This is a genomic window from Rhodovulum euryhalinum, assembly GCF_004342445.1.
GTDB classification, from domain to species: Bacteria; Pseudomonadota; Alphaproteobacteria; order Rhodobacterales; family Rhodobacteraceae; genus Rhodovulum; species Rhodovulum euryhalinum.
Map to the genome: position 1 here is coordinate 1 of NZ_SLWW01000002.1, position 54585 is coordinate 54585.

The following is a 54585-nucleotide window of genomic DNA, read 5'->3' on the forward strand; positions in this document are numbered from 1 at the left end:
CGGGCAGCGGCCGAGATAGACCCGGTCCGGCCGATCGCGGCCAGCAACGCCACCCGGTCCGCGCCCATCCGCGCCCCGGGCCGTTCCAGCGTCAATGCGCTGCGCAGGTCTGTCGGCATGGCGTCGGCTCCTCCCTCTCCGTTGATCGCAGCCATACCGCGTAACCGACCCGCGCGGCAACGCCGCGTTGTCGGGACGGCGGGGCCCGTCGCGGGTCGGACACGCCCTGCGGATGGGCAGAAGGCGCCGCATCTGCACTTGCATAAGGCAACGGTTCGGCGTCGCACCCCTCGCGATACCCCCGGGCTGTCACAATCGTTAACGCTATATAGTCTGACAATATAGCGAATCGACCGACGGCGCCGAGAGACGCCGTCCGCAACACTGGGGGACAGATATGTCATTGCTTCTACGGCTGGTGCAGACCGGCTGTCTGGTCTCGTTCGGCTTTGGCCTGCCGGCCCTTGCCCAGCAGTCGTCGGGCGATCCCGGCGAGGTCTTCGCCCTTGGCGAAATCATCGTCCGGTCGGCCGGCGAAGCATCGCAGGGCGGCACCGGCAGCACGGTCAGTGCCGAAGGGATCAGGCGCACGAACCGCGCCACGCTCGACGACGCGGTGCGCACGCTGCCCGGCGTCAGCGTGGGCAATACCGGCGGGTCGCGGAACGAGCGGCTGATCTTCGTGCGTGGCTTCGACCGCTTGCAGGTGCCGCTTTACGTCGACGGCATCCGCGTCTACCTGCCCGCCGACAACCGACTGGACTTCGGGCGTTTCCTGACGCCGGACCTGTCGGAAATCCAGATCCAGAAGGGCTATGTCTCGGTGCTGAACGGGCCGGGCGGCATGGGCGGCGCGATCAATCTGGTGACCCGGCAGCCCACCGAACCCTTCGAGGGCGAGGCGCGGGTCGGCATCGAGGCGGGCAACCGCGGTGATGTGACAGCGCGCATGGGCTATCTGTCGCTGGGCACCCGAATGGACCGGTTCTTTGTCCAGGGCAGTTATCTGACCCGCGACAATGACGGGTTCTACCTGTCGCGCGACTATGAGCCGACGCCGGTGCAGGGCTCGGGCCTGCGTGACTATTCCGATACCGAGGACAGCCGGCTCAACCTGAAGTTCGGCTTCACCCCCAACGCCACCGATGAATACGTGCTGAGCTATACCCGCCAGACGGGTGCGAAGAACGCGCCCTACAACGTCGATCAGCCCGTGCGTGGCATCACGCCCGCGCCACTGCCGCCCGGAGCGAGCTACCAGCGCGACTGGGAATGGCCGGAGTGGGATCTCGAGGCGCTGACCTTCTATTCGACCAACGATCTGGGCGGCACCGCATGGCTGAAGACCAGGTTCTTCTACCACCAGTTCGACAACGTGCTGTCCGCCTACGACGACTACACGCATACCAGCCAGACCGTCGGGCGCGCCTTCGACAGCACCTATGACGACACGGCCTGGGGCGGCAGCCTGGAGTTCGGCACCGACATCGGCGAGCGCAACACGCTGACAGCGGCGTTGCACTACCGCTATGACCGGCACCGCGACATCCAGTTGCCGCGTCCGGACGTCAACACCATCCCCGAACCGACCGAGACCAGCCGCGAGCGGACCTGGTCGGTCGCCCTGGAAGACACATTCCGCCTGCGCGAGGACCTCAGCTTCGTCGCGGGTCTCAGCTATGATCGGGCCGAGGTTCTGGCGGCCAGCCGCACCAGCACCGCTTTCGGCGATCCGGTGGGGTCATCGGACGCCGTGAACTGGCAACTCGCGGCGATCTGGACGCCCGAGTCGGGGGGCGAGTACCACGCCAGCCTGTCGTCGCGCACCCGCTTCCCGACACTGTTCGAGCGGTACAGCACGCGGTTCGGAACCGCCGTGCCCAATCCCGATCTGGGCTCCGAGCGCGCCCTGAGCGCCGAGATCGGCTATCGTGGCGACATCGGTCCGGTGGCGGTCGAGACCGCGCTGTTCTACAGCAAGGTGGACGACATGATCCAGTCGCTGTCCGTCGGGGTTGGCCTCACGCAGAACCAGAACGTCGGCGATGGCACCTATGCCGGCTTCGAGATCGGCGCCACGACCGACCTCGGCGACAACCTCGCGCTGTCAGCCAACTATACCTTCCTCGACCGCGACATCACTGACCCGGTGCGGCCGGGGCTGAAGCACACCGACACGCCGCGGCACAGTGCCTATCTCCGGCTCGACTGGCAGGCGACCGAGAGTTTCTCGATCTCGCCCTCGCTGGAACTCTCCAGCTCGCGGCTGTCGAACAGCGCGATCCAGCCGGCCGATCCGACCCAGGTGGCCTACACGCGAAATGCGGGATTCGGGCTGGTCAATCTGGACATGGAATGGAAGGCCAGCGACCGGGCCAGCATCGTTTTCGGGGTCCGGAACGCCCTCGACAAGAATTACGAACTGGTCGAGGGCTTCCCCGAGGCGGGCCGGACGTTCTACCTGACCACGGCCTACACGTTCTGACAGGCGGCGGCCCCGGTGACGGGGCCGCCTTCCCCTCAGTCGGACGGCCCGGAAAAATGCAATCGGCCCTCGGGCAGGGCCTCGCGCCGAACCGGGATGTCATAGAGTCGGGTCAGACGGGCGGCGGTCATCACCTCCGCCACTGGCCCCGCGGCAAGAACGCCGCCGCGTTCGATCAGCAGCGCCTCGTCGCCCAGTTCGGCCGCCTGGTCGGGATCGTGGGTGCACATCAACACCCCCAATCCGCGCGCGGCGAGCCCCCTGATTGCCTTGCCCACCCGGATGCGGTTGGCGAAATCGAGGCTCGCGGTGGGCTCGTCCATAGCGATGGCCTCGGCCCCCTGGGCGATGGCGCGGGCGAGCAGCACCATCTGCCGCTGACCGCCCGAAAGCCGCGTGATCTCGGCGGTCGCCAGATCGCCGATGCCAAGCAGCGCCAGCGCCGCCTCGGCCCGCGCGGTCTCGGCCGGGCCCGGCCGGGCGAAGGGACCCAGCCGCGTCGCCGCCCCCATCAGAACGAGGTCCAGCGCACGCCAGGCGAAGGGTGTAGCCAGGGATTGGGGCACATAGGCCAGACGCTGGGCGACCTGCGACCGGCCGAGACCGGCAAGGGGGGACCCGCCCAGAAGCACTTCGCCGCCCAGCGGCGGCAGCAAGCCCAGAAGGGTGCGGAACAGCGTGGTCTTGCCGACGCCGTTCGGGCCGAGCAGGCAGAGGATACGACCGTGATGCAGGCTCAGTCCGACCCCGGACAGGATCGTTCTTCCGCCATGACCCACGGCCAGCCCACGGGCCTCGACCAGCGGCGTCACTCCGCCCATGACCGCACGCCCCGCGCAAGCAGCCACAGGAAAAGCGGGCCGCCGAGCACCGCGGTGAGGATGCCCAGCGGGACCTCCTGCACCGCGATGCTGCGCGCGGCGGCATCGACCAGCACCGTCAACCCCGCCCCCATCGCCAGCGCCACCGGCAGCAGCCGGTCGAAGCGGGGCCCCGTGACCAGCCGCGCCATGTGCGGGACCATCAGACCGATCCAGCCGATCACCCCCGCGACCGACACCGCCGCCGCGGTCAGCAACGTGGCCGCAAGGATCACCAGCAGGCGCAACCGCCCGGCCTCCACCCCCAGCGTGCGCGCCTCGTCATCGCCCAGCGACAGCAGGCCGATCCGCCACCGCAGCGCGATCAGCGGCACCAGGCCGGCGAGGATGGCAGGCAGCGCCGCGGCGACATCGGCCTGCTTGATCCCCGCAAGGCTGCCCATCAGCCAGAAGGTGATGGCGGGCAACTGGTCGTCGGGATCGGCCAGCAGCTTGACCAGCGAGATGCCGGCCCCCGCCAGCGCCGCGACCGCCATGCCGCACAGCACCACGACCAGTACCTGCCCCATGCCGCGCAATGCCAGCGCGATGCCCATGACCAACCCGATCGTGGCGACCCCGAAGACGAAGCCCATCATCTGGATCGCCAGCACCGGCAGACCCAGCAGGATGCCCAGCACCGCGCCGAAGCCGGCACCCTGCGACACGCCCAGGATGTCGGGGGCCACCAGCGGGTTGCGGAAAATCGTCTGGTAGGCCACCCCCGCCGCCGCCAGCGCCGCCCCGATCAGCGCCGCCGCCACGACCCGCGGCAGACGGATGTTCCACAGCACGATGGCCGCCTGCGGATCGGGCGGGCGGCCGGCGAGCGTGCCCGCGACCTCGATGGGCGACAGCGGGTATGGCCCCAGCATCACGCCCGCCGCCATTGCCCCCGTCAGACCCAGCAACAGCAGCGGCGGCGCCGCACGCTCACTCACCCAGAAGCCCGGCCAGCGCCGCGTCATCCGGCGTCACGCCGTAGAAGAGCGTGTAGAACCCGGCGACCTCGGCCCTCAGATCACCCTTGGCCTGCGCGGGATAAAGCTTTTGCGCCAGCCATTTCAGCCCGATCAGCCGGTTGACCGAGGGCGGGCTGTCGATGAAGCCGAAGGGCGCGGAGGGGGCAAGATGGACCCGGCCCTCGCGCACCGCCGGAATGCCCTGCCATTCGGGCATCGCGCCGACATTGGCCGCGAAATCGGCGTCGATGGTCACGATCACCTCGGGGGCCCAGGCCTGAACCTGTTCAGGCGACACGATGGCCAGCCCGTCCGGCCCGGCCTCGACCACGTTCCGGCCGCCCGCGCGCTCGATGATTTCGGCATTGATTGAGCCCCGCGCCGCCGTCTCGATCCCCTCGGGGCCGCGGGCGAGATAGACGGTCGGGCGCTGGTCCTCGGGCACTGCGGCCAGGATTGCATCGATTTCGGCGAAGGTTGCCTCGGCATAGGCGGCCAGCACTTCGCCCCGCTCGGGCTCGGCCAGCAGGCCGCCCAGGTCGCGCAGGGTGGCGGGGATCGTCGGGAACGAGCCGTCGATCAGGGCATAGGGCGTGCCGGTCTGCGCCTGAACCCGTTCGGCAAGATCGCGATAGGTGGCGTTCACCGTGCCGTAATCGACGATCAGATCGGGCCGCGCCGTCAGCAGCACCTCGAGGTTCAGGGTATCGCCCTTGCCGGTCAGTCGGCCCAGCGCGGGCAGATCGCGGGAATCGGGCCGGAGGAAGGGCCGGTCCTCGTCTTCCGGCGCGCGCACCCAGCCGACCATGGCCTGCGGCTTCAGCGTGTAGAGCAGCGTCGCGGCCGGCGGGCCCGCGGCAAAGACCCGTTCGGGATCGGCGGGCACCTCGACCTGCCGTCCGGTGGCATCGGTGATCGTGCGCGTTTCGGCGGCCGCGGGCAGCGCCATCAGGACCGCGGAAAGACCCCCGGCGACCCATGCGGTCAGGCGGACATGCGTCATGGCAGGACTCCGAATTCGGGCTTGAGGTCGACCAGCGGCGTGCCGTCGATGCAATCAAGGCCCCACACGGTCAGGAACTTGCCCTCGACCCGCAGCAGCCGAACGAAGGACGAGGCGATCGGGTTGGGCCGAAGTGGCGAGCGCAGGGCGAAGGTGCCCACCGACTGCGCGTCGAAGCAGGGGTTCTGCCGAACGAGGTCGCGCCGCGACAGATGCATCCAGTACAGAACCTGCATCCGGTCCTTGCCCTCGACCCCGGCCAGCGCCGAAAGCCAGGGGGCATCCACCTCGATGTGGCACTCCGGCCCGTTTTCCGGATCGCCGCGCTTGGGGCAATCCTCGCGGCGTGCCCAGGGCGTCCGGATGCGGCCGATGAACCACACGCCGGCGTCGAATCCGCCGGGCAGATGCACGCATTCTTCATGCGGACGCATTGGGTCGGGCGCGGTGAGGGTCATGGATGTCTGTCCGCTTTTGCCACATCGTCCTTCTGGCGGAACCGGCGGCCCAAATTCCGGAACACCGCCTCTGTTCCCTCGTCGCTTCGTTTCCGCGTCATGTCCCTTGGTCTCCCGTCATCCATGCCGGTCCGGGCGGTCGCTGCCCCGTAAAAACGCGGCAAGTCTCTCGCTATATTGCATGAGTATATAGCGATGCTTCGGCCGCAAGGGTCAAGGGCGGTTCTTCCCGGTCCCGTCGCCTGCGGCCAGGCGTCGGCGGTTCTGCCCGATTGTCAAGCACGCCGCGGCCGGGTTGCCCGGACGCGATGCTCCGTTCGAACCGTACGGCCGCATCCGCGGGATGCGGTCATTTCAGGGTCATGCACCAGTTCTGTCGGGTTCCCGGCAGATGCTCGGACCTCATGGACTGCCACCAGTCCTCGAGGGCCGGTGCGCTGCCGGACAGGCGGACGGAAAGGCCACCCGTGTAGTCCAGCCAGTCCCGGAAGATCACCTGGGGGACGGGAACGAGAACCGGAAGGCCCAGATCCATCGCGCGTGCAATGACCCGCCGCCAGCCGCCGCCGCAGCGTTCGAGCCAGCCGAACCGGTTCAGCACGACGAGGTCGGGCCGCAAGTCGAGGACGCCCATGATCCGGGTCTCGATCCCGGCAAACCGCGGGTCGTGCGCGTCGGTCAGGATCAGGCGCTCTTCCCAGGGGAACAGCGTCACTTCGCGCCCGATGTGCCCGTCCCGACAGGCACCCCGCTGCACCATTCCGGCGACCCGATACCCTGGGTCTGTCAGACGCGAAACGAAGGCCGCGATCAGCGCGTCCGGTGGCTCTCCTGGCCCGTAGGTCACCGCGGCGATATCGCACTCGGCATCGAAGGGGAAAGGATCCGTGCCGGCCATGATCTCCTCCGAATGACGTTCGCCCGGCGCATCGTTATGTCAACGGCATACATAACGATATTCGTTCCATGAAAGGCAAGCGTCCTTACCGCGCAGTCACGGCCCGGGACGCACGCCCTTTCGGCATTACGGCCATCCGCCGCCAGAATTCCAGGCGCCTGCGGAACCGCGACTTCGGGGCAAGTCGTGGCCGCGGGCCGGGGTGCGGCCGCCCTGAGCCCGGCCCGAGTCGCAACACCGGGATACCGGTGCGACCGACGCAGGGCGCCACCCCCTCCCTCTCCGGCGTTTCGGAAGTGCCCACAACCTGTGCAGGGTCCGGCGATCTGCCCAGGTTTTCACGGGGAACGGCGCCACAGATGACGACGGCGCCGCCTTTTCCGGCCCTCCCGGGGGGAATATCCGCTGTAAAGGTGACAGTATTAACGAAAGGTCTTGCACCCGGCTTTGGTGACTCGTTATGCAGAATTGATATATAGCGCTTTCGTCGCGAACCCGGAGCCCTGCTCATGTCGGACAGCACGTTGAAGGCAGCCCTGATCCTGCAGCGCGAGGGCGCGCCGCGGGTGGGGGGCGACAGGATCCGGCTGTTGCGGGCCATCGACGCGCACGGCTCCATCGCGGGCGCGGCGCGCGAGGTGGGGCTGTCCTACAAGGCGGCGTGGGATGCGGTCGGCACGCTCAACAACCTCTTCGCCCAGCCGCTGGTCGAGGCCGCGCCGGGCGGGCGATCGGGCGGCGGGGCGACGGTGACGCGGGCAGGCCTCGCGCTGATCGATTGTTTTTCCATGCTCGAGACCTCTCTCGGCAAGGCGCTTTCCGCCATCAACACGGGCCTCGCGACCTCTCCGGTTGGCGCGGTCAACACCCTCTGGAGCCTCCTGATGCAGACAAGCACCCGCAACACCTACCGCTGCACCGTTACCAAGGTCACGCAGGGCGCGGTCAGCGCCGAGATCGACCTGGCGCTGAGCGACGGACACGCGCTGACCTCGGTCATCACCGAACGCAGCGCGCTCGACATGGGCCTGGCCGAGGGCTCCGAGGCGTTTGCGCTGATCAAGGCGACCTTCGTGATGCTGGCCGCGGGCGACGATCCGGGCAAGGTGTCGGCCTGCAACCGGCTGACCGGCACCGTCGCGGCGCGCGAGGACGGACCGGTGAACAGCGAGATCACCCTCGAGCTGGGCGCGGGCAAGACGATCACGGCAATCGTCACCCGCAAGAGCGCCGAGGCGCTGGACCTGAAACCCGGCGACACGGCGACCGCGCTGTTCAAGGCAAGCCACGTCATCATCGCCATGCCCTGACCGTTCCGCCCTGGCCCGGCCGGTCCGGTCCGGGGCGTGCCCCACAGAAGGAATCCGCCCCATGACATCTCTCAAGACCGCCCTCGTCGCCGGCACCGCGGCGCTTCTCGTCCCGCTGATGCTTGCCGCGCCCGTCCGGGCGGGCGAGGTGATCGCCGCGGTGGCGGCGAACTTTACCGAACCCGCCAACGAGATCGCGGCCCGCTTCACCGAGGCCACCGGCCACACCGTCACCATGAGCTTCGGTCCCTCCGGCCAGTTCTACACGCAGATCACGCAGGGTGCTCCCTTCGAGGTGTTCCTGTCCGCCGATGCCGCGCGCCCCGAGAAGGCCGAGGCCGAGGGGCTGGCGGTGCCCGGCACGCGGTTCACCTATGCCATCGGCAAACTGGTGCTCTGGAGCGCGGACACGGACTTGATCGACGGCACCGACGCGGTGCTGAAATCGCCCGATCTCGCCCATGTCGCCATCGCCGACCCGGCCGCCGCGCCCTATGGCGCGGCCGCCGTCGAGACGATGAAGGCGCTGGGGGTCTACGACAGCCTGGAACCGAAACTGGTGACGGGCAAGAGCATTTCCCAGGCCCACCAGTTCGCCGCCACCGGCAACGCGCCTGTCGGCTTTGTCGCGCTATCGCAGGTGATCGCCGACGGCACGGGCTCGCGCTGGATGGTGCCGCAGGAGCTGTATGCGCCGATCCGGCAGGACGCGGTGCTCTTGAAGACCGGCGAGGGGAACGAGGCCGCGACCGCCTGGCTCGACTTCCTGAAAGGCCCCGAGGCGGCTGCGATCATCGAAAAATACGGCTACAACGTGGGTGAATGACCCATGGCGGAGGGCCCCCTGCTCGACGCGGCGATGATCGAGACCATCCTGCTGACGCTGAAGCTGGCTGGCGTCACGACCGTCGTGCTGCTGCTGGTCGGGACCCCTCTGGCCTGGTGGCTGTCGCGGGCGGGCGGCCTCTGGAAGGAGGTCGTCGCCACCATCGTCGCCCTGCCCATCGTGCTGCCGCCCACGGTGCTGGGCTTCTACCTGCTGATCGCGATGGGGCCGAACAGCCCCCTGACCGCGATCCTGGGGCGCAAGCTGTCGTTCACCTTCGAGGGGCTTGTGGTGGGCTCGGTGATCTATTCGCTGCCCTTCGTGGTGAACCCGATCCGCAACGCCTTCGAGGCGATGGGGCCGCGGCCGATGGAGGTGGCGGCGACCTTGCGCGCCTCGCCGCTGGACGCGTTCTTCACCGTCGCGCTGCCGCTGGCTTTGCCCGGCCTGTTCACCGGGGCGATCCTGGGTTTTGCCCACACCGTGGGCGAATTCGGCGTGATCCTGATGATCGGCGGCGGCATCCCGGGCGAGACAAAGGTGCTGTCGGTGACCATCTTCGACTATGTCGAGACGCTGCAATGGGACAAGGCGCATGTGCTGGCGGGGGGCATGCTGGCGATGTCCTTCGCGGTCATCCTGGCGATGCTGCTGGTCGAGCGCCGCCTGAACCGGGCGCGGCAATGATCGGGGCGGCGTTCCGGGGGCGGCTGGGCTCGTTCGACCTCGACGCGGCGTTCGAGGTGCCGGGGCAGGGGATCACCGCGCTCTTCGGCCCGTCGGGCTGCGGCAAGACCACGGTGCTGCGCGCCATCGCAGGCCTGATGCGCCTGCCCGAGGGCACGTTGCGGGTGAACGGCGAGACCTGGCAGGAGGGCCGCCGCTTCGTGCCCCCCCACCGCCGCGCCGTGGGCTACGTGTTCCAGGAGGCGAGCCTGTTTCCGCACCTGTCGGTCATGGGCAACCTCACCTTCGGGATGCGCCGCCACCGGGGGTCTTCGCCCATCGGGCTGGACGAGGTGGTGGACCTGCTGGGTATCGGGCGGCTCTTCGACCGGCACCCGACGCAGCTTTCGGGCGGCGAGCGCCAGCGCGTCGCCATCGGCCGGGCGCTGCTGTCCCAGCCGCAGCTTCTGCTGATGGACGAGCCGCTCTCCGCGCTCGACCGGTTCTCCAAGGACGACATCCTGCCCTACCTCGAACGGCTGCACGCGGCGCTGTCGATCCCGGTCCTCTACGTCAGCCACGACATCGCCGAGGTGGAACGGCTGGCCGACACGCTGGTGCTGATGGAGGCGGGACGGGTGCGCGCGGCGGGGCCGATCGCGGACCTTCTGGCTGACCCCGCGCTGCCGCTGATCCACATGCCCCAGCCCGCCGCCGTGATCGACGGCGAGGTGGTCTCGACCGACCCGCGCTATGGCCTGTCCGAGATCGCGGTGCCGGGCGGCCGGCTGGTGGTGTCGGGCGATCTGGGGCCACCGGGGATGCGCCGCCGCCTGCGCATCCCGGCCAACGATGTCAGCCTCGGCCGCCACGCGCCGCTGGACACCACCATCCTGAACGCGCTGCCCGCCCGGATCGAGGGCGCGGAACCGACGCCCGACCACCAGGTGACGGTGCGCCTGGCGCTGGGGGCCGACGGCAAGGGCGCCGCGCTGCTTGCCCGCATCTCGCGCAAGTCGTGGGACCGGCTGGACCTGAAACCCGGCGAACTGGTCGTCGCCCGCCTCAAGGCCGTCGCCCTGGCAGAACCGGCGCCGCCCCTGTCAACCCGTGTCACGCCAGCGGCCAGGACCGCAACCTCTTGAAGGAGATATCGACATGCGATCCCGTCTGAGGCTCGGCCTCGTGCTCTCGGCCGCCTTGTACGCCGCCGGCGCCCATGCCGAAACGCTTTTCGTCTATTCCGGCGCCGGGCTGCGCCCCGCGGTCGAGCCCCTCGCAGAGCGGTTCGAGGCGGTGACAGGTCACAAAATCGTCCTCGAATACGGCGGCACGGGCCAGATCCTTGCCCGGTTCGAGACCACCGGGCGGGGCGACGTCTTCCTCGCAGGCACGAGGTTCTTCTCCGACACGCTGGAGGCTGAGGGCAAGATCGCGGACGTGACGGCCCTCGGCATCCACGGCGCCGCGATCGGGGTGGCCAGGGCGCAGGCCGGAACGATCGCCGGCGTGGGCGATCTTGCCCGCCCCGGACTCAGGCTGGCGCTGGGTGATCCGGAGGCGATGGCGCTGGGGCGCACCGCCGACGAGATCATGGAGACGTGCGGTGACGCGCAGGCTATCCGGGCCAACACGGTCGTGCGCGCCACAACCCTGCAACAGCTTGCGCTCTACGTGGCCGAGGGCAATGTCGACGCCGCGATCCTGTCGGTCTCGGCCGCGCTGCCCCATGGCGAGAAGATCGCGCTGATCGGGATTCCGCTGGACTGCTACGCGGCCGAGGAGATCACCGGCGGCGTGCTCTCGACCTCGAAGCATCCCGGGATCGCGGCCGATTTCGTGGCCTTCCTCGCCTCGGATGAGGGCCGCGCGGCCTTCGACGCGGCGGGCTTCGGCGCGGCCCGGGAGTAGGCGGCATGCGGGTGCTCGCGGTCCTCGTCTGGGCGCCCCTCGTCCTGATCGTGGCCACCATCCTCGGGGCGGTCGGGGCGCTCGCCAGCCAGTTGCCGATTGCGTCGCTCGCCGAGGCGCTGGCCTCGGACGAGACGCGCTTTGCGGTGGCGATGTCGCTGCGATCCTCGCTGACGGCGCTGGCGCTGGCGCTGGCCCTCGGCGTGCCGAGCGCCTGGCTGCTGGCCCGGCGCCGGTTTCCGGGCAAGCCGGTCGTCGAGACCATCCTCGACCTGCCGATGGTCACCCCGCCGCTGGTCGCGGGCATCGGCCTGCTGTTCCTGCTGGGACGCGAGGCGCCGGTGGGCGGCGCGCTGAGTGCGATGGGCCTCGAACTGCTGTTCTCGCCCGCGGGCGTGATCCTCGCGCAGACCTATATCGCAACCTCGGTCATCGTGCGCTCGGCGCGGGCGGCCTTCGGCGCGGTCGATCCGGGCTTTGCCGCCAATGCCGCGACGCTGGGCATCCCGCCGTTCTGGGCGTTCCTGCTGGTCGAGGTGCCGATGGCGGGCCGGGCGCTGCTGGCCGCGGCCGTGCTGGGCTGGGCCCGCGCGCTGGGGGAATTCGGCGCGACGCTGATGGTGGCGGGCGCCACCCGGATGCAGACCGAGACGCTGCCGATGGCGGTTTTCCTCAACATCGCCAGCGGCCGGACCGACATCGCCATCGCCTGTGCGCTGATCCTGCTGGCGCTGGCCTTCGCGTTGCTGCTTGCGATCCGCCTGCTGACCGCCGAGCGCGACGACAGCCTGCGGGAGGATGCGGATGTCCGGTTTGCGGCTTGAGGGCGTGGCGAACGCGGTGCTGGCCCCGCTCGATCTGACCGTCAGGCCGGGCGAGGCGGTGGCGGTGCTCGGCCCCTCCGGCGCGGGGAAAAGCACACTGCTGAAGATCGTCGCGGGGCTCTTGCCGCACCGGGGCCGGGTTCTGCTTGGCGGGGGCGAGCTGACCGGGCTGCCGCCCCATCGCCGCGGCATCGGCTACATGAGCCAGGATCTGCACCTGTTTCCCCATCTCAGCGTGGCGAACAACCTGCACCTGCCGCTGGTGTTCCGCGGCCTCGACCGCGCCGCGCGCGCCGCCCGCGTGGCCGAGACGCTGGCGCTTTGCGCCATCGACCACCGCGCCAGCCGCCGCCCCGCCAGCCTGTCGGGCGGGGAACGTCAGCGCGCGGCGTTGGCGCGCGCCCTCGTCTGCAGGCCGCGGCTCCTGCTGCTCGACGAACCCTTCGCCAATCTCGACCACGCCACCCGGGGCGCGCTCTGGCGCGAGGTCGATGCGCTGCGCCGCCGGCTGGGCATCACCGCGCTGATCGTCACCCATGACCCGGCCGAGGCTGCGGCGCTCGCCGACCGCTCGGTCCGCATCGCCGATGGCACCCTGACCGAAAGGACCGCCCCCTCATGTTCCCCCTCGATGACGACGCCCTGCTGCGCCTGCTGAAGGAAGATCTGCCCCATGGCGACCTGACCACCCGCAGCCTCGGGATCGGGGCGCTTCCGGGCGTGCTGACCATGCGCGCCCGCGGGCCGATGACCGTCTGTGGCAGCGAGGAGGCGGCGCGGATCTTCGCCCTGCTGGGGGCCGAGGCGGAGCTGCGCGCGCCGACCGGGCAGCGGACCGCGGCGGGCGAGACGTTGCTCGTCGCGCGCGGCCGGGCCGAGGCGCTGCATGCCGGCTGGAAGGTCGCACAGACCCTGACCGAATGGGTCTCGGGCATCGCCACCTCTGCCGCCGGCATCGTGGATGCGGCCCGTGCGACCGCTCCCGGCATCGTCGTTGCCTGCACCCGCAAGCCCGCCCCCTTCACCCGCGCGCTGTCGCTGAGGGCCATCGTCGCGGGCGGCGCCGAGATCCACCGGACGGGCCTTTCCGAGACGGTTTTGCTGTTCCCCGAGCACCGGATTTTCGGCGGCGCCGATGCGCTCGCCCCCCAGATCGCGCGGCTGCGTGCCGCCTGTCCCGAGCGGCGCATCGTCGTCGAGGTCGCGACGCGGGAGGATGCCCTGCATGCCGCCGAGGCCGGCGCGGACGTGCTGCAACTGGAGAAATTCGCGCCCGAGAATGTGGCGGCCACGGCCGAGACGCTCGGGGGCTGGCCCGGCTGTCTTGCCGCTGCGGGAGGCATAAACGCGGCCAACGCCGCCGCCTATGCCGCGACCGGTGCGCAGGTGCTGGTCACCTCCGCCCCCTATTATGCCAAGCCGGCCGATGTCGCCGTCACCATCGAACTGGCCTGAGCTGCGGCGGCGGCGTCCTTGCCGCTCACGGCGGGGGCACTCTAAACTTGACAATTAGCATCACCTTTAACGATCCGCCACGACCCCACCGCCAGGAGCGACGAACATGCCCGATCTCGACATCACGCCCCAGACAGGGCGCGGCCGCGATGCCGGGGGCCGAGGGGGGATGGCCCGGATTGCCAGCGGGCGGCTTTACCGCGACATGTGGCTGTCGCCCAACCGGCCATTCTTCGCGCTCTCGGCGCTCTGGGCCGTGATCGCGATCCTCGTCTGGCATGTCGGCCTGCGACTGGGCCTTCCGGTGCCGAGCCTCGGAACCACGACGCTCTGGCATGCCCACGAGATGACGGTGGGGGTGGGTGGCGCCGCGATGGCCGCCTATTTCCTCACGGTCATGCCCAGTTGGACCGGGGCGCGGCGGGTGACGGGGTGGCCGCTGATCGGTCTGGTCGCGCTCTGGGCGCTGGCGCGTCTGGCCGCCCTGCTGGCCGAGACGCTGCCGCTGCCCCTGGTCCTGGCGCCGGGGCTGGCCTTCTACGCCCTGTTCACGGGGCTCTACCTTCGGGCAATCGTCAGCCAGCGGCGGTGGGACCGCTGGGCGGTCCCGGCCGTGATCGCATTCCTTGGCCTCGCGGATGCGGCCTTCGTGGCCACGGCGCTGGGGGCGCTTCCCTGGCCGGGCGAGGCGGAGATGACGCGGGTGCTGGTGCTGTTCTTCGCCACCAAGGTTTCGGTGATCGCGGGCAACATGGCGCCCGCCTTCACCGCGGGCTGGCTGGCCCCGCGCGGCAGGCCGCTGCCCCGGATCGACCCGCTGGCCAGCCGGATCGGGCTGGCTCTGATGCTGCTGGCCTTTCCGCTGACCCTGGCAGGCCCGACGGAGGCAGCCGCCGCCGTCCTGATCGCCGCGGGCGCGGCGCAACTCTGGCGCATTCGGCGCTGGAAAAGCCTTGCTGCGGCGCGCTACGCGCCCGCGCTGATGCTGCACCTCGCCTTCGCCTGGCTGCCCCTCGGCCTGGTTCTGACGGGGCTTGCGGCGCTGCTCTCCACGCCCTGGCGCGAGGCCGACGCGATCCACGCACTGATGATGGGCGCGATGGCGGGGCTGGCGATGTCCATCGCCTCTCGCGCCGCGGCCCGGCGCGAGGGCGGGGCGCTGCGGATCGGCCCGGTGCTGGGCGGGGCCTTCGCGCTGATCTGGGCCGCGGCCGGGCTGCGTCTTGCCGCGCCGCTCATGCCCGCGGCCTACGAGCCGCTGCTCGATGCCGCGGCGGCGGTCTGGTGCGCGGGCTGGGGGATGTTCCTTGTCGCCTACATGCCGGGTCTGCGCGGACCGGTGGCGAACCCGGTGTTCAACGTAGGCGGTCATGGGCATGGCAAGGGTCCGGCCATTGTCCCGCTTGCGGCCATCGCCCCGGCCCACGCCCCCACCCGCGGCGACGCCTGCACGCAAGGCGCCTGCGGCGGCGGCGGGCATGGCCACGGCCGGGGTGGCGGTTGCGGTGGCGGCTGCGGTTGCGGCGGCCACGGGCATGGCAGCGACTCGGGCAGGGGCGCGGCACGGGACCCGGGCCTCGTCCTGCCAAAGGTCTAGCCGCCGCGCCGGCGCCGGTCCGTTCGACGGTGACGATGCGGGCGGGCAGGACGTGGGGCGCCACGAGATCCGCACCGCCCCCATCCCGGGCGCGGTCGCGGCTCAGCCCGCCTCGAACGCCACTTCGATTTCCTCGGGCGCGGAATGGTAGGGCGCTGAGGTCGACAGCACATGCGCCCCCGAAGTCGCATAGGCCGCCGCCATGTCCTCAGCGATGGATCCCGTCACGACAAGTTCGCCGTTCCAGCCGGCCGCCAGAGCCCGTGCCGTCGCGGCGACCTCGGCCGGCGTCATCCGCGCCAGCTGGACGGTGTCGGCCCCGTATCCCGCGGCACAGAGCGCATCCTCGCAGGAGCCGACCTCGACCACGATGCCCTGGCCCGGATCGGCCGCGCGCAGCTGACGGATGCGCGCGACAAGGCCCTCGTGCCCTCCCAAGGCCCGGTGCTCGGCAAGAACCAGCACAGCATCCCGCGCCCTGCCACGCTGCATCGCCGCCCCGCCCGCCGTCACCGCCTTCAGCGCCAGCGGCCGCGCACCGGGGATCGCCTTCTGCGGGCAGGCGACGACGATCCCGGGATTGGCCGCCCGCGCCGCCCGCACGATCCCGGCTGTCGATCCGGCCACGCCCGAGGCCCATTCGATCAGCCCCTGCACCGCCTGCCATCCCGACACCAGCGCCGCCGCCGGCCCCCGCGCGGCCAGCAGCAGGTCGCCCGGACCAACCGTCGCGCCGCTTTCCACCGCGACGTCCGCCGCACAGCCCAGCAACGCGAACATCCGCGCGCCTTCCTCGGTGCCGCAGGCGGTCCCGGGGGCGCGGGCCCGCATCGCGACCGTGGCCAGCCGGTGCCCAAGGGCGGGGCCGAACCCGGCGTGCGCGGCGGTTGCCGGATCCCGTTTCAGAAGGCAGGTCAGCGCGGTGTCATCGAGAAGAAGCATGTCATCGGATCCCTTGCATCACATCGCCGCCGCAGACATGGGCAAACCCCGGTCGAAACGGGCAGAAAACGGATATCCGCCAGATGCCTTTCCCGAGGCGGCAGCCTGCCGGTTGCTCATCCGCTTGTCCGTGCCTAGCGTTTCAGGCGATATGTGAGTCATCTTTATAACGAAGATGAAGCAGGAACCGTGCCAAGCCGTTTCGCCGGGAAACCGGCGCATCCGGGCGAGCGTTCGTCGCGAATCCGACGCGGATGTCGCCTTGGCCACACGCGAACGGCCCTGCAAGGCCCAGATCGAGGAAAGGACATAAAATGGAAGGCACCAAGGCGACCATCCGGGCCGGAGAAATCTTCGTCCCCATTCCCCGCCAGGCCGATGCGCTGGTCTGGTTCATCGGCCGCTTGCGCACGCCCTGGCAAACCGCGCGTGACTGCCCCCGCCAAGGCGACCCGGTCGCGGGCCCCGTCTGCCGGATCGAGATCGCCCCGCACTGGACCGAGGCGCTGGCAGGCATCGAAACCAGGGACCGGCTGCAACTGCTCTACTGGATGGACGGCGCCCGGCGCGACCTTGTCCGGCAGAGCCCCCGCAACGATGGCACCACCATCGGCACCTTCGCGATGCGCTCGCCGAACAGGCCCAACCCGGTCGCCTCGTCGGTGGTGACCCTGCTGGGGTGCGAGGGCAATGTACTGACCGTGCGCGGGCTCGATTGCGTGGACGGTACGCCCCTGATCGACCTCAAGCCCGACTACGGCGGACAACCCTGCCCGAACCACTGAGCGAGGATCCTCCGTCCGGCCGCACAGCAACCAGGAGTGGGGACTGGGGCGCCCGGGGACCACACAATCACGCGTGCTCCCGGGACCGCTGCTTCATTGTCGCGACATGCGGGGGCCCAAGCCAGAGGGTTTCGTGCCCGGATTGGGGGGGCGAGACAGGGCGCCACGCGAGATGTCGCCCCGTCGGGCAGGCGATGTGACGCCGTACGAGGCTCGGCCCTAGTGCTTGCCGACGATGACGTCGGTCGACTTGATGATGGCGCTCGCCTTGTCGCCCACCTTGAGCCCCAGATCGGATGCCGCCTCGTTGGTGATCGATGCCGTAACCGTCGCACCGCCGACGTCGATCTTGACATGGGTCGTGACGGTTCCCGTCTCGACTTCGGTTACTGTGCCAGCAAGGATGTTTCGTGCACTCAGCTTCACCTTTCGGTTCCTTTCGTTGGGAAAAGCCGGTCTGACGGCCCAAACCCGTATCGGCCGTCGCCCTTTGTTTCCGCCACGCAAGCCTTTTGGCAATATAAGAAAAACATTCATATCGGGTGCTGCGGGACCGGCACTGCTGGCAAGGGGCGAGCCGCCTGAGCCCGGTATCGTGAAGGGGCACGCAACGAATCGTGCGACGAACTGATACCCTTGGGGTTACCCCGCGCGACGCGGAACCCGTGCATTCGCCAGGTGATGTTCGCCATGGTGCGAGTTCCATGCCAAAGCCGGTTGCAAGAGATCGAATGACAGCACGGTTCGACAACGCAATTCCCGCTGGCAGTTCTCGCTGCGGTCCGCACGAACGGCCGCGAACCACGCCGCATTGCGGCGGGGAACGAACCGGTCGAAGAAACTCCGGGTCGCTTGCCCTCTTGCATCTTGTCCGGTGACATTGACGTTGCAAATGGCGCTAACTGCGCAGTCACGCCATTCATGTGCGGCACGCCGAGCGGGACGGGTGTGGCGATCCGCGGAAACCCGTCAGCGACCGCGTGGAATTCGGGCGGTGACACGATCCAGCGCCAGGGGCGTAGTCATGCAGGGAGTCGTAGCCTGCGTCGGCCAGATGCAGATCCCAGTCCATGATCGCAGAGGGTTCGGTCCGCTCGAGCAGGTCAGTCACTTCATCAACGTGTTCCGTCAGCGTCCGGTCATGGGGTGGCTGGACCTTGTGACTGCGAGAACTCCCAGCCACAGGCGGCGTTCCGGCACGTCAGCGAGCTGACGCAGGTTCAGGATTACTGACCTTCGCCGCGGATGCGAGCCGTTTCCAGCGAGACCACGAAAGTCGACATTTCAAGGACTTCGAAACATTTCCCTCCATCGCGCAACTGGACGCCCGGACCGCGCCCGTTTCTCCACCAATGCTGCGCCGGACCGAATTGGCGCGATTGCCGGCCTCGGAGGTCTGCCGTGCAAAGGTCTCGGCGACCGCCGAGCGCAGCGGAGGCTATTCCATGCCTGCGACCAAGACCTCTCTTCGGCGGCGTTGACGACAGTCCGGATTACTTGACCTTTTCCATCAGATAAATTAGCGACGTTTTGTTCACACCGCGCCCCACCTGTCGGCAGGCACCGCGATCTCGTCCAGGACAGGGGGAAACATGCGTCGGACAGCCTTCTTCATCATTGCGACCACCGTCGCCGGCGGTGCCGCGGCCCAGGACACCGCGTTCGTTCTCGATCCGATCTTTCTGGACTCGGCTTTCCGGGATCAGCGCGCGATCCTCGATACGCCAATCTCGGCCAGCGTCCGGGACGGCGAGGCGCTGGAAAGCCGCCAGGCGGACGACATCCAGGAACTGATCGGCGACATTCCGGGCCTGTCGATCGACGGCGGCCCGCGCGGCATCTCGCAGGAACCGAACATCCGCGGCTTCCGCGACCAGCAGATCGTGCTGCGCTTCGACGGCGGACGGTTCAACTTCAGCCAGGGCCATCGCGGGCGGTTCTTCATCGACCCTGACCTGGTGCGCCGCGTCGAGGTGGTGCGCGGCGGCGGCTCGACGCTTTACGGATCGGGCGCGCTGGGCGGGGTGATCTCGTTCGAAACGGTCGACGCCGCCGACCTGCTGGCCCCCGACCGGACCACGGGGGCGCGGGTCAGGCTGGGCTATGGCTCGAACGGCGAGCAGGTGACCGGCTCGACCACTGTATTCGCCGATTGGGGGAACTGGGACGCGCTGCTGTTTCTCGGTGGACGGACCATGGGCAAGGACCTCGAGGCGGGGGGCGGCGGCGGCATCGCCTTTTCGCGGATCGACCAGGCGAGCGGCATGCTCAAGCTCGGCTTCGAACCGTCCGAGGACAGCCGGTTCGAATTCAGCCTCTCGGCCTTCGGCGACGAGGGGCAGACGGCGGCGAATTCCAACGGCGCCGTGACCGGGTCGAACCCGCTTGTCGATCGCGAGGCCGAAACGCAGAACCTGCGCCTGAGCTGGGACTATGCGCCGTCGGACTCGGACCTCGTCGATCTTTCGGTCCTGTTCTATGCCAACCGGCTGGACATCACCGAAGACCGTGTCGCCGCGCCCCGGCGGGACGAGACGCGCTATGACACGCTCGGCTTCGAGATCACGAACCGGTCGACATTCGACTTCGGCATGCCGGTCGATGTCGTCTATGGCTTCGAAGTGCTGCGCGACACCCAGGAGGGGGTGCGCGACGGGGCCCCGCGTCCGGCCTTTCCGGATGCCGAGGCCACCACCTACGGTGCCTTCGCCGAGGCCACGGCCGCGGTCGGCGCCCGCCTCGACCTGATCGCGGGGCTGCGCCTGGACAGCTATGAACGAAAGCCGGACGATCCCGCGCTGCGCGACGTGAGCGAGGACTTCGTCTCGCCACGGATCGGCTTCAGCTACCGGCCGAGCGACGCGTGGCAGATCTACGGCAACCTCGCGCGCGCCTTCCGCGCCCCGTCTCTGACCGAGCTTTACAACAGCGGGCTGCATTTCCCGGGCGGACCCGGCTTTCCGCCCGACAACTTCTTCGTGCCGAACCCGAACCTGGAGCCCGAGGAATCGACCCAGGTCGAGATCGGCGCGCGGTTCGAACGCGGCGGGGTCTGGCGCGCGGATGACCGGTTGGCCTTCTCGGTCAACGCCTACTACGCCGATGTGGACAACTACATCGAGCAGGTCGTGAACATCGTCGCCGGCACCACGAGTTTCGGCAATGTGAACGGCGCGTTGTGGGGCTTCGAGGCGGAGCTGGACTATGACGCCCGCACCTGGTTCATGGGCGCGGGACTCGGCCTCGCGCGGGGCCAGAACGACGACGGCGACTGGCTGGAGTCGATCCCGCAGGACCGGCTGACCGCCACTCTCGGACTGCGGCCGTGGGAAGGGTGGGAACTCGGTGCGCGCGCCACCTTCGCGGCCAGGCAGGACCGCGTGCCTGCGGCAGGCACGCCCGGCGACGGTTACGAGCTGCTCGATCTCTACGCGACATGGGCGCCGCAGAGCGGTGCCCTTGGTGGCATGGTGCTGCGGGCGGGCATCGATAACGTGTTCGACCGGAACTACACGATCTATCCCAACGGACTGGCGCAGACGGGCCGCAGCTTCGAGGTTTCGGCTACGTTCACGTTCTGACGCTGCGTTGGGACCACACAGGAAGGGGGCGGTGCATGGCACCGCCCCCTTCATCGTTCGATCCTGACCGAAGCTGGCTGGGGGCTTCGCGCGGCTAGCCGGCGGGTTGCACGGCTGGCTGCGAGCGGACCTGGCTGGCGTTCGTGCCTCAGGCGGCTTCGATGTCCTTCTCGAAATGGCCGCACCAGTCGTCGGACTTGACGGCCGGCCACAGGACATGGGCACCTGCCTCGGGCTGCGAGACCGGAGGGTTGAAGCGGCAGAGGTCGGCACCTTTCAGGGTCTTCGCGGTATTGGCCGCGTGAGCTTTGAAGAATGTGCAGCTCGCACACATGGTCGTGGACATCTGCAACCCCTTTGCGTGGGGTGGACGAGGTCAAGACCACACTGGTTTTCACCCCGCATGGCGATGGCCGAACCGGCGTGGAGGCATCGACCTCGGCGGCGGGCGACGAGGTGACCACTGCGGATTACCTTTCGTTTTCCGAGGATTGCATCGAACTCGACATCCAGAAGGCTTCGCGCTTCACGCTTGGCTGGGCCGAGCACGAAGTGACTCGGGGGATGGACGGCGATCAAACGGAAACGGATTACAGCCGCCGCGACGTGGTGCGGAACATCACCAAGGGCACCGTGACGGAAGGGCCAGGTCGAGTTAAACAGTCAACGACCTTCGCATGCGACACGCGTGCCCAGGGCGGCCTCTCCAGGCCGGGTCTTCGCATGTCAGCGCCCGGGGCTTTTCAAGCGCCCCGAAGCCTGATAGAAATTGTCGGAAATGAATGGCGACGCCCGACCGCCGCCATTCACCGTTCGCCAGGCCCCAGCTCTCCGCCCGGTCCCCTGTGCCCAAAGCCCAGAGACCCGCGCATGAACATACCGAGAGCCACAGGCGAGAACCGTCCGGACCACGTCGAAACCCATTTCGCCCGGGTTACCGCCGACCCGCTGGCCGATGCGTTCCCGGGGCGGATGGGGGCGCATGCAAGGGGCGGTGCCGTGCCGGTCCCCGACGCCGAGCGGCCCGCGCTGTGGGCACGGCTGTCGGAAACGCCGCGAACCGGGCCGTCGGTCGCTTATGTCCATGTCCCCTTCTGCGAAAACCACTGCCTGTTCTGCGGGTTCTACCAGAACCCCTGGCGGCGCGAGGCGGGCGCGCCCTATGTCGACGCGGTCCTCGCGCAGTTGGCCGCCGGGGCGGAAACGGCGGCCCAGCAGGGCCACCCGCTGAGGGCGGTCTATCTGGGCGGCGGCACGCCCACGGCGCTGGCCGCCCGCGACCTCGTCCGGCTGGTCGAGGGGCTGCGCCGTCATCTGCCGCTGGCGCCCGATTGCGAGATCACTCTGGAGGGCCGGATCGTCAGCTTCGGGCTGGAAAAGGCGCGCGCGGCCTTCGAGGCGGGCGTGAACCGCATGTCGCTGGGGGTGCAGACCTTCGACGACGGCGTGCGCCGCCGCATGGGGCGCAAGTCGACCCGGGCCGAGACGCTGCGCTTTCTCGAGGGGCTGGTGGCGCTCGACCGCGGCGCGGTGGTGATCGACCTGATCTACGGGCTGCCCGGGCAGGACCGCGCGACCTTCCGCGCGGATGTGCGGACCGCCGCGGCGCTGGGACTCGACGGGCTCGACCTCTACTCGCTCAAGGCCATTCCCGGCACGCCGCTTCTGATGGCGCAGGACAAGGGCAAACTGCGCCCCGCCGCGCCCACGGAACTGGGCCATTACTTTGCCGACGGGGCCGAAGAGATGGACCGGGCCGGCTGGGAAGCGATCTCCACCACCCATTGGCGGCACGGCACGCGCGAGCGCAGCATCTACAATTTCGAGGTCAAGGCCGGGGCTCAGTGCCTGGCCTTCGGCGCAGGCGCGGGGGGCAACCTGCACGGCCATGGCTACAGGCTGACGCCCGATCTGGGCGCCTACCGGGCCGGGGCAGGGCAGAGCGGCGCGGGGTTGGTCGCCGGATTGATGCGCCCCGCGCCGCTCGCCCCCGTCCACAACGCGATCAAGGCGGGGATGGAGCGCGGGCGGCTTGCCTTCGGGCCGGCGGACCGGGCGCTGGCCGCCTGCGGGGTCGCGGCCGGGTTCGAGGAGGTCGCCGCGCCGCTTCTGGCGCAATGGCAGCGCGCGGGGTTGCTGGCGACCCGCGCGGGTGCCGCCGACCTGACGCTCGCCGGCCGGTTCTGGCAGGTCGCCATGACCGCCCGTCTGATCGCCTGGACCGATGCCCGGGCCATCCATTCCACCACCGAGGAGATCCAAGCATGACCCCGACATCTGATCCTACGGCGGCAATTCGCGCCGATCTTGCCGCCCATCCCGGTTCCGCGCTCGAGGATATTGCCACCCGCACCGGCGCAAGCTTTGCCGAGGTTCTGGCCTGCCTGCCGATGGACGAGGCGGTTCTGGTGCCCGGCACCGCCTTCGAAGAGATCATGGCCGAGATCGCCCGCTGGGGCGAGATCACGCTGGTGATGAACACGGGCGATGTGATCCTCGAGGCGAAGGGCGATCTGCCCCCGGGCAGCGTGGCACAAGGCTTCTTCAACCTGCATGGAAAGCCCATCGGCGGGCATATCCGGGCGGGTGCCTGTGCGCAGGTGGCCTTCGTGGCGCGGTCGCTCTTCGGGATGGACACGCGCTCGGTGCAGTTCCTCGATGCGCAGGGCGGGTGCCTGTTCAAGATCTATCTCGGCCGGGACGCGAACCGCGCCCTGATCCCCGCGCAGGTCGCCGCCTTCGAGACGCTGCGCGACCGGCTGGCCGACCGGGTGCCAGCATGAGCGGGGCGCTGGCCGGGCGCCATATCTTCGTCTTCGGGGCGGGCTATGTCGGCGCCCGCGCCGCGGCTCTGATCCAGGCGCTGGGCGCGCGCGTCTCGGCCACCACCCGCGATCCGGTCCGCGCCGCCGATCTGTCCGGCAAGGGCATTGCCGCGCACCTCTTCGACGCCGGCCGGGCGCCGGATGCCGATACCTTGCGCGACTGGCTCGACGGAGTGACGGACCTGCTGGTGTCGATCCCGCCCGACAGCGCGGCCCCGCCCGAGGTTGCCTGTCCCGTGCTGGCCGCGCTCTTGTCCTCGGGCGTCGAATTGCCGGACCTGCGCTGGATCGGCTACCTGTCCTCGACCGGCGTCTACGGCGATTGCGGCGGCGCCTGGATCGACGAGACCCGGCCCCCGGCCGCGGCCACGCCGGACGCGCGCGGCCGGATCGGCGCGGAACTCGGCTGGCGCGCGTTCGCCCAGCCGCGCGGCATCCCGCTGGATATCCTCCGGATCGCCGGCATCTACGGCCCCGGCACGCGCAACGCACTGGCGCAGGTGCACTCGGGGCGGGCGCGGGCGGTGGTCAAGCCCGGGCAGGTGTTCAACCGCATCCACGTGGATGACATCTCCGGTGCGATCCTGGCCACGATGGGCCATCCGGACGGGACGCGGGTCACGAACCTCGCCGACGACCTGCCTGCCACGTCGGCCGAGGTGCTGGACCATGCGGCCGCGCTTCTGGGCCTGCCGAAGCCGCCGCGCGTGCCGCTTGAGGATGCGGGCCTGCCGCCGATGGCCGCCGCCTTCTGGGCCGAGAACCGCCGATTGCGCAACGACCGGCTGAAGGCGCTGCCCGGCTTCGCTCTGCGCCATCCGACCTATCGCGAGGGTCTGGCGGCGATACTGGCCGCCGAGACGGCGGCCGCGGAGATGGCCGATGCGACGTGACGATGGGCAGGGAAACCGACCGGAGCCGGAACCGCGCCATGGGCGCCCGTGCGGTGGAGCGGCACGACATCTGGCGGGAGGTCCTGTCGGCCGAGGGAAACGGGCCGGCGCCGGGCGATGTGGGCCTGGAGCCGCTGCTGGACCGGATCGACAGGCGGGAGGCGGCGCGAGCCGGGCCGAAGCCATGCGCGAGGCCGCCGCGCTGCCGCTCCACGACGCCCGTATCCTCACGGGGGGCGGCATCACCGCGGTGATCGTGCTGGACGGGGTCGCCTATAGCCTGCGCATCACCCGCGCGGGCAAGCTGATCCTGACCAAATGAGCGCGCTGTCCCTCAGTCCTGGCGCCGCACCGGTCGCCATGCTCGCCGACCTGCCGCCGGTCGAGCGGGCGGCGATCCGCTGCCCGCGCGGCTGGGGGGCGAGCCCGAGGCCCGCGCGGCTGGGGGGCGAGCCCGAGGCCCGCGAAGAGGCGCTGGATATGGTGATGGACCTTGTCCTGACGCAGGGGCGACGACCGCTCGCGCGCTAAGCCCTCGCCCATTCAGAGGTCAGATATGACATGGGGGCCGAAACGACCAGCAAGACAGGCCGTTGACCCGGGCGGCCTGTCAACCGTGTCCGGCCGGGGTCATCGCCCGTGCACGGGCAAGGTGAAGCGCTGCCAGCGCAGTCCCAGGGCTGCCGGTGCGGCTGGAAACCGGCCCGCGCAGCGCAGGGCGGCCAAGGCCAGCGCGTCGAGTCGCGGGTTTCCCGACGACCGGCGAGGCGCGCCCCGAGGAGCGCGCCATCCCCGTCATCTTCATTCCGCCGCGACCTGCCCCGCCGCATGGGGCAGAAGGTAGGTTCCGCCCTCGGGCGGCGTGTTGACCCGGATCGGGCAGCGATAGGCGCGGCTGAGGGCCTCGTCGCGGAACACGTCTGCGGGCGTGCCCTGGGCCAGCACCCGGCCTTCGGCGAGCAGCGTGACCCGGTCGGCGAACATCGCCGTCAGGTTCAGGTCGTGCATCACCGTGACCACACCGCCGCCCTGGTCCGCGTAGTCGCGGGCGACCCGCATGACCTGCAACTGGTGGCCGATATCCAGGCTGGATACGGGTTCGTCGAGGAACAGCCAGCGCGGTTGCCCATGGGCGGTGGGGCGCCAGACCTGCGCCAGAACGCGGGCAAGCTGCACGCGCTGCTGCTCGCCGCCGGAAAGCTCCTGGAAGTAACGGCCCTCGAACCCCGCGAGCCCGACACGCGCCAGCGCCTTGGGGACAAGGTCGGCCTCGGCCGCCTCGATCCCGCCCATCAGGCCCAGTCGCACCACCTCGGCGGCGGTGAACGGAAAGGCCAGCGGCGTGGCCTGCGGCAGCACCGCCCGGAGGCCCGCGAGCACCCAGGGGCGAAGGGAGGACAGGTCCTGGCCGTTCAGCCGGACCCGTCCTTCCTGGGAGAGATCGCCCGTGAGTGCTCGCAGGAGCGTCGTCTTGCCCGATCCGTTCGGGCCGACGATGGCGGTCAGTTCGCCCGGTCGGGCGCGGAAATCGACCCCGTGCAGGATCTCGCGCCGGCCAAGGCGAACGGTGATGTCGGTGGCCTCCAGCATGGGCCTACAGGTCCAGCACGCCGCGCCGGCGCAGCAGGATCCACAGGAAGACCGGCCCGCCGAGCACCGCGGTGACAATGCCGATGGGCAGTTCGGCGGGGGCGATCACGATGCGGGCGATCACATCGGCCAGGATCAGCAACGCCGCGCCCAGAAGGGCCGCGTTCACCAGCAGATAGCGATGATCGGGCCCCGTCGCGAGGCGCAACAGATGCGGCACAACGATCCCGATGAAGCCGATCCCGCCCGACACGGCCACCGCCGCCCCGGTGGCGCCCGCGACGGTCAGGATCGCCACGGTCTTGAGCCGCTGGACCGGGATGCCGATGTGGAACGCCGCGGCCTCGCCCAGCGCGAGCCCGTTCAGGCCGCGGGCCAGCATCGGGGCGCAAAGAAGCGCCAGAGCCATCAGGGGCGCGGCCGCGGCGAGCTTGGCCCAGGTGGCGCCCGCGAGCGAACCAAGCCCCCAGAAAGTCAGGTCGCGCAACTGCGCGTCATCGGCCATGTAGACGAGGATGCCCGACAGCGCCCCGGCCAGCGCCCCCAGCGCGATGCCCCCGAGCAGCATGGTGGCAACCGAGGTCCGCCCCCGGCGCGTGGCGATACCGTAAAGCACCAGCGTCGAGGCCCAGCCGCCAAGGAACGCGGCCACCGGCACCGCATAATAGCCAAGCGCCGCCGCCAGCCCCGCAGGCCAGAACCCGCCCAGCACGATGGCCGAGATCGCGCCCAGCCCCGCGCCCGCGCTGACGCCCACGAGCCCCGGATCGGCCAGCGGGTTGCGAAACAGCCCCTGCATGACCGCGCCCGAGACCGCCAGCGAGGCGCCCACCAGCGCCCCCATGGCAAGCCGCGGCAGCCGGATCTCGAACAGCACCACCCGGTCGGCCAGCGCCACCTCGCGCCCCGCCAGCAGGTCGGCCAGAACCGTCCAGGGCGACGTGCCCGCGGCACCGGTGGTCAGGCCGCAGGCGGCCACCGTCAGCAAGACCAGCGCCAGAAGGACCGTGGTCCGGCGTGCATGCCCGGCACGGTCCCACGCGGCCGCCGTGTCGGGGGAGATGGCGACCATCGCCTCAACTCCCTGCCCGGGCCAGCGCGTCCGAAAGATCGCGCACCGCCTGGGCCGTGCGCGGGCCGAAGCCCAGCAGGTAGAGCCCGTCCATCTGCACCAGCGCGCGGGCCACGGCGGCCGGTGTGGTGCGGATCGCGGGATGGGACAGCACCTGGTCCGACATGTCCTCCGCCCCCTCGCGCGCCATCATCAGAATCACTTCGGGCGCGGCACGGGTCACGGCCTCATCGGTCAGCGGCTTGTAGCCCTCGAATTCCGCGACCGCATTCTCGCCACCGGCAAGGCGAATGATCCCGTCGGCCGCGGTGTTTCGCCCGGCGGCCAGGATGCGCCCGCCCTGAACCGACATCACGAACATCACGCGGGGATGCGGCCCCCGGGCGGCCTGTCCCGTTGCCGCATCCAGCGCCGCGCCCACGTCGGCCGCGAGCGCCGCGCCCTTGTCGGGCACGCCGAGTGCGGCGGCCACGGCGGCGATCTTGGCCAGCACCGCATTACGGTCATGGCCATCAGGAACCTCCACGAACGGGATCGCCGCGGCGCGGAGCAGGTCCACCGTTTCGGGCGGGCCGGCGCCATCCTCGGCAAGGATCATGTCCGGGTCCACCGACAGAACGCCCTCGGGCGACAGACGCCGGGCGTAGCCGATATCGGGCAACTCGCGCACCGCGGGCGGAAAGGTTGAGGTCGTGTCGCGCGCGACCAGCCTTTCGCCTTCGCCCAGGGCAACGACGATCTCGGTGACCGCGCCGCCGACCGACACGATCCGGTCCGCAGCCAGCGCCGGACCTGCGAGGACCAGTGTCGCGAGAAGGGCGCGGATCATGCCGTGACCTCCTGCGGCAGGCTCGGCAGGGACGCCACCAGATCGTCCCAGGCCGCGGTGTGATCCACCTCGCCCACCCGCATGCCGAAGGCCTGCAGGATCAGCCCGCCGCTGGCGTCGAATGCCTCGACCGAGACGGCGGGGCCGCGCTTCGTCGGCTTGGTCACCGCCCAGACCTCGGCCACATGATCGCCGCGCAGGTGCAGGTTGAAGGCGGGATCGAGGATGTTGAGCCACGGGCCCGTCGGCTTGACGGTTTCGGCCGGGCCGCCATGGATCTCGATGCAGCCGCGGTTGCCGACGAACAGCATGAAGGGCAGTCCCGCACCGGCGAGCGCGTCCAGCAGCCCCGCCATGCAGCCGGTATCAAGCGGGCGCACGTAGGGCGCCCCCGCGATGCGGTAGGCGCCCAGGCGGTTCATCTTGAGCTTGCGCACCATCAGCAGGAACTGGTGGGTGTCGGTCAGCCGGTCCCATTCGGAGCGCAGGCGCTCGGCCTTCGCCGGGCCGGATATCGCCGGCTCGACCGGCTCGCGCCGGGCCAGCGTCAGGTGGTCGGACTGGTCCTCCAGCCGCAGGCGCCCGACCAGGTCGGCCCATTCCGCATCGCGAGCCGACTCGTGCAGGTAGACCTTGTGCACCGCGTCCCCGGCGGCATCGAAGATCTGGATCGACCGGCGCAGCCCGCCACCCTTTTCCTCTTCGACGGCGAAGCCGTGGACCCAGTGCTTCGGGAAAATGCGCAGGTCGATGGCGGGGCTCAGCACCATCGCGGCATGTGCGCCCGGCGTATAGGCGCCATAGGTGCCGGTCTTCTCGATCACCGCGCTGTCATTGCGGGTCAGCGCCATCGCCTCGCCAAAGCCGGGCAGCCCCGGCATCAGCGTATCCGGATGCGCCGCGATCCGGGTGACGGCGCGGCCCGTTTCAGCAGCCAGAACCTCGGCCTCGCTCACGCCGAGACTGTCGGCCAGATCGCGCGTGCGCATCGTCGATTTCTCAAGCCGGACGGCCCTGATCCGTTCCGGCGAAACCGCCTTGCCTTCTCCCATGGGAGGCTCCTTTCGCTGCGGGTGTCATGGAATGCGCCTGGCTGGCCGGGGCTGTCCCGGGCTCGCTGGATCGCGGGGCCGTTCGCGCGGCCGTCAATGTTGACAGAAACTATCAGAATAATCCGACAATGCAAGCCTGTCCTGCCCCCTTGAAACGGGGTTTCAAGCCGTTCGTGGGAGTGCGCCTTGGCGTTCGCGTGGACGGCGCCCGCGGATGCGGGCGGCCGGAAGACCCCGTCGTCCGGGCGTGGGGAAGAAGCGAAGAAGTCGCTTGAACAAGATATGTTATAAGATAACATCTTTTGACCCGCCCAGGGTTCGATCCGTAAACGCCCTTAACCAGGATACAGCCATGACCTCATCCGACGACATCACCCATGCAGAGCACCTGAAACAGGAGCAGGACCATTTCCGCTGGCGCCAGCAGCACCTGGAGGCGCTGGCCACGCTCAGGCGGGCCGAGGCGGCGCTGATGCTGCACGAGGCCCGGATCGTGGCGCATCAGGCAGAGATCGCCCGGCATCAGGAACAGATCGCGCATGGCACGGCCCATGCCCCGGCCGTTGACGCGGGCGAACATGCCCGGATGGCCCACGACCACGCCCATGGGGCCGAACACCACGCCGGGCTTCTGGATGCCATCAAGGCCGTCGCAGCGCATCTGGATGGGGGCGAGAAGCCATGACCGCCGCCGCGAAACTCCCCGTGACGGTTCTGTCGGGCTTCCTCGGTGCCGGCAAGACGACGCTTCTGAACCATGTCCTGAACAATCGCGACGGCCGCCGGGTGGCGGTGATCGTCAACGACATGTCCGAGGTCAACATCGATGCCGACCTGGTGCGGGCGGGCAGCGAGCTGTCGCGCGGCGAGGAAAAGCTGGTCGAGATGACGAACGGCTGCATCTGCTGCACGCTGCGCGACGACCTGCTGGTCGAGGTGCGCCGCCTCGCGGATGAAGGTCGCTTCGACTACCTGCTGATCGAGTCCACGGGCGTGTCCGAACCGCTGCCCGTGGCCGCCACCTTCGAGTTCCGCGACGAGGACGGCCGATCGCTGTCGGACGTGGCCGAGCTTGACACGATGGTGACGGTGGTCGATGCCGCGCACCTCTTGCGCGACTTCTCCAGCCGGGACTTCCTGAAGGACCGGGGCGAAGACCTGGGCCCCGAGGATGAACGCACGCTGGTCACCCTGCTGACCGAGCAGATCGAGTTCGCCGACGTGATCGTGCTGAACAAGGTGTCCTCGGCCACGCCCGAAGACCTGACCGCCGCCCGCGCGATCCTGCGCGCGCTGAATGCGGATGCGAAGATCATCGAGACCGATCGCGGGCGCGTCGACGCGGCCGAGATCATGGGCACGGGTCGGTTCAGCTTCGAGGCCGCGCATCGCCACCCGACCTGGGCGCAGGAGCTTTACGGCTTTGCCGACCATGTTCCCGAGGACACGGAATATGGCATCACCAGCTTCGTCTACCGCGCCGAACGGCCCTTCGATCCGGTACGGCTGGCCGAGTTCTTCGACACGCCGCTGCCCGGCGTGATCCGCGCCAAGGGGCATTTCTGGATCGCGACGCGGCCGCATTGGGCGGGCGAATTCTCGATGGCGGGATCGGCGGTCGAGGTGAAGGCGCTGGGCCTCTGGTGGGCCGCGGTGCCCGAGAAGCACTGGCCGCCGGAAGAGCGCGAGCGCATGGCAGAGCGGGTCGCGGGCGAGTTCGGCGACCGGAGGCAGGAGATGGTCTTCATCGGCACGCTGGGTACTATGAACAGGGACCGGATCACCGCGATGCTCGACCGTTGCCTGGTACCGGAAACCCGGTTCGAGCCCGACCGTTGGGCGCGCCTGCCCGATCCGTTCCCGCAATGGGGCCGGGCCATGGAACCCGCCGAATGACAGGTCGTGCGTCGAACCGCGGGGCAACGACATTGAAGCTGCGGCGCCGCGCCACCGATCCGATGCGCGACTACGATCGCCTGCCCCTGGAGCTGCGCACCTGGCTCGCCCAGGCCGCGCGGCCCTGGAGCCCGATCTCGGTGCGCCGGGCCTTCGCGCGCGCCCTGGCCGCCAAGGGCGACCGTGCTCAGGCGCTGGCCGAACTGGATCGGCTGGAGGCGCACAGGATCGCGCGGGATGCCTTGGGCCTCTGGGGCAGGTCTCACCCAGCCGCACTTGACCATTTGGCGAACTCCCGCTCTTGATTGGCCCAAGCGTTCGCGTCCCAAACCGCGGTCGAGATCCTGTCCGGACGCCCTCTGCGCCTCGCAGGTTATCGGTGTGGTGCGCGGCATCAAGGAATGAAGCGGATCCCCGCCGATCGTCTGCTTTCGAGAGATGGCCCGTGAAACCTCGCGCCTTCAGCAGAGTGGGCGCTGCACCCTGAACGAATGTCCCAAAAGGGCTGGACCTCCGACATCTGATGATTTCCGTCGGATATCCGCACGCCCCCGCACCGCATGGTTTCGCCGGATGCCCGGCTTCGCGGGCGAAGCGAATGGCACCTCTGACGGGCCGCGCTGCGGCATATCGATGTCGAGGCCAGGTCCGCTCCGCTCGGTGGCGCCCAAGTGCGCCGGTCGCTACCTCTGCGCATTGCGGCCTCTCGTGCCGGGTGCCGCGAAAGCGCGCGTCCCGCCTTCGCCCACAGGGGCGCCCAAAAAGCAGGCGGAGCGCGAGTATGGCGTCCGCTCCGGGCCCGCCGCTATCCCGGCGCATGCTCCAGAGTGTAGAGGCCATGCGGAGCGGTCCCTGACGACTTGCCTGATACCGCTGGTGACATCGGGTGTGCAGCCTCGGCCATTGACCGTCCTCAGTGGCTTGGTAGCCTGCAACGAGGTGAACTCGTGCCATTCTTGTGCCGAGCATGATCAGCCGGGAGAAGCCCACCTTGCTGTTGAATTCGCTGCGTCTCTTCATGGCCATCCTTCTCGGTGTCGCCTTGTCCGGTTCGCACCCGACCCGGGCGGCCGCGCAAGCCTCGGACACTCCGGCCTGGCTGCAAGACCATGTCGGCGTGGCCGAGGGCCAGATCGCCCCGGTGGTCCTGGCGCGGGCACGTGCGCTTTATCGGCATAAGACCGGCCTGGGCGCGATCAGGAACCCCTGTTACATGGCGATGGATGCGACGCGCCCGAGCACGGCGCGCGACGGCACGCCGGGCGGCCGGTTCTACATCATCTGCGAGGCGCGGAAATCGTTCCGCGCCGTGTCCTCGGGCCATGGCAACGGGCGGAACCTGCCGCGCGCGGATTTCTCGAACGGCCGGCAATGCGCGAAGCACTTCAGCAACGCGGAGGGATCGAAGCTGACCGCGGGCGGGTCCTATGTGACGGCCGAAACACGGACCTCCTTCAAGGGATATTTCCAGGACGCGGGCCGGAGGAGCCCGTTCTATCGCACCTTCCTGCTTTTTGACGGGGAAGGCGAGACGGACAACGCGAGGGAGCGGGCCATCGGCGGGCATCCGGCCGTGTTCCTGAAATGGCAGTGCCGCTTCAGGAACCCCGAGAGCCCCCATGCCGACGCGGAAGGGTATGTCCCCTATGGAGACCTGGTGAACTACACCGGCGGGCGCAGCAACGGCTGCACGACCTGGTCGCCATCCGCGTCCGATGAGATTCTCGCGCTGGTGGAGGGCAACCCGACGACGCTCTACATCTATCCCGAGTCCCGCGACATCGACGCCGTCTCGGACGCGGTGAAGGCCGGGAAATCCGTGTCGCGTGCCGGGCTCTACTGGGACATGGCATGCCTGGAGGCAATCGGCTCTCCCAGATTCTGGCCAAAGAGCACCCTCCGGCCAATCATCGATGAATGGCGGCGGTCCCTGCCGGCACAGCCGCCGCTGCAGTTGCCGATCTGCGATCGAGGGTGACTTGGGCGATGTGTGGGCAGGCGGTGTCGCTTCGAGCGTCTGCCCGGTCCGTGGCCAAACCCGGACTGCAAGGAGCTTTGGGGCAGCCCCTCCCTCTCATGGAGAGGCGGTCGATCGCACGCCGCCCCGCCCAGTTTCCCCTTGACGCGTTCACCTTCGTCCCGTACCTAGCGCCTCGCTCTTGGCGGAGTAGCTCAGTTGGTTAGAGCAGCGGAATCATAATCCGCGTGTCGGGGGTTCGAGTCCCTCCTCCGCTACCATCAAAACCCGACACTTCGGGTTGTCTCCCAGAATAGCCCCAAGAAAGCATTCGACGACGACGTCGAGCCCGGTTTCGGTCGGTGTCACGACCACGGCGCTGACGAGTTCGCGGATGATGCAGACAGCGTCCGGATCGGCGGTGTGGAACCGGCCGGCAAGGTCGGCGAGCGCAACCACATAGCGCTCCACCGAGGCCGGGTGTGTAGCGCGGCGGCAGCTTTTGCACGGTAGCGTTGCAGCTTTTGCACGAAAATTTCGCCGTTCCGTCAGGATCTTGCATTGGAAGGGCGTTTCTGACGCGATGCCCCGCCGGCACAGTCGGGGACTCACACGACCATACGAAGCTGGGCTTCCGGTGACCTAGATGGCGCGGATCTCCAGCGTCTGTTCATCGACGCCGATGTGGATCTTGCGCCACAGACGGCGTTTCGCGCCGCCATGCTTGCGGGCGTGCCACTCGCCTTCGCCCTCCGCCTTGATGCCGGTGCTGTCGATCAGAAGGTTCAGCGGCCCCTGCGAGCCCCGGTAGGGAGTACTCACAGCCAGGGATTTCTGGCGCCGGCTCAGCGTGCTGAAATCCGGCACCGCCCAGTCGAGGCCGACCAGCCGTAGAAGGCTTTCGACGAACCCCGTCGTCTGCCGGAGGGCCATGTGTAGGGGGGTCTTGCAAGACCCGGCGCAAGGTGCAAACACGGTACCTGCAAGTTCGATGAGATAGTCTGACGGGCGGGAAAGCGAAGATGCATGTGCGGACCATCCTGTTGCCGGCGGTCGTTCTGACCCTCGGCGCCTGCAACGCGTCGGTCGAGGGGGCCCGAACCAGTTCGGGGTTCATCGAGCGATTGCCGGACGCCGTCGTGGCCGCCGCAGCCCCCTACCAGGACTTGCGGCATGTGCGCCTGCTGCCGGAGGACGGATGCTACTGGTACCGGCACGAGGGGCCCGTCGAGACAACCCTGTTGCCGCTTCGGACCGCCGAAGGCAGACCGATATGCACGCGCGCGCAGCGCAGGCCCGTGGCGGGGGGCTGATCCGGCTGCGGGCCTCCTGCGGCGGGCGGCGCCCGGGCCCCGCGGGGGATGTCGTGACCCCGGCCGGCCGCCCCGGCGTCAGCTTCGTGCGGTAACGCTTTCCTCGGCCGGGTAGAGATGCGCGGTCACCCCGGTATCGACCCGGTCGTAAAGCCCGTTGATATGGGCCATCACCATCCGCACGCAGCCGGAACTTGCCCGCATGCCGACCGACCGCGGGAACGGCGTGCCATGAATCCGCAGATAGGTGTCGCGGTTGCCGACATAGAGATAGAGCGCCCGCGAACCCAGTGCGTTCATCGGCCCGGGGGGCATGCCGCCGGCGAACTGTGCGTAGGTCTCGGGCTCGCGGCGGATCATGTTCTGGGTCGGCGTCCAGCTGGGCCACTTGGCCTTGCGCCCGACGGTGAACCGGCCAGGCGCGTAAAGCCCGCCACGCCCGATGGCAACGCCGTAACGCATGGCGGTGCCGTCACCCTGGATATGGTAGAGATATCGCGCGATCGCATCGACATGGATATCGCCCGCGCGGAGCCCGTCCCTTGCCTCGACCCGGACCGGCAGGAAACGCGGATGCAGCCCCCAGGGGTTCGACCTTGCCGGATCAAAGTCCGGCGGGGTCACCTCGGCATCCCAGGCCGCCCATCGATCTGACGTCGAGGAAGGCGCCGCCGACACCGGTGCAACGATCGCCGAAGAGAACAGCGCGGTGGTCGTCAGGATGAAATGGCGTCTGGTCAGCATGGTGCCTCTCTTTGTGTGAACCGCAAGGTCAACCCCCGGCCTGCCCATTCGATTTCAAGGGAACGATACCGCGATGGTCCGATCAAGCCCGAATTTTGGGGCCCGGGCCCAGGCCGTCCCCAGGCCGTCCCGAGGATGCCGCCAGAGCGGGTGCGCCGCGTGACGGTCGCGGACCAACCCGGAACCGCGCAAACCGTACACGCTGTTCGCACGGTGAACGCTGGCGCCGCGCCCGTTGACCAGACGCTGCACATCGTGTGACCTGCCCCCGGCACAACGCGGGTCAACCGTCGAACCGCAGTTGCGGACGCTCGGGGGCCGTGCGGTCAATGCGATAGCGCGGCTCGGCCGGGTTGCCCATCTCGCGAAAGGACACGAAACGCTCGCGTCCGTCCGCCCAGCGGCGATTCCAGCCCAGCGGCGTGCCGTCCAGGTCATAGCGCGCCTCGTCGGTCCAGGGCGCGGTCCAGTGCAGGACCGGGTCGAAATAGGCACCCCGCGCCGCCGCATCGTAGTCGATCGACACGAGACGGGGCGCACCGCCGGATTCGGCGGCCGCATAGCGGCGCACCTGGTGGGCCGGGAACGCGATCGAGACAAGGGCCGGGGCACTGTCATGGACGCCGTTGTGGGCAAAGACGCCGATATCGACCCGCGCGTGGCGTCTCGTCGCATAGTCCTCGCCACCGCCCGGCGCGGGTTCGCTGAACGGGTCGTGCCAGGCAACGGTGATCCGCGCGCTTCGCCCCTCGGAGTCCAGGGGCTCGATCTGCACGCGCGCCGGATCGCCCTTGAGCAGCCGCCATTCGAAACGCAGCGGCCGGGCGTTCGGGTCGGCCGTGTCCGCAGCAGTGACGACCATTTCGCGGTCCCAGTCGAAGCTACGCCAGATCCGCGCGATGGCCGAGGGCGTGTCGAACAGGCGTTCATCCAGCCCGGCAAGCCCCGCCGCCGGGCGAAAGCCGTCCTCGACCACCTTGAGACGCACCATCGGCGGAATGGCGTCTGCGCGCAGATCCGCGGCCTGGGCCACCATGCGCCCGATCCGGATCTGCGCGGGCTCGAACGCGACCGGATGTGCGCGGCCCGACAGATAATCCTCGCGCGTGGAAACCGTGGCCAGGTTGCGCCGCAGGATCATCTGGAGGGTGGGCGCGACAAGCCCGGCCTCGCGCAGCGCCGCAAAGGTGTCGGCCGGAAACGCCGCCAGCGTCATCGCGAGCGCCACCAGGAACCGCCGGTCCGACCCGGACGATCCCTGGCTGGTGATCGTGTAGGGCCAGTTCGCCGGAAACAGATCCTCTGAATCATGGTCGCGATGTTCGGGATAGACGTAAAGCGCGTTGGTTTCGTACAGCCGGGGCGTGATCGCCTGCCCCATGCGGCTGGTCATGGCCAGCCGCACCTGGCTGCGCGGTATCGGGCCGTTGGTGATCGCGGTCGACGAATTGCCGAACACCACCGCCGGCAGCAGGATGCGGCCGGCAAGCCCGTAGTCCTGTTCCTCCGACACCAGAGCGGGGCCATAAACCAGGCGCGACAGCCGCGGGAAAAGGCCTGGATCCAGCGTGGAATGGCCGCGGTCGCGGTTGTCGTAGAGGATGCCAGAAAAGCCGTTGATCCCGCCCCTGCCCGCGAGGTGGCGCAGCAGCCGCGCGCCATCCTGCGTGTTGGCCTCGCCCACGATCGGCACATTGCGATCCTCGGCGGGCAGCACGAGGTCCGGGGCGATCCGCGCCCCGGACCCGGTCTCGACAAGATCGGCGGAGCTCAGCGTGACCTCGCCCGCCACCGCGGGCGTCGGCAGGGAAACCGGCACGAGGATCAGCCAGATCAGACAAAGCAGGGCGCGCATGCCCGGATCATGCGCCAGCAACGGCCCACGCGTCCAGCACGGGCGTCAGGTCATCCGGATCACATCCTTGTCGATCGCCAGCATGTAGCCGCGCCGCGCAACGTTCTTGATCAGCAGCTCGCTGACCATCTGGTTGCCCAGCGCGTCGCGCAGCCGCTTGATCCGCGTGGCGCCGGCGGCCTCGTCGCACTCGTCGGGGCGGCGGCCCGAGATCGTCGCCTCGATCTCGGCGCCCGACAGCATGTCGTCGTCCATCCGCGCCTCGGCCAGCACCGACAGCGTCTCGATCGCGGCCCCGGTCAGCCGGAACGCCATGCCGTTCAGGATCACGGTGTTCTCGGGCCGGTTGATCGTGAGCGAAGACACCCGGATGCCCGCCCGCTCGATCTCGGACATCCGGCGGTTCAGGGTAATGATCGTCACCAGGAACACCAGCGCCGCGATCAGCAGCGCGGTGGAAAACACCAGCAGCACGAAGATCACCATCCGGTAGGACGCCAGCACGTCGGAAAAGGCGGTACCCGACTGGGCGAGGATCTCCAGCAGCTTGATCTCGGCACCCGCCCTCAGGTCGTCGTTCTGAACGAAGATCCGTTCCACCCGGGCGTTGAAGGCGTTGGCGTCGGGCAGGTTGACGAACAACAACACCGCGGCTGCCGACAGGATCGCGACGATCGCGGCCATGCCCGCGATAACAACGCGGCCCGCCTGCAGCGGCCGCGCCTCGGCCCCGTGGGCTGCGACGGTTTCGGGGGCGGGGCGCATCGGAAAGACCTCAGTAGCGCAGGAAGAACGACCCGGCGCTGGCCTGGCGTTCGGCCAGCCCGTCGGCGCCGAAGATCGACATCACGTTCAGCAACTGCCAGCCGTCCCGGCCGATCCGCCGGTCGATCTCGCGCGCCGCGTCGCCCCGGCCGCCGCAGGCCGCGGCAGGCAGTTCGATCACGCCATAGTGCAGCCGCAGCGGGTCGTCCCGCTTGGCCTTGTAATCGGCATAGCACTGGGCCGAGGCGGCCCCGGCGAACGTGACGGCGGCCAGGACGGCCGCAAGGAGGAAACGCGGTTTCATGGCCGCGAGCATGGGCCAGCGGGCGCGGCTATTCAATATCGCCGATGCCCCGGGGCGCGGGCGGCGGCTGTTATCCGATAGCGGCCGGGCGTTATTGCCTGTCGGGCGGGCATGGCGGGACGGTGGACCCATCGCTTCGATACGGGCGGGGCGATGCCGTCCCCGCCCCCCGCATCAGGAAAGGACCATGACCATGACCCGCCGACTCATCGCCCCGCTTCTCGCCGCCGCCCTTGCGCTGACGCCGATGGCTGCCGCCCCCGCCCGCGCCGATGGCGAGGACATCGCCAAGGCGCTGCTGGGCGCGGTCGTGCTGTACGGGATTGCGGAAGGGCTCGACTCGAGGGATCGGAAGGACAACCGCCGCGTCGAGCAGCGCCACGATGACCGCCGCGGCTGGCAGGACGCCCATCGCGGCCGCACGATCCCCGCGCAATGCATCCGCACGGTCCAGTCGCGCAACGGCACGCGCCAGTTCGTCCCCGAGGCATGCCTGCGCCGCGAGGGCGTCCGCCGCCTGCCCGACCATTGCGCGGTGTCGATCTCGGGCCCGCGGCGGGAACGCGACGTCTACGGCCTGCGCTGTCTGCAGCAGTCGGGCTTCCGGGTCGAGGGCCGGCGCCGCTAGCGGCACCGGCGAGCAGAGGGCGGGCGCCCGGGCAAGGCGGCCCGCCCGGTGGGCGGAGGGCGACCGGCCCTCCGCCCTTTCCGCTTGCGGCCGGGCCGCGTTTGGCGCTTGTCTGGCCACATGCCGACCCAAACCCCCGACTTCATGCTGGAAACCGAGGCGCTGGCTGCGGGCGCGGCCTGGATCGTCGGCGTCGACGAGGTGGGACGCGGGCCGCTGGCCGGGCCGGTGACGGCCGCGGCGGTGCGGCTGGACCCCGCCGCGATCCCGCCCGGACTGAACGATTCCAAGCGGCTGACGCCCGCCCGCCGCGCCGCGCTGGCCGAGACGCTGATGGACTGCGCGCAGGTGTCGGTCGGCCATGCGAGCGTTCAGGAAATCGACACGATGAACATCCTGCGCGCCAGCCACCTGGCGATGTGCCGCGCCATCGCCGGGCTGCCCCGGTCGCCCGACCTGGCGCTGGTCGACGGCAACCTTTTGCCACGGGACCTGCCCTGCCCGGGCCGCGTCGTGGTCAAGGGTGACGCGCGCTGCCTGTCGATCGCCGCGGCCTCGATCGTGGCCAAGGTCACCCGCGACGCGATCATGGTGGAGCTTGCGCAACACTTTCCCGGCTATGGCTGGGAGCGCAATGCCGGCTATGGCACCAGGGCGCATCTGGACGCGCTCCGAGATATTGGGGTCAGCCCACACCATAGACGTTCCTTCGCACCGGTGCACAATATCTTGTATCAAGATAAAACTGTAAGTGGCTGATTCAAAAAAGAAATTGACGCCGAATCGCCTTTGACTCAGATTGAGAGGCGACAGAACGACGTCCGCAAACGGACGCGGCATCAGAGGCAGTGACACGAAATGACAAAGGCGAAGGGGGCGGATACGCTCCCGCTCAACCGGATTTTGCCCGGCGACTGCATCGAGGTGATGAATGGCCTGCCCGAGGCCAGCGTCGACCTGATCTTTGCCGACCCGCCCTACAACCTTCAACTGCGCGGCGAGCTGCACCGCCCCGACAATTCGAAGGTCGACGCGGTCAACGACCACTGGGACCAGTTCGATGGTTTCGCCGCCTATGACCGGTTCACCCGCGACTGGCTGGCCGCCGCGCGCCGCGTTCTGAAACCCCACGGCGCGATCTGGGTGATCGGCAGCTATCACAACATCTTCCGGCTCGGCGCCGAGTTGCAGAACCAGGGCTATTGGCTGCTGAACGACGTGGTCTGGCGCAAGTCGAACCCGATGCCGAACTTCAAGGGCAAGCGGCTGACCAATGCGCACGAGACGCTGATCTGGGCCTCGCGGTCCGAGGGCGCGAAATACACCTTCAACTACGAGGCGCTGAAATCGCTGAACGAGGGCGTGCAGATGCGCAGCGACTGGGTGCTGCCGATCTGCACCGGCCATGAACGGCTGAAGGACGACAACGGCGACAAGGCGCATCCGACGCAGAAACCGGAATCGCTCCTGCACCGGGTTCTGGTGGCCACGACCAACCCGGGCGACGTGGTGCTGGACCCGTTCTTCGGCACCGGCACCACCGGCGCGGTGGCCAAGATGCTGGGCCGCGACTTCATCGGGATCGAGCGCGAGGAAAGCTATCGCAAGGTGGCCGAGGCACGGCTGGCCCGCGTGCGGAAATACGACCGCGAGGCGCTGATGGTCTCGGCGTCGAAACGCGCCGAACCGCGGGTGCCGTTCGGGCAACTGGTCGAACGCGGCATGCTGCGCCCGGGCGAGGTGCTGGTCTCGCCGCGCGGCAAGACCGCCAAGGTGCGCGCCGACGGAACATTGGTGGGCGATGCCATGACCGGGTCGATCCACCAGGTGGGCGCGGCACTGGAAGGCGCGCCCTCCTGCAACGGCTGGACCTATTGGCATTTCCGCCGCGAGGGCAAGATGGTGCCCATCGACTTCCTGCGCCAGCAGATCCGCGCCGAGATGAACGGTCGCCCCCACTAGGTTTCCAGGGTTTACCGCCTGTGCCAGCGGTCCCCAGCCGCCGGCACACCTCGCCCCGCCAGCCCTTGGCGGGGCCTTTTTCGGTTTCGGGCCCCGGAATGTGCGCCCCACCTCGGAATCCCGGAAATCGTACCTACCTTCAGGGAAATGGAGGTGACACATGCGAATACTTGTGATCGGAGCGAGCCGGGGCATCGGTCTGGAGACCGTGCGCCATGCCCTGCAACACGGCCACCACGTCCGCGCCTTCGCGCGCAGCGCCGAGCAGATCGGCATCGAGGACGACAAGCTTGAAAAGATCAACGGCGACGCGTGCAACGCCGCGGACGTGGCGGCCGCGCTGAAAGGCGTCGACGCAGTGATCGTGACGCTTGGCCTGCCCAAGACAATGCAGGGCCTCGGCCGCACCACGCTGTTCTCGGACGCGACAAGGGTGCTGTTGCCGGCGATGGCGGCGGCGGGGGTGAAACGGTTGCTGGCCGTCACGGGCTTTGGCGCGGGCGACAGCAAGGCCAGGATGAGCACGGTCGAGAAGATCCCGTTCAAGGCACTTCTGGGCCGGGCCTATGCCGACAAGGACGTGCAGGAGGATCTGATCCGCGAGTCCGATCTCGACTGGACGATCGCGCGGCCGGGCATCCTGATGAACCGCCCGGCCAGCCATTCCTACGAGGTCCTGGTCGAACCCGACACCTGGCGCAACGGCCTGATCTCGCGCGGGGATGTCGCGCATTTCCTCGTGCATGCGGCCCAGGAAGGGACCTATGTCGGCAAGGCGCCAGTGCTGATCCGCTAGGGCAGGCGCACGGCCCCTTCTGCGGGGCGGGGCCCAGGCCGATGGGGCGGGGGGCGCTGCCCCCCGACCCCCCCGGAATATTTCAGCCAAGAAGAAGCACAGGCGCGTGCGGGCGGTATCCTCGGTTCAACTGCCCGCAGGCCAGGGCAGGCTGGCCTCGCGGTAAGGTGTCCAGTCCCGGACACCTGGATAGTATTTCCGCCGCCAGGCGCGGACCCTGGGGTTCATCCGGCGGCGCCAGAGCGGCGGGATCATCGCAAGCGCCGTCATCGCCGGATAGCCCAGCGGCAACTGGGGCGCCTTGTCCTCGGCATAGGTCTGCAGCAGCGGAAAGCGCCGCTGCGGTTTGAAATGGTGGTCGGAATGGCGTTGCAGATTGATCAGCAGCCAGTTCGACGCGGTATGCGCGGCGTTCCAGCTGTGATGCGGCTGGACATGTTCGTATTTTCCGTCACCGAGGTAGCGGCGGGTCAGGCCGTAATGTTCGACATAGTTGGTCAGCTCCAGTTGCCAGATGGCGATGAACGCCTGCCAGGCAAGCAGCCCGAGCCCGGCCAGCCCGCCGATCCAGAGCGCAAGCGCGGCCATCGCCAGTTGCAGCGCCCCATAGCGCCAGAACGGGTTCGAGCGGTGCCAGACGGGGCGGCCGGCGCGGGCCAGCATCAGCCGTTCGGCGCGCCACGCCGAGGGCAAGCCGGTGCGGAGCACCCGCCAGAAATAGCGGTGGAACCCCTCGTTGTAGCGCGCGGTCACGCCATCGCGCGGGGTACCGACATGAGGGTGGTGAACCAGCAGGTGTTCGGTCCGGAAATGGCTGTAGAGCACGCTTGCCAGCAGCAGATCGCCCAGCCAGCGTTCCAGTCGCGTGCGCTGGTGCAAAAGTTCATGGGCATAGACGATGCCGACCGTCCCCGAGATCACGCCGACACCGAAGAAAAGCGCGACGGTCTCTGAGGGTGACAGGTGGTCGGTGTGGGTGACCCACCATAGCAGGCCGAAGATCGTGGCGAACTGGATGGGGAACCAGATCAGCGTGATCAGGCGGTGCCAGAACAGATCGGACTCTGGCGTGTCGGGGTCGGGGTTCGTCTCGTTCAGGCCCAGCACCGCGTCCAGCACCGTGACCGACAGCCAGCCGTACAGCGGCAGCAGGATCAGCGTCCAGCCGCCGAAGGCCGCGCCGATCAGCGCGAGCGGGATCATGCCCAGCGACATCCAGAACGGCAGCGCGGAGCGCAGGCGGAAATGGGGAGCTGTCTCGGTCATCCGTATCGTCCCATGGTTGCGCGCGCCCGTTCCGGGGCCTGTATAGCGCGAAGGGCCGGGATGGCTCAATCGCTGGCGAAACCGCCGCGGGCCAGGTCGAAGGCCTTGCGCATGACGGTCGGCAGGTCGGAGGGGCGGAAATCGTGCCGGTCCACGAACGCGCCCCGCGCGGGCGCGCAGTCGGCGGGCAGGTCGGCGACCCAGAGCGCCAGGCGCAGGTGGAAATGGGTGAAGGTGTGGCGCACCTCAGCCCCCAGCGGGCGCCAGTCGGCCACGGCAGGGGGCGCTGAAACAGGCTCTGTTTCGGCCCAATCCGTGCCCGGCCAGCCCAGCATGCCGCCGAGCAAACCGCGATCGGGACGCCGTTCCAGAAGCCAGGCGCCATCTGTGCGGCGGCCCAGATAGGCCAGGCCCAACCGCGTGGGTTTCACCCCCTTGGGGAGCTTGCGGGGCAGGTCCGCCGCGATGCCCCGGGCCCGGCCCGCGCAGGCCGCCATGACCGGGCATATGCCGCAGGCCGGGCTGCGCGGGGTGCAGATCGTCGCGCCGAGATCCATGACCGCCTGGGCGTGGCAACCTGGCCGTTCGGCCGGCGTCAGCCGGGCGGCCAGCGCGGTGAGGTCGGGCTTGGCTGTGGGCAGGGGCGTTTCCACCGCGAAGAGCCGGGCCATGACCCGCTCGACATTGCCGTCGACCACGGTTTCGGGCCGGTCGAAGGCGATGGCGGCGATGGCGGCAGCCGTGTAGGGGCCGATTCCGGGCAACGCCAGCAGCCCCTCGCGCGTGTCCGGAAAGCGCCCGCCATGGTCGCGGGCCACCGCGCGGGCGCATTTCAGCAGGTTCCGCGCGCGGGCGTAATAGCCAAGCCCCGCCCATTCACCCATCACCTGCGCATCCTCGGCCGCGGCCAGCGCGGTGACATCCGGCCAGCGCGCGGTGAAGCGGTGGAAATAGTCGCGCACAGCCGCCACCGTGGTCTGTTGCAGCATCACCTCGGACAGCCAGACCGCATAGGGGTCGGGCCGGACACCCGAAACGCGCGCCGCCGGCCCGATCCGCCAGGGCAGGTCGCGCGCGTGGACGTCGTACCAGTCCAGCAGGTTCCGGCTCACCTCTGCGTCACGCAATCTTTATTTTCCCGCCCCGGTCATTTGTCTGGCTGCCCGCCGTCCTGCCGCTTAAGCTAGCTGCAGGCAAGGCAAAGGACAGGCATGGCCGGACCCTCCGACACCCAGACGCGCCGCATGCGCGGGTTCGAGCGCACCGCGTCGCTGCTGAGCACGCGCATCCGCAAGGTGGGCGAGAAGCGCGGCTTTGCGGTCGCGCGCGTGCTGACCCACTGGACCGAGATCGTGGGCGAGGACATCGCGCGCATCTGCCGCCCCGTCGACGTGAAATATGGCCGCGAGGGGTTCGGCGCGACGTTGACGGTCCTGACCAGCGGCGCCAACGCGCCCCTGCTGGAGATGCAGAAAGAGACGATCCGCGCGAAGGTGAACGCCTGCTACGGCTATTCCGCGATCGCCCGCATCCGCCTGACCCAGACCGCCCCCACCGGGTTCGCCGAGGGTCAGGCAGAGTTCGCCCCCGCCCCGAAGGCAGCCCCGCGCGCGCCCGAACCAGCCGTCCTTGACCGCGCCTCGGAGCTTTCGGGCGAGGTGCAGGACACCGGGTTGCGCGCCGCCCTTGAAGCCCTGGGCCGAAACGTCCTATCCCGCCCCAAACCCTAGGGAGACCTGTCCGATGTTCCGCACTCTGTCGCTTTCGCTTGGCCTGACCGCGCTTGCCGCGCTTGGCGGGCTCTGGATCACCGCCGCGCCGTCGCTGGGCCCGATTTCCGCCGCGCAGGCGCAGGAGGTCGCGCAGGTCGCCCCCTTCACCCTTGGCGACCCCGGCGCGCCGATCAAGCTGGAGGAATTCGCCTCGTTCACCTGCGGCCATTGCGGGACGTTCCATGACGAGGTCTTCAAGAAGCTCAAGGCCGAGTATATCGACACCGGCAAGGTGCATTTCACCTATCACGAGGTCTATTGGGACCCCTACGCGATCTGGGCCGGGTTGCTGGCGCGTTGCGGCGGCGAGACGCGGTTCTTCGGGATCGTCTCGATGCTGTATGAGAAGCAGCGGGACTGGATCGACCCCAAGGATCCCCAGAAGACTGCTGGAAACCTGCGGCAGATCGGGCGCACCGCGGGGCTGGCCGACGACCAGATGGAAGCCTGCCTGAGCGATGCGGCGCTGGCCACCGCGCTGCGCGATCACTCGGCCGAGACGACGGCGAAGGCGGGCGTGACGGGCACGCCCGCGCTGGTGATCGACGGGCAGCTCTACAAGAACATGCGCTATCGCGATCTCAAGAAGATCCTCGACGAGAAACTTGCCGGCTGATCCCATGGCCGCCCCGCTTGCGGGCCTTCGGGTCGTCGAACTGGCGCGCATCCTGGCCGGCCCCTGGGCGGGTCAGGTTCTCGCCGATCTGGGCGCCGAGATCATCAAGGTCGAGTCGCCCGAGGGCGACGACACGCGCCGCTGGGGCCCGCCCTTCGTGGACCGCGACGGAACGCGCGAGGCGGCCTATTTCCACGCCTGCAACCGGGGCAAGCAGTCGATCGCCTGCGACTTCCGCGACCCCGAGGGGCAGGCGCTGGTGCGCGACCTCGTGGCCGGGGCGGACGTGGTGATCGAGAACTTCAAGGTGGGCGGGCTGGCCAAGTACGGGCTCGACTATGCGTCTCTGTCCCGGCTCAATCCGCGGCTGATCTACTGTTCGATCACCGGCTTCGGGCAGACCGGGCCCTATGCCCACCGGGCGGGCTATGACTATATCATCCAAGGCATGTCCGGGCTGATGTCGATCACCGGGGAACCGGACGGCCAGCCGCAGAAGGTGGGGGTGGCGGTCACTGACATCTTCACCGGGGTCTATGCCGCCACCGCGATTCTGGCGGCGCTGCACCAGCGGCAGGCGACGGGCCGGGGTCAGCAGATCGACATGGCCTTGCTGGACGTGGCGACGGCGATCACCGCGAACCAGGCGATGAACTACCTGACCACGGGGCAGGCGCCGCAGCGGATGGGCAACGCCCACCCGAACCTTGCCCCCTACCAGGTGTTCGACTGCGCCGACGGGTTTATCATCATCGCGGTCGGCAATGACGGGCAGTTCGCCCGGCTTTGCGGCCTGTTGGGCCTGGCGGATCTGGCGGGCGATCCGCGCTTTGCCACCAATGCCGACCGCGTCACGCACCGCGCCGCACTGACCGGCCGGCTGGGCGCGGCGATCAGCGGTTTCGCCAAGGCCGACCTTCTGGCCGCCTGCGAGGCTCAGGGCGTGCCCGCCGGGCCGATCAACAACATGGCCGAGGTCTTTGCCGACCCGCAGATCGTCCACCGCGAGATGGTGGTGGACCGCGACGGCGTGCCCGGCGTCCGCACGCCGATCCGCTTTTCCGACGCCGGGCTTTCGCTTGACCATGCCGCGCCCCGGCTTGACGAACACGGGGCGGCGATCCGTGAAAGGCTCAGCCGCCGGTAAGCCCCAGCCGGTCGAAAGCAGTCTCTATTTCGGTCCAATCGTCGATTTCCAGGCGCACGGGCAGGGTCAGCACCTGTCGCCGGAAGGACGGCGGAAGGCGCACCGCGTCCTTTTCGGTGGTGACCATCTGCGCGCCAAGCAGCCTTGCCTCGTTTTCCAGCCGGGCCATCAAGGCAGGCGTCAGCGGCTGGTGATCCTCCAGCGCCTCGCCCCGCAGCAGGCGCGCGCCCAGCCCCTCGAGCGTGGCAAAGAACTTCTCGGGGTGGCCGATCCCGGCGAAGGCCAGCACCGGCATCCCGGCCCAGTCCATGCCCGTCTCAAGCGGCCGGAGCGCACCGGTCAGCCGCGGCAGGTTCAGACCCTCCCCCCAGGTTGACTCGAAATGCCGCTGCGCCGGCCCCGGGCCGATCGACAGCAGCAGATCGGCCCGGGCAAGGCCCACCGCCGCGGGTTCGCGCAGGGGGCCGGCCGGGATCACCCGGCCATTGCCGAATCCCCTGGCGGCATCCACCACCACGATGGCCAGATCCTTGGCCAGCGACGGGTTCTGAAAGCCGTCATCCATCAGGATCGCCTGCGCCCCGGCGGCCACCGCCGCGCGCGCGCCTGCCGCCCGGTCCCGCGCAATCCAGGTCGGCGCAAAGGCCGCCAGCAAAAGTGGTTCGTCACCCACATCCGCGGCGGAATGGCGGCGCTCCTCGACCCGGACCGGCCCCTCGATCCGCCCGCCATGGCCGCGGCTGACGACATGGACCGCCACCCCCCGCGCCATCAGCCGCAGCGCCAGCGCGATCACCGTGGGTGTCTTGCCGGTGCCGCCCGCATTGATGTTGCCGACGCAGATCACCGGCACGCCGACGCGGGCGGGCGTGACGCGGGCCAGCCGCCGCGCCGTGCCGCGGGCATAGATCGCGGCCAGCGGCGCCAGCGCGCGGGCGGCGATTCCCGGCCGGTCGGGCGGGTCGAACCAGAAGCCGGGCGCGCGCATCAGCCCGCCTCCGCCAGATCCAGCGCCTCCAGCATGCGCCGCACGACGCGCTCGGTGGCAGTGCTGCCCTCGGTCGAGACAGCCCAGGCGGCGCTGGCCAACTCGGCGGCGCGATCGGGCGACAGAAGGTCGGCAACCGCCTCGGCAAGTTCGTGCTCGTCGCGGGCCAGTTGCGCGGCCCCGGCGGCGGCAAGCTGGCGGTAATGCGCGGGATGCCCCCCGGTAGCGGGCCCATGGATGATCGCAGAGCCCAGCGCCGCCGCGTGGTAAGGGTCAGGGCCCCCGTCCGCCGCAAACGTGCCGCCGACAAAGGTGACCGGCGCAAGCCGCAGCCAGAGCCCCAGTTCGCCCTCGGTATCGGCGACGTAGATCTGGGTTTCCGTTTCCGGCTCCTCGTCCTCCGAGCGCAGGGTGACGGCCCAGCCCTCGTCCCTCAGCCGCCGGGCCAGCGCCGGCCCCCGGGCGGGATCGTCCGGGGCAAGCAACAGCAAAAGCCGGTGGGCCTGCCGGATGGCAGCCGAATGGGCGGCGACCACGACCGGCTCTTCGGCGCGACGGGTGCAGGCCGCAAGCCAGGCCGGTCGCCCCCCCATCAGCCGGGCCAGCGCCTCGCGCTCGGCCTCGCTGCAGCGCAGCACCGCGCTGCCCTCGGACAGCGGGCCGCAAGGGCTGAGCTGTACCTGGGACACGCCCATCGCCTTCATCTGGTCGGCACAGGCCCGGCTCTGGGCAAAGACCCGGTCAAAGCGGCGCAACACGCGGCGCGTCGGATTGGTGCCAAGGCGCCAGCGGGTGCGCCAGCTTTCGGGCAGCTCGCGCGCGATCAGGAACAGGATGGTGCGGCGGCCATGGGCCTGGGTCGCCACGGTCATCGGCAGGGTCTCGGGGTAGAAGATGGCGATGGTGGGCTGCCAGGCCGCGAGGAAGTCGGTCACCTGCCGGCCGGTCTCGCGCGGTGCGGCGGCAAGGTGCAGACCGGGCAGCCGACCGAGCCCCCCGGTCCAGTCGGGCGCTGCCCCGGTGTCGGTCACCAGGAACCCAAGGCCGGCGCGCTCGGCATGCAGCGCGCGGATCAGTTCGGCGGCTGCGGCCCGTTCCAGCGGCGGCGGCGCGTGCAGCCAGACCACCGGGCCCTGGGGTCGTGCGCCCTGCTCTGCCGCGTCCCTTGCCATGTGCGTCCCGCTCAGGCCCCGAGTTCCTCGGTCGGCCCGGCCTCGGACTCCTCGTCGCGGAGGCGATGGATATGGGCAATGAAGTAGCGCATGTGGGCATTGTCGACGGTGCGCTGGGCCTCGGCCTTCCAGGCTTCGTGGGCGCTGGCGTAGTCGGGGAACATGCCGACGATGTGGATGTTGTCCACGTCACGGAACACCGTCCGGCCGGGGTCGACCAACTCGCCACCGAACACGAGGTGCAGGCGTTGGGTCATCGTCATGCCTCCGGGTATCGCTTGCAATCGGGCGCCACCCTAGACCAAGCCCGGGCGCCGCGAAAGGGCAACGGGCGTCAGGCAAGCCGCGCCATCACCTCGTCATGAATCGGTGCGGGCGCGGCGATGATCCCGGCCGAGACCGGGCTTTCGGTGTTGAAGACCAGCGGCGCGCCGCGCCGGTCGGTCACCCGCGCGCCCGCCTCGGTGGCGATCAGGCTGCCCGCCGCGGTGTCCCAGTCCCAGCTGTCCCGCAGCGTCAGCATCGCGTCGAACCGCCCCTCGGCCACCAGGCACAACCGGTAGGCGAGCGAGGCGCGCAGCGACCGGCGCAGCCGGGGCGGCGGCCCGGACCAGTGGCACGGATCAAGCGCGGGCCGCGCGGTCAACACCGCCGCGCCGTCCAGCCGGGCGCGCCCGCTGGCCCGGATCGGCTGGCCGTTCAGCGTGGCCCCGCCCCCCAGGGTCGCGGCGTACATCTCGCCGCGGATCGGCAGGAACACAACGGCGGCGGCCACCCGCCCGGCATCGGCCACCGCAAGCGCATGGGCGAAGGTGGGGTCCCCCGCGATGAAGGCGCGGGTACCATCGAGCGGGTCCACCACAAAGAGGCGCCGGGCATCCAGACGCGCAGGCGTATCCTCGGTTTCCTCGGACAGCCACGCATAGCCGGGGCGGGCCGCGGTCAGCCGCTCGCGCAGCATGGCGTCGATTTCCAGGTCGGCCTCGGTCACCGGGCCCTGGTGGCCGGGCTTGTCCCAGGTCTTCAGCGTGCGTTTCCAGTGGCGTTCGGCGATCCGGCCGGCGGCCTCTGCCGCCTCGGTCAACAGCGCAAGGTCAGTCGCCGGCAAGCGTCAGCCCCTCGACCAGCAGGCTGGGCACACGGTGCGACTTGTGATCCCGGGCGTCGTTCGCGGGCAGGATCCGGCGCAGCATGTCGGGCAGTTGCCCCGCGATGGTACATTCGTTGACCGGATAGACGATCCGGCCGTTCTCGACCCAGAATCCCGCGGCACCGCGGGAATAGTCGCCCGTGGTCGGGTTGATCGTGCTGCCGATCATCGAGGTGACCAGAAGCCCGGTGCCCATCTCGGCGATCAAATCCTCGCGCGAGCGCGTGCCCGGCGTCAGCGTGACATTCCCCGCCGAGGGCGAGGGCGGCGAGGACACGCCGCGCGCGGCATTCGCGGTGCTGTCCATCCCCAGCTTGCGCGCGGTGCCGAGGTCCAGCACCCAGCCCGCCAGCACGCCGTTTTCGACCAGCGCGCGGCGCGCGGTCGCCAGCCCCTCGCCGTCGAAGGGGCGCGAGCCCGGGATTCGCGGCCGGTGCGGCTCGGCGACCAGCGAAAGCCCGTCGGGCAACACCGCCTCACCCATCAGGCCGCGCGCCCAGGACGCGCCGCGCACGATGGCAGTGCCGTTGATCGCCGACAGCAGGTGCCCGATCAGCGAGGCCGCCACCCTTTCGTCGTACAGCACCGGGTAGGCGCCGGTTTTCGGCCGGCGCGGGGCAGCCCGTTCGGCGGTGCGTTCGCCCGCGATGCGGCCGATCTCTTCGGGGGACGGCAGATCGGCCTGGAAGACGCGCGATTCATGGCACCAGTCGCGCTCCATCCCCGTCCCTTCGCCGCAGATCGCGACACAGGAGGTGGTACGGCTGGTCCGCGCGTAGCCGCCCGCGAATCCATTGGTTGCGGCGAGATAGAGCCTTTGCCGGTTATAGCCCGCCCCCGCCGACTCGATCTGCGTGATGCCGGAAACGGCGCGCGCGGTCGCCTCGGCGCGGCGGGCATCCTCTTCCAGCGCCGCGGGGTCAGGCTCGGGCGCGGGATCGGCAAGTTCCAGCGCGGCGATATCCGCGTGTTGCGCAAGCTGGCCCGGATCGGCCAGCCCCACGGTCGGATCCTCGGGCGCCTCGCGCGCCATGGCAACGGCACGGGCGGCCATCTCGGCGAGCGTGCTGTCACGCGTGTCCGAGGACGAGACACAGGCCTGCCGCCGCCCGATCAGAACCCGCAACCCGATTTCCGTGCTTTCGGCGCGCTCGGCCTGTTCCAGCCGCCCGCCGCGCACGTCGATCGACAGGGATGCCTCGCCCACGGCCAGCGCGTCGGCCGCGTCGGCGCCCGCCTTCAGCGCGGCGTCAAGCAGCGCCTCGGTCAATCTCTGCAAGCTGTCGGGCATGGGGACTCCGGCTGTGGACCAGCAATGAGGTAGGCCGCGGGCACCGCGCGCGCAAGTCCGCGCAGTGCCCCGGGGCCGTCAGCGCAGCCGCTGCCCGTTCGCCAGAACCTGGCCGTCCGGGGTGACCTCGATCTGCGAGGTCATGGTGTCGGCCTCGCCGGTGGGCCGGGCGAACATGCCCAGCATCATCCGCATGCCGGTCGCCTGGTCCTGCGGGATCAGACCCATCGCCACCAGCCGGTCCAGCAGGGTGTTCGCGCCCTCCAGCTTCAGCGCCAGCCCGCCCGTGGGTTTCGGGACGCCGTCAAAGGTGATCTTGTCGGAATTGTCGAAGACGAATGCGCCGTTGCCGGTCAGTTCGGCGCCCGCAAGGCTCAGTTGCAGATCCTTGACGTTCAACTCGTGCAACTCTGCGGGCGGCGCGTTGGCGGTCGCGGCCGCCATGGCATCGGGATTGGTGATGTCCACCAGCCAGCGTGCCTTGCCGGCAAGGTCGATCACCAGATTCGCCGGATCGCGCGGCAACTGGCCCGCGGGGTCGAGCATCGCCCAGATGCCATCGCTGACAGTCAGCCCCCTGGTGCGCGTCAGCAGTTCGAAATCGGCGGGGTCCTCGGTCTCGACCATCGGCAGATTCAGCCGGAAGGCGCTGTCGGCAAAGGCAAGGTCGATCTGGGGCAGCGGCAGGGCCGGGCCGCTCATCGTGATCTGCCCGGGGCCCGAGCGGACGTCATAGACCATCGCGTCCTCGCCCAGCGCGATGTCGATCGCGCCCGACTCAAAGCTCGCGGCAACGTCCGTGCTGCCCGAAAGGTCCGCTACCGTCATCGCATAGGCAAAGCCCTGGTGGGTCACGCGCCCCTCGGATGCGAATCCGGCCGCCAGCATCTGGCCAAGCCGGGTCGTGTCCATGCCGGGCGGCGTCACCGCCTCCGAGCGGCCCGCAAGGTCGGTGACCTCGCCCGCATAGCGTATGCTGACGCTGTCCTCGGGCACGTTCACGGCAACGTCAAAACGCGCACCGGCGGCGGCGATCTCGCCGGTCAGCCGGGTCGTCTCGCCCCCGGTCAGGCTGTAGCGGCCGGTCATGCCGGTGATTCCGGTCACCGCCTCGGCGTCGACCGGCTTGCCGTCCACCTCGGCCCGGTCCAGCGTCATCGTCACGTCATCGGCCGACAGATCGTAGGTGATCGCCTCGGGCGACCCGCTGGCAACCATCGACAGGCCGTCCTGCGCAACCGACATTTCGGCCAGCAACGGCTTGCCCCCGGCGGGGCGCATGTCCAGCGTGATCCCAAAGCTGGCGGGCATCACGATCTCCACCGACCCGTCGCCGCGTTCCCGGAACGCGATCTCCCCGCTCTGCGAGACCGTCGCGCTGTTGTCCGGCGTCTGCGCCGTGGCGACAAGGCCGCTGACGGTCAGCGTGTCGCCCTCCCGGCGCGCGGTGCCCGTGACGGTCTGGCCATAGCCCGCGGCCGCGGCCTGCCACGAGGACCAGACCTCTTCGGCGGTGAGGTCGGCCCGGGCCGGAGCGGCGACGGCCAGCGCGGCAAGAATGGCCCCGGCAGAGGCCGAAATGCGCAGCAGCATGTGTTCCCTTTCATGGCAGGATGCCTGGGCGCAGCTTCGGCCCAAGGCCGGGGGGAGTCAACGCCACGTTGCACTGGCCTGCCCCGGTCGGCTGGGCTAGGAAAAGGACGTCGAGACGCCAGAGTGGAGGGGGTGACATGGGTGAGTTGACCGGCAAGAGCGTTCTGATCACGGGGGCAAGCCGCGGCATCGGCGCGGCGGCGGCGCGGGCCTTTGCCGAGGCGGGCGCGCATGTGGCGCTGGCCGCCCGCAACGAGGCCGCAATCGGGTCGATCGCGCGGGAAATCGGCGGCAAGGCGATCGCGCTGCCTTGTGATGTGGCCGAATTCGCGCAGGTCGCCGACGCGGTGCGCGCCGCGGTCAAGGCGTTCGGCCAGCTTGACGTTCTGGTGAACAACGCCGCCGTGATCGAACCCATCGCGCGGTTGCAGGACGCCGACCCGGCCGACTGGGCCAAGGCGCTGGACATCAACCTCAAGGGCGTGTTCCACGGCTTTCGCGCGGCGATGCCGGTGATGGCGGCCATGGGCGGCGGCACGATCCTGACCATCAGCTCGGGCGCGGCCCACAACCCGATGGAGGGCTGGAGCGCCTATTGCACCTCGAAGGCGGGGGCCGCGATGCTGACCCGCTGCGCCGACCTGGAAGGCCGGGCGCAGGGCATCCGGGCGCTGGGCCTGTCGCCCGGCACGGTGGCGACCGACATGCAGAAGGCCGTCCGCGAGAGCGGCGTGAACCCGGTCAGCCGGCTGGACTGGTCCGAGCATATCCCGCCAGCATGGCCCGCCCGTGCGCTGCTCTGGATGTGCACGGCCGATGCCGACGAGTTCCTGGGCCAGGAGGTGTCGCTGCGCGAACGCGCCATCCGCCGCCGCGTGGGTCTGCCATCGTGATCGCGCTGGACAAGGCGGGCGCGCGGTGGACCGTGACCCTGAACCGGCCCGACAAGGCGAATTCGCTGAGCCGGGCGATGCTGGGCGATCTGGACGATATCCTGGCCGATGCCGCGGGGGCGGGGATCGCGGCGCTGGTGATCACCGGGGCGGGCAAGGTGTTCAGCGCGGGCGCCGATCTGGACGAGGCGCGCGCGGGGCTGGCCACCGATCCGGTCTGGGAAAGCGTCTCGGGCCGGATTGCGTCGCTGGACGCGCTGACGGTGGCGGCGCTGAATGGCACGCTGGCGGGCGGCGCCTTCGGGATGGCGCTGGCCTGCGACCTGCGGCTGGCCGTCCCGGGGGCCCGGTTCTTCTATCCGGTGATGAAGCTGGGCTTTCTGCCGCAGCCGTCCGACCCGGGGCGGCTGGTGGCGCTGGTGGGACCGGCGCGGGCCAAGCTGATCCTGATGGGTGGCGCGCGGCTGGATGCCGAGGACGCGCTGGCCTTCGGGTTGGTCGACCGGCTGGTGCCGCCCGAGGATCTGCGGGACGCGGCGGACGCGCTGGTGGCCGATGCCTTGACCGCGGCACCGGCGCACCGGACCGCGATCAAGGCGCTGTGCGAGGGGCGCGTCGCCCCGCGCTAGAGCCTGCCCGACAGGTGCAGGTCCAGATCCTCCAGCCGGTCCTGCCCCCAGAACCGTTCGTCGCCGTTGGTGATATAGAACGGTGCGCCGAAAACACCGCGCGCGGCGGCCTCTTCCAGGGTCGCCGCATAGGTTTCGGCCCCCGCCAGCAGCCCCTTGTCGGCAAGTGCCGGATCGAACCCCGCCGCAGCCAGGCAGTCGCGGATCACCGCGTCCTCGGCCACGTCCCGGTCCTCGGCCCAGCAGGCGCGCATCAGCCCGTGCACCAACGCGCCCAGATCGCCGCCGCCGACCTTTTGCGCGGCGATGATCGCATAGGAGGCGGGTGCGGGATTGGCCGGGAAATGCGCGGGCTTCAGCACCACGGGCATACCCCGCCTGGCCGCCTGGCGGCGGATTTCCTGCAGCCGGTAGGCCTGGCGACATTCCGGCCGCTCGCTGGGCGGCACGCCGCCCGTGCGCCCGAACAGCGCGATCACATCCAGCGGCTTGTAGGTGATCGTGGCACCGTGCCGTGCCGCGATCTCTTCCAGCCTTGTGCCTGCAAGGTAGGAAAACGGCGAGATCACCGAAAAGAAATAGTCGATATGGGCCATCCTGCCGCCTCCGAACGCCACGAGGTTTTCAAGACCGTAGCCGGGTGGTAAGCGCTGTCAACGTCACGTGCCCGTCACGAATCCGCTGCCCCCGAGGATCCTCCTAATGCACAACACCCACGAACCGAAGCTGATTTCGGGCAACGCGAACCGCCCGCTTGCCACCGCCATCGCGCGGCGGATGTCGATGCACCGGGGGATGAATGTCAGCCTCGTGGATGCGCGGGTCGAACGGTTCAACGACCAGGAGATCTTCGTCGAGGTCTACGAGAACGTGCGCGGCGAGGACATGTTCATCATCCAGCCCACGTCGAACCCGGCGAACGACAACCTGATGGAACTGATGATCATGGCCGACGCGCTGCGCCGGTCCAGCGCCGCACGTATCACCGCCGTGATCCCCTATTTCGGCTATGCCCGCCAGGATC

The 54585-nt window shown here is 69.5% G+C and carries 57 protein-coding genes, 1 tRNA gene and 1 pseudogene (1 of these 59 only partly in view); 33 read left to right on the forward strand and 26 right to left on the reverse strand.

Features of this window, described 5'->3' with window-relative positions:
• Positions 1-397: 397 nt before the first annotated feature.
• Positions 398-2485, forward strand: a complete 2088-nt coding sequence (locus tag EV655_RS02225) for a TonB-dependent receptor plug domain-containing protein (protein WP_132541197.1) — start codon at positions 398-400, stop codon at positions 2483-2485.
• 35 nt (positions 2486-2520) lie between these two features.
• Here EV655_RS02225 and EV655_RS02230 read toward each other — a convergent pair whose 3' ends face one another.
• From EV655_RS02230 to EV655_RS02250, 5 genes are all read right to left on the reverse strand, one after another.
• Positions 2521-3306: an ABC transporter ATP-binding protein gene (locus tag EV655_RS02230; RefSeq protein WP_132541200.1), complete on the reverse strand. Its 786-nt coding sequence runs from the start codon at positions 3304-3306 to the stop codon at positions 2521-2523.
• Positions 3294-4286 (reverse strand): FecCD family ABC transporter permease, encoded by a 993-nt coding sequence (locus EV655_RS02235; protein WP_341540293.1) that lies wholly within the window; start codon positions 4284-4286, stop codon positions 3294-3296. The genes EV655_RS02230 and EV655_RS02235 overlap by 13 nt, the downstream gene beginning before the upstream one ends.
• Positions 4279-5310, reverse strand: a complete 1032-nt coding sequence (locus EV655_RS02240; RefSeq protein WP_132541206.1) for an iron ABC transporter substrate-binding protein — start codon at positions 5308-5310, stop codon at positions 4279-4281. Before EV655_RS02240 ends, EV655_RS02235 begins: the two co-directional genes overlap by 8 nt.
• On the reverse strand, positions 5307-5768 hold the full coding sequence (locus EV655_RS02245) for an SAM-dependent methyltransferase (RefSeq protein ID WP_243644962.1): 462 nt from the start codon (positions 5766-5768) through the stop codon (positions 5307-5309). Before EV655_RS02245 ends, EV655_RS02240 begins: the two co-directional genes overlap by 4 nt.
• Positions 5769-6117: 349 nt before the next feature.
• On the reverse strand, positions 6118-6666 hold the full coding sequence (locus EV655_RS02250) for a DUF2478 domain-containing protein (protein ID WP_132541209.1): 549 nt from the start codon (positions 6664-6666) through the stop codon (positions 6118-6120).
• A gap of 509 nt (positions 6667-7175) precedes the next feature.
• On the opposite strand from EV655_RS02250, the gene EV655_RS02255 reads away from it, so the two are divergent.
• The 9 genes from EV655_RS02255 (at position 7176) to EV655_RS02295 (ending at position 15255) form a co-directional block, all read left to right on the forward strand.
• The gene (locus EV655_RS02255; protein ID WP_132541211.1) at positions 7176-7976 is read left to right on the forward strand and encodes a TOBE domain-containing protein; all 801 of its coding nucleotides are present in this window, start codon (positions 7176-7178) and stop codon (positions 7974-7976) included.
• Positions 7977-8037: 61 nt separating this feature from the next.
• Positions 8038-8802: a molybdate ABC transporter substrate-binding protein gene (gene modA / locus EV655_RS02260; protein WP_132541214.1), complete on the forward strand. Its 765-nt coding sequence runs from the start codon at positions 8038-8040 to the stop codon at positions 8800-8802.
• 3 nt (positions 8803-8805) lie between these two features.
• Positions 8806-9489 (forward strand): molybdate ABC transporter permease subunit, encoded by a 684-nt coding sequence (gene modB / locus EV655_RS02265; protein WP_132541217.1) that lies wholly within the window; start codon positions 8806-8808, stop codon positions 9487-9489.
• On the forward strand, positions 9486-10613 hold the full coding sequence (modC, locus tag EV655_RS02270; RefSeq protein WP_132541220.1) for a molybdenum ABC transporter ATP-binding protein: 1128 nt from the start codon (positions 9486-9488) through the stop codon (positions 10611-10613). Before modB ends, modC begins: the two co-directional genes overlap by 4 nt.
• Before the next feature lie 13 nt (positions 10614-10626).
• On the forward strand, positions 10627-11379 hold the full coding sequence (gene modA, locus EV655_RS02275; RefSeq protein ID WP_132541223.1) for a molybdate ABC transporter substrate-binding protein: 753 nt from the start codon (positions 10627-10629) through the stop codon (positions 11377-11379).
• 5 nt (positions 11380-11384) lie between these two features.
• Entirely contained in the window at positions 11385-12203 is an 819-nt protein-coding gene (locus tag EV655_RS02280; protein WP_132541226.1) for an ABC transporter permease, read from the forward strand.
• A complete protein-coding gene (locus EV655_RS02285; RefSeq protein ID WP_132541229.1) occupies positions 12184-12861 on the forward strand; it encodes an ABC transporter ATP-binding protein in 678 nt (225 codons plus the stop codon). Before EV655_RS02280 ends, EV655_RS02285 begins: the two co-directional genes overlap by 20 nt.
• On the forward strand, positions 12822-13658 hold the full coding sequence (gene modD, locus EV655_RS02290; RefSeq protein WP_132541232.1) for a ModD protein: 837 nt from the start codon (positions 12822-12824) through the stop codon (positions 13656-13658). Before EV655_RS02285 ends, modD begins: the two co-directional genes overlap by 40 nt.
• Before the next feature lie 106 nt (positions 13659-13764).
• Complete coding sequence (locus EV655_RS02295; RefSeq protein WP_132541235.1) at positions 13765-15255, forward strand: NnrS family protein; 1491 nt, start codon at positions 13765-13767, stop codon at positions 15253-15255.
• A gap of 102 nt (positions 15256-15357) precedes the next feature.
• Here EV655_RS02295 and EV655_RS02300 read toward each other — a convergent pair whose 3' ends face one another.
• The gene (locus EV655_RS02300; RefSeq protein ID WP_132541238.1) at positions 15358-16197 is read right to left on the reverse strand and encodes a beta/alpha barrel domain-containing protein; all 840 of its coding nucleotides are present in this window, start codon (positions 16195-16197) and stop codon (positions 15358-15360) included.
• Between the two features lie 314 nt (positions 16198-16511).
• Here EV655_RS02300 and tsaA point away from each other — a divergent pair, with 314 nt between their 5' ends.
• Positions 16512-16982 (forward strand): tRNA (N6-threonylcarbamoyladenosine(37)-N6)-methyltransferase TrmO, encoded by a 471-nt coding sequence (gene tsaA, locus EV655_RS02305; RefSeq protein ID WP_132541241.1) that lies wholly within the window; start codon positions 16512-16514, stop codon positions 16980-16982.
• Between the two features lie 219 nt (positions 16983-17201).
• Here tsaA and EV655_RS02310 read toward each other — a convergent pair whose 3' ends face one another.
• A complete protein-coding gene (locus EV655_RS02310; protein ID WP_132541244.1) occupies positions 17202-17408 on the reverse strand; it encodes a TOBE domain-containing protein in 207 nt (68 codons plus the stop codon).
• Between the two features lie 1166 nt (positions 17409-18574).
• On the opposite strand from EV655_RS02310, the gene EV655_RS02315 reads away from it, so the two are divergent.
• Positions 18575-20563 (forward strand): TonB-dependent hemoglobin/transferrin/lactoferrin family receptor, encoded by a 1989-nt coding sequence (locus EV655_RS02315; RefSeq protein ID WP_132541247.1) that lies wholly within the window; start codon positions 18575-18577, stop codon positions 20561-20563.
• Positions 20564-20711: 148 nt separating this feature from the next.
• On the opposite strand, the gene EV655_RS02320 is transcribed toward EV655_RS02315, so the two are convergent.
• Positions 20712-20909 carry a hypothetical protein gene (locus tag EV655_RS02320; protein WP_132541250.1) on the reverse strand — a complete coding sequence of 66 codons (198 nt, stop codon included), beginning with the start codon at positions 20907-20909 and terminating at the stop codon, positions 20712-20714.
• A 524-nt stretch (positions 20910-21433) separates the two neighbouring features.
• Here EV655_RS02320 and hutW point away from each other — a divergent pair.
• The 5 genes from hutW to EV655_RS02345 all read left to right on the forward strand — a co-directional run bounded on the left by hutW (position 21434) and on the right by EV655_RS02345 (position 24812).
• Positions 21434-22831 (forward strand): heme anaerobic degradation radical SAM methyltransferase ChuW/HutW, encoded by a 1398-nt coding sequence (gene hutW / locus EV655_RS02325; RefSeq protein WP_132541253.1) that lies wholly within the window; start codon positions 21434-21436, stop codon positions 22829-22831.
• A complete protein-coding gene (hutX, locus tag EV655_RS02330; protein ID WP_132541256.1) occupies positions 22828-23346 on the forward strand; it encodes a heme utilization cystosolic carrier protein HutX in 519 nt (172 codons plus the stop codon). The genes hutW and hutX overlap by 4 nt, the downstream gene beginning before the upstream one ends.
• On the forward strand, positions 23343-24281 hold the full coding sequence (locus tag EV655_RS02335) for an SDR family oxidoreductase (protein WP_132541260.1): 939 nt from the start codon (positions 23343-23345) through the stop codon (positions 24279-24281). The genes hutX and EV655_RS02335 overlap by 4 nt, the downstream gene beginning before the upstream one ends.
• A 184-nt stretch (positions 24282-24465) precedes the next feature.
• Entirely contained in the window at positions 24466-24603 is a 138-nt protein-coding gene (gene hemP, locus EV655_RS02340) for a hemin uptake protein HemP (protein WP_132541262.1), read from the forward strand.
• Entirely contained in the window at positions 24600-24812 is a 213-nt protein-coding gene (locus EV655_RS02345; protein ID WP_132541265.1) for a hypothetical protein, read from the forward strand. Before hemP ends, EV655_RS02345 begins: the two co-directional genes overlap by 4 nt.
• A 270-nt stretch (positions 24813-25082) precedes the next feature.
• Here the strand turns inward: EV655_RS02345 and EV655_RS02355 are convergent, their stop codons facing one another.
• Genes EV655_RS02355 through EV655_RS02370 form a run of 4 tightly spaced genes read right to left on the reverse strand, consistent with a single transcriptional unit; the run spans position 25083 to position 28824 of the window.
• Positions 25083-25871 carry a heme ABC transporter ATP-binding protein gene (locus EV655_RS02355; RefSeq protein WP_132541267.1) on the reverse strand — a complete coding sequence of 263 codons (789 nt, stop codon included), beginning with the start codon at positions 25869-25871 and terminating at the stop codon, positions 25083-25085.
• Positions 25872-25875: 4 nt separating this feature from the next.
• On the reverse strand, positions 25876-26943 hold the full coding sequence (locus tag EV655_RS02360; RefSeq protein ID WP_132541270.1) for a FecCD family ABC transporter permease: 1068 nt from the start codon (positions 26941-26943) through the stop codon (positions 25876-25878).
• A gap of 4 nt (positions 26944-26947) precedes the next feature.
• On the reverse strand, positions 26948-27772 hold the full coding sequence (locus tag EV655_RS02365; RefSeq protein ID WP_132541273.1) for a heme/hemin ABC transporter substrate-binding protein: 825 nt from the start codon (positions 27770-27772) through the stop codon (positions 26948-26950).
• Positions 27769-28824 carry a hemin-degrading factor gene (locus tag EV655_RS02370; protein ID WP_132541276.1) on the reverse strand — a complete coding sequence of 352 codons (1056 nt, stop codon included), beginning with the start codon at positions 28822-28824 and terminating at the stop codon, positions 27769-27771. The genes EV655_RS02365 and EV655_RS02370 overlap by 4 nt, the downstream gene beginning before the upstream one ends.
• Before the next feature lie 352 nt (positions 28825-29176).
• On the opposite strand from EV655_RS02370, the gene EV655_RS02375 reads away from it, so the two are divergent.
• The 5 genes from EV655_RS02375 (at position 29177) to EV655_RS02395 (ending at position 32958) form a co-directional block, all read left to right on the forward strand.
• Positions 29177-29509 (forward strand): hypothetical protein, encoded by a 333-nt coding sequence (locus EV655_RS02375; RefSeq protein ID WP_132541279.1) that lies wholly within the window; start codon positions 29177-29179, stop codon positions 29507-29509.
• Positions 29506-30720, forward strand: a complete 1215-nt coding sequence (locus EV655_RS02380; RefSeq protein ID WP_132541282.1) for a GTP-binding protein — start codon at positions 29506-29508, stop codon at positions 30718-30720. Before EV655_RS02375 ends, EV655_RS02380 begins: the two co-directional genes overlap by 4 nt.
• Positions 30717-31025: a DUF6525 family protein gene (locus EV655_RS02385; protein ID WP_132541285.1), complete on the forward strand. Its 309-nt coding sequence runs from the start codon at positions 30717-30719 to the stop codon at positions 31023-31025. The genes EV655_RS02380 and EV655_RS02385 overlap by 4 nt, the downstream gene beginning before the upstream one ends.
• Positions 31026-31687: 662 nt before the next feature.
• Positions 31688-32698 carry a murein L,D-transpeptidase catalytic domain family protein gene (locus EV655_RS02390; RefSeq protein WP_243644963.1) on the forward strand — a complete coding sequence of 337 codons (1011 nt, stop codon included), beginning with the start codon at positions 31688-31690 and terminating at the stop codon, positions 32696-32698.
• 183 nt (positions 32699-32881) lie between these two features.
• Positions 32882-32958 (forward strand) — tRNA-Met (locus tag EV655_RS02395).
• A 364-nt stretch (positions 32959-33322) separates the two neighbouring features.
• Here EV655_RS02395 and EV655_RS02400 read toward each other — a convergent pair.
• Positions 33323-33790 (reverse strand): annotated as a pseudogene (locus EV655_RS02400) (transposase); the annotation flags it as partial.
• Between EV655_RS02400 and EV655_RS02405 the strand changes: the two are divergent.
• On the forward strand, positions 33700-33990 hold the full coding sequence (locus EV655_RS02405) for a hypothetical protein (protein ID WP_132541288.1): 291 nt from the start codon (positions 33700-33702) through the stop codon (positions 33988-33990). The pseudogene EV655_RS02400 and the gene EV655_RS02405 sit on opposite strands and share 91 nt — an antisense overlap.
• 78 nt (positions 33991-34068) lie before the next feature.
• On the opposite strand, the gene EV655_RS02410 is transcribed toward EV655_RS02405, so the two are convergent.
• From EV655_RS02410 to EV655_RS02425, 4 genes are all read right to left on the reverse strand, one after another.
• Complete coding sequence (locus EV655_RS02410; protein WP_132541291.1) at positions 34069-34734, reverse strand: L,D-transpeptidase; 666 nt, start codon at positions 34732-34734, stop codon at positions 34069-34071.
• A 283-nt stretch (positions 34735-35017) separates the two neighbouring features.
• Complete coding sequence (locus tag EV655_RS02415) at positions 35018-36589, reverse strand: hypothetical protein (protein WP_132541294.1); 1572 nt, start codon at positions 36587-36589, stop codon at positions 35018-35020.
• 45 nt (positions 36590-36634) lie between these two features.
• On the reverse strand, positions 36635-37354 hold the full coding sequence (locus EV655_RS02420) for a winged helix-turn-helix domain-containing protein (RefSeq protein WP_132541297.1): 720 nt from the start codon (positions 37352-37354) through the stop codon (positions 36635-36637).
• Positions 37355-37364: 10 nt separating this feature from the next.
• A complete protein-coding gene (locus tag EV655_RS02425; protein WP_132541300.1) occupies positions 37365-37658 on the reverse strand; it encodes a hypothetical protein in 294 nt (97 codons plus the stop codon).
• Between the two features lie 193 nt (positions 37659-37851).
• Between EV655_RS02425 and EV655_RS02430 the strand changes: the two genes are divergently transcribed.
• From EV655_RS02430 to EV655_RS02445, 4 genes are all read left to right on the forward strand, one after another.
• On the forward strand, positions 37852-38286 hold the full coding sequence (locus tag EV655_RS02430; RefSeq protein ID WP_132541303.1) for a hypothetical protein: 435 nt from the start codon (positions 37852-37854) through the stop codon (positions 38284-38286).
• A gap of 120 nt (positions 38287-38406) precedes the next feature.
• Complete coding sequence (locus tag EV655_RS02435; RefSeq protein ID WP_132541306.1) at positions 38407-39045, forward strand: ribonuclease HII; 639 nt, start codon at positions 38407-38409, stop codon at positions 39043-39045.
• A 99-nt stretch (positions 39046-39144) separates the two neighbouring features.
• On the forward strand, positions 39145-40248 hold the full coding sequence (locus EV655_RS02440; RefSeq protein WP_132541309.1) for a site-specific DNA-methyltransferase: 1104 nt from the start codon (positions 39145-39147) through the stop codon (positions 40246-40248).
• Positions 40249-40408: 160 nt separating this feature from the next.
• The gene (locus EV655_RS02445; RefSeq protein ID WP_132541311.1) at positions 40409-41044 is read left to right on the forward strand and encodes an NAD(P)-dependent oxidoreductase; all 636 of its coding nucleotides are present in this window, start codon (positions 40409-40411) and stop codon (positions 41042-41044) included.
• A gap of 126 nt (positions 41045-41170) precedes the next feature.
• Here the strand turns inward: EV655_RS02445 and EV655_RS02450 are convergent, their stop codons facing one another.
• Both EV655_RS02450 and mutY read right to left on the reverse strand, forming a co-directional pair.
• Positions 41171-42310 carry an alkane 1-monooxygenase gene (locus EV655_RS02450; protein WP_132541314.1) on the reverse strand — a complete coding sequence of 380 codons (1140 nt, stop codon included), beginning with the start codon at positions 42308-42310 and terminating at the stop codon, positions 41171-41173.
• 65 nt (positions 42311-42375) lie between these two features.
• Positions 42376-43437: an A/G-specific adenine glycosylase gene (gene mutY, locus EV655_RS02455; RefSeq protein WP_132541317.1), complete on the reverse strand. Its 1062-nt coding sequence runs from the start codon at positions 43435-43437 to the stop codon at positions 42376-42378.
• Between the two features lie 84 nt (positions 43438-43521).
• Between mutY and EV655_RS02460 the strand changes: the two genes are divergently transcribed.
• From EV655_RS02460 to EV655_RS02470, 3 genes are read left to right on the forward strand one after another with little or no spacing between them, the layout of a single operon-like run.
• Positions 43522-44040 (forward strand): DUF721 domain-containing protein, encoded by a 519-nt coding sequence (locus EV655_RS02460; RefSeq protein WP_243644964.1) that lies wholly within the window; start codon positions 43522-43524, stop codon positions 44038-44040.
• A 13-nt stretch (positions 44041-44053) separates the two neighbouring features.
• On the forward strand, positions 44054-44698 hold the full coding sequence (locus EV655_RS02465) for a thioredoxin domain-containing protein (protein WP_132541320.1): 645 nt from the start codon (positions 44054-44056) through the stop codon (positions 44696-44698).
• A gap of 4 nt (positions 44699-44702) precedes the next feature.
• Positions 44703-45845 (forward strand): CaiB/BaiF CoA transferase family protein, encoded by a 1143-nt coding sequence (locus EV655_RS02470; protein WP_132541323.1) that lies wholly within the window; start codon positions 44703-44705, stop codon positions 45843-45845.
• On the opposite strand, the gene lpxK is transcribed toward EV655_RS02470, so the two are convergent.
• The 6 genes from lpxK to EV655_RS02500 all read right to left on the reverse strand — a co-directional run bounded on the left by lpxK (position 45832) and on the right by EV655_RS02500 (position 52039).
• On the reverse strand, positions 45832-46833 hold the full coding sequence (gene lpxK / locus EV655_RS02475) for a tetraacyldisaccharide 4'-kinase (protein ID WP_132541326.1): 1002 nt from the start codon (positions 46831-46833) through the stop codon (positions 45832-45834). The genes EV655_RS02470 and lpxK overlap by 14 nt on opposite strands.
• Positions 46833-48005 carry a 3-deoxy-D-manno-octulosonic acid transferase gene (locus tag EV655_RS02480; protein ID WP_132541328.1) on the reverse strand — a complete coding sequence of 391 codons (1173 nt, stop codon included), beginning with the start codon at positions 48003-48005 and terminating at the stop codon, positions 46833-46835. The genes lpxK and EV655_RS02480 overlap by 1 nt, the downstream gene beginning before the upstream one ends.
• Before the next feature lie 11 nt (positions 48006-48016).
• Entirely contained in the window at positions 48017-48262 is a 246-nt protein-coding gene (locus EV655_RS02485; protein WP_132541331.1) for a DUF4170 domain-containing protein, read from the reverse strand.
• 77 nt (positions 48263-48339) lie between these two features.
• Complete coding sequence (locus EV655_RS02490) at positions 48340-49113, reverse strand: inositol monophosphatase family protein (RefSeq protein WP_132541334.1); 774 nt, start codon at positions 49111-49113, stop codon at positions 48340-48342.
• Positions 49100-50446: a TldD/PmbA family protein gene (locus EV655_RS02495; protein WP_132541337.1), complete on the reverse strand. Its 1347-nt coding sequence runs from the start codon at positions 50444-50446 to the stop codon at positions 49100-49102. Before EV655_RS02495 ends, EV655_RS02490 begins: the two co-directional genes overlap by 14 nt.
• Before the next feature lie 78 nt (positions 50447-50524).
• Entirely contained in the window at positions 50525-52039 is a 1515-nt protein-coding gene (locus EV655_RS02500; protein WP_132541340.1) for a DUF2125 domain-containing protein, read from the reverse strand.
• 137 nt (positions 52040-52176) lie between these two features.
• Here EV655_RS02500 and EV655_RS02505 point away from each other — a divergent pair, with 137 nt between their 5' ends.
• Entirely contained in the window at positions 52177-52932 is a 756-nt protein-coding gene (locus EV655_RS02505; protein WP_132541343.1) for an SDR family oxidoreductase, read from the forward strand.
• Positions 52929-53561: an enoyl-CoA hydratase/isomerase family protein gene (locus tag EV655_RS02510; RefSeq protein ID WP_243644965.1), complete on the forward strand. Its 633-nt coding sequence runs from the start codon at positions 52929-52931 to the stop codon at positions 53559-53561. The genes EV655_RS02505 and EV655_RS02510 overlap by 4 nt, the downstream gene beginning before the upstream one ends.
• Here the strand turns inward: EV655_RS02510 and EV655_RS02515 are convergent.
• Positions 53558-54157 carry a 2-hydroxychromene-2-carboxylate isomerase gene (locus tag EV655_RS02515; RefSeq protein WP_132541349.1) on the reverse strand — a complete coding sequence of 200 codons (600 nt, stop codon included), beginning with the start codon at positions 54155-54157 and terminating at the stop codon, positions 53558-53560. The genes EV655_RS02510 and EV655_RS02515 overlap by 4 nt on opposite strands.
• Before the next feature lie 106 nt (positions 54158-54263).
• Here EV655_RS02515 and EV655_RS02520 point away from each other — a divergent pair, with 106 nt between their 5' ends.
• Positions 54264-54585, forward strand: partial view of a ribose-phosphate pyrophosphokinase gene (locus tag EV655_RS02520; RefSeq protein WP_132541352.1) — the beginning only. 704 nt of this gene lie beyond the right edge of the window; only the first 322 of its 1026 coding nucleotides appear in the window; it begins with the start codon at positions 54264-54266; the stop codon falls past the right edge of the window.

Excerpts from the sequence above, each read along its gene's own strand:
- EV655_RS02225 (WP_132541197.1), top strand. The coding sequence starts at position 398 with ATGTCATTGCTTCTACGGCTGGTGCAGACCGGCTGTCTGGTCTCGTTC.
- EV655_RS02230 (WP_132541200.1), bottom strand. The coding sequence starts at position 3,306 with ATGGGCGGAGTGACGCCGCTGGTCGAGGCCCGTGGGCTGGCCGTGGGT.
- EV655_RS02240 (WP_132541206.1), bottom strand. The coding sequence starts at position 5,310 with ATGACGCATGTCCGCCTGACCGCATGGGTCGCCGGGGGTCTTTCCGCG.
- EV655_RS02245 (WP_243644962.1), bottom strand. The coding sequence starts at position 5,768 with ATGACCCTCACCGCGCCCGACCCAATGCGTCCGCATGAAGAATGCGTG.
- EV655_RS02250 (WP_132541209.1), bottom strand. The coding sequence starts at position 6,666 with ATGGCCGGCACGGATCCTTTCCCCTTCGATGCCGAGTGCGATATCGCC.
- EV655_RS02255 (WP_132541211.1), top strand. The coding sequence starts at position 7,176 with ATGTCGGACAGCACGTTGAAGGCAGCCCTGATCCTGCAGCGCGAGGGC.
- modA (WP_132541214.1), top strand. The coding sequence starts at position 8,038 with ATGACATCTCTCAAGACCGCCCTCGTCGCCGGCACCGCGGCGCTTCTC.
- modB (WP_132541217.1), top strand. The coding sequence starts at position 8,806 with ATGGCGGAGGGCCCCCTGCTCGACGCGGCGATGATCGAGACCATCCTG.
- modC (WP_132541220.1), top strand. The coding sequence starts at position 9,486 with ATGATCGGGGCGGCGTTCCGGGGGCGGCTGGGCTCGTTCGACCTCGAC.
- modA (WP_132541223.1), top strand. The coding sequence starts at position 10,627 with ATGCGATCCCGTCTGAGGCTCGGCCTCGTGCTCTCGGCCGCCTTGTAC.
- EV655_RS02280 (WP_132541226.1), top strand. The coding sequence starts at position 11,385 with ATGCGGGTGCTCGCGGTCCTCGTCTGGGCGCCCCTCGTCCTGATCGTG.
- EV655_RS02285 (WP_132541229.1), top strand. The coding sequence starts at position 12,184 with ATGTCCGGTTTGCGGCTTGAGGGCGTGGCGAACGCGGTGCTGGCCCCG.
- modD (WP_132541232.1), top strand. The coding sequence starts at position 12,822 with ATGTTCCCCCTCGATGACGACGCCCTGCTGCGCCTGCTGAAGGAAGAT.
- EV655_RS02295 (WP_132541235.1), top strand. The coding sequence starts at position 13,765 with ATGCCCGATCTCGACATCACGCCCCAGACAGGGCGCGGCCGCGATGCC.
- EV655_RS02300 (WP_132541238.1), bottom strand. The coding sequence starts at position 16,197 with ATGCTTCTTCTCGATGACACCGCGCTGACCTGCCTTCTGAAACGGGAT.
- tsaA (WP_132541241.1), top strand. The coding sequence starts at position 16,512 with ATGGAAGGCACCAAGGCGACCATCCGGGCCGGAGAAATCTTCGTCCCC.
- EV655_RS02315 (WP_132541247.1), top strand. The coding sequence starts at position 18,575 with ATGCGTCGGACAGCCTTCTTCATCATTGCGACCACCGTCGCCGGCGGT.
- EV655_RS02320 (WP_132541250.1), bottom strand. The coding sequence starts at position 20,909 with ATGTCCACGACCATGTGTGCGAGCTGCACATTCTTCAAAGCTCACGCG.
- hutW (WP_132541253.1), top strand. The coding sequence starts at position 21,434 with ATGAACATACCGAGAGCCACAGGCGAGAACCGTCCGGACCACGTCGAA.
- hutX (WP_132541256.1), top strand. The coding sequence starts at position 22,828 with ATGACCCCGACATCTGATCCTACGGCGGCAATTCGCGCCGATCTTGCC.
- EV655_RS02335 (WP_132541260.1), top strand. The coding sequence starts at position 23,343 with ATGAGCGGGGCGCTGGCCGGGCGCCATATCTTCGTCTTCGGGGCGGGC.
- hemP (WP_132541262.1), top strand. The coding sequence starts at position 24,466 with ATGCGCGAGGCCGCCGCGCTGCCGCTCCACGACGCCCGTATCCTCACG.
- EV655_RS02345 (WP_132541265.1), top strand. The coding sequence starts at position 24,600 with ATGAGCGCGCTGTCCCTCAGTCCTGGCGCCGCACCGGTCGCCATGCTC.
- EV655_RS02355 (WP_132541267.1), bottom strand. The coding sequence starts at position 25,871 with ATGCTGGAGGCCACCGACATCACCGTTCGCCTTGGCCGGCGCGAGATC.
- EV655_RS02360 (WP_132541270.1), bottom strand. The coding sequence starts at position 26,943 with ATGGTCGCCATCTCCCCCGACACGGCGGCCGCGTGGGACCGTGCCGGG.
- EV655_RS02365 (WP_132541273.1), bottom strand. The coding sequence starts at position 27,772 with ATGATCCGCGCCCTTCTCGCGACACTGGTCCTCGCAGGTCCGGCGCTG.
- EV655_RS02370 (WP_132541276.1), bottom strand. The coding sequence starts at position 28,824 with ATGGGAGAAGGCAAGGCGGTTTCGCCGGAACGGATCAGGGCCGTCCGG.
- EV655_RS02375 (WP_132541279.1), top strand. The coding sequence starts at position 29,177 with ATGACCTCATCCGACGACATCACCCATGCAGAGCACCTGAAACAGGAG.
- EV655_RS02380 (WP_132541282.1), top strand. The coding sequence starts at position 29,506 with ATGACCGCCGCCGCGAAACTCCCCGTGACGGTTCTGTCGGGCTTCCTC.
- EV655_RS02385 (WP_132541285.1), top strand. The coding sequence starts at position 30,717 with ATGACAGGTCGTGCGTCGAACCGCGGGGCAACGACATTGAAGCTGCGG.
- EV655_RS02390 (WP_243644963.1), top strand. The coding sequence starts at position 31,688 with ATGATCAGCCGGGAGAAGCCCACCTTGCTGTTGAATTCGCTGCGTCTC.
- EV655_RS02405 (WP_132541288.1), top strand. The coding sequence starts at position 33,700 with ATGCATGTGCGGACCATCCTGTTGCCGGCGGTCGTTCTGACCCTCGGC.
- EV655_RS02410 (WP_132541291.1), bottom strand. The coding sequence starts at position 34,734 with ATGCTGACCAGACGCCATTTCATCCTGACGACCACCGCGCTGTTCTCT.
- EV655_RS02415 (WP_132541294.1), bottom strand. The coding sequence starts at position 36,589 with ATGCGCGCCCTGCTTTGTCTGATCTGGCTGATCCTCGTGCCGGTTTCC.
- EV655_RS02420 (WP_132541297.1), bottom strand. The coding sequence starts at position 37,354 with ATGCGCCCCGCCCCCGAAACCGTCGCAGCCCACGGGGCCGAGGCGCGG.
- EV655_RS02425 (WP_132541300.1), bottom strand. The coding sequence starts at position 37,658 with ATGAAACCGCGTTTCCTCCTTGCGGCCGTCCTGGCCGCCGTCACGTTC.
- EV655_RS02430 (WP_132541303.1), top strand. The coding sequence starts at position 37,852 with ATGACCCGCCGACTCATCGCCCCGCTTCTCGCCGCCGCCCTTGCGCTG.
- EV655_RS02435 (WP_132541306.1), top strand. The coding sequence starts at position 38,407 with ATGCCGACCCAAACCCCCGACTTCATGCTGGAAACCGAGGCGCTGGCT.
- EV655_RS02440 (WP_132541309.1), top strand. The coding sequence starts at position 39,145 with ATGACAAAGGCGAAGGGGGCGGATACGCTCCCGCTCAACCGGATTTTG.
- EV655_RS02445 (WP_132541311.1), top strand. The coding sequence starts at position 40,409 with ATGCGAATACTTGTGATCGGAGCGAGCCGGGGCATCGGTCTGGAGACC.
- EV655_RS02450 (WP_132541314.1), bottom strand. The coding sequence starts at position 42,310 with ATGACCGAGACAGCTCCCCATTTCCGCCTGCGCTCCGCGCTGCCGTTC.
- EV655_RS02460 (WP_243644964.1), top strand. The coding sequence starts at position 43,522 with ATGGCCGGACCCTCCGACACCCAGACGCGCCGCATGCGCGGGTTCGAG.
- EV655_RS02465 (WP_132541320.1), top strand. The coding sequence starts at position 44,054 with ATGTTCCGCACTCTGTCGCTTTCGCTTGGCCTGACCGCGCTTGCCGCG.
- EV655_RS02470 (WP_132541323.1), top strand. The coding sequence starts at position 44,703 with ATGGCCGCCCCGCTTGCGGGCCTTCGGGTCGTCGAACTGGCGCGCATC.
- lpxK (WP_132541326.1), bottom strand. The coding sequence starts at position 46,833 with ATGCGCGCGCCCGGCTTCTGGTTCGACCCGCCCGACCGGCCGGGAATC.
- EV655_RS02480 (WP_132541328.1), bottom strand. The coding sequence starts at position 48,005 with ATGGCAAGGGACGCGGCAGAGCAGGGCGCACGACCCCAGGGCCCGGTG.
- EV655_RS02485 (WP_132541331.1), bottom strand. The coding sequence starts at position 48,262 with ATGACCCAACGCCTGCACCTCGTGTTCGGTGGCGAGTTGGTCGACCCC.
- EV655_RS02495 (WP_132541337.1), bottom strand. The coding sequence starts at position 50,446 with ATGCCCGACAGCTTGCAGAGATTGACCGAGGCGCTGCTTGACGCCGCG.
- EV655_RS02500 (WP_132541340.1), bottom strand. The coding sequence starts at position 52,039 with ATGCTGCTGCGCATTTCGGCCTCTGCCGGGGCCATTCTTGCCGCGCTG.
- EV655_RS02505 (WP_132541343.1), top strand. The coding sequence starts at position 52,177 with ATGGGTGAGTTGACCGGCAAGAGCGTTCTGATCACGGGGGCAAGCCGC.
- EV655_RS02515 (WP_132541349.1), bottom strand. The coding sequence starts at position 54,157 with ATGGCCCATATCGACTATTTCTTTTCGGTGATCTCGCCGTTTTCCTAC.